At 63.0% G+C, this 57671-nt stretch carries 50 protein-coding genes, 1 tRNA gene and 2 pseudogenes (1 of these 53 running past the window's edge); 32 read left to right on the top strand and 21 right to left on the bottom strand.

The window, feature by feature from the left end; all coding sequences use genetic code 11:
- A protein-coding gene (gene yddG, locus NKH57_RS08010; protein ID WP_352943306.1) for an aromatic amino acid exporter YddG crosses the window boundary here: on the bottom strand, positions 1-616 show its 5' portion. It extends 320 nt beyond the left edge of the window; only the first 616 of its 936 coding nucleotides appear in the window; the start codon lies at positions 614-616; its stop codon lies off the left edge, out of view.
- A gap of 33 nt (positions 617-649) precedes the next feature.
- Positions 650-1438: a DUF3108 domain-containing protein gene (locus NKH57_RS08005; RefSeq protein WP_352943303.1), complete on the bottom strand. Its 789-nt coding sequence runs from the start codon at positions 1436-1438 to the stop codon at positions 650-652.
- Between the two features lie 254 nt (positions 1439-1692).
- Between NKH57_RS08005 and rpmB the strand changes: the two genes are divergently transcribed.
- The 3 genes from rpmB (at position 1693) to NKH57_RS07990 (ending at position 3566) form a co-directional block, all read left to right on the top strand.
- The gene (gene rpmB, locus NKH57_RS08000; RefSeq protein WP_023757258.1) at positions 1693-1989 is read left to right on the top strand and encodes a 50S ribosomal protein L28; all 297 of its coding nucleotides are present in this window, start codon (positions 1693-1695) and stop codon (positions 1987-1989) included.
- A gap of 159 nt (positions 1990-2148) precedes the next feature.
- Entirely contained in the window at positions 2149-2829 is a 681-nt protein-coding gene (locus NKH57_RS07995; RefSeq protein ID WP_352943301.1) for a queuosine precursor transporter, read from the top strand.
- 59 nt (positions 2830-2888) lie between these two features.
- Positions 2889-3566 (top strand): spermidine synthase family protein, encoded by a 678-nt coding sequence (locus tag NKH57_RS07990; protein WP_352943298.1) that lies wholly within the window; start codon positions 2889-2891, stop codon positions 3564-3566.
- An 87-nt stretch (positions 3567-3653) separates the two neighbouring features.
- On the opposite strand, the gene NKH57_RS07985 is transcribed toward NKH57_RS07990, so the two are convergent.
- The 4 genes from NKH57_RS07985 to NKH57_RS07970 form a co-directional block, all read right to left on the bottom strand.
- A complete protein-coding gene (locus NKH57_RS07985) occupies positions 3654-4682 on the bottom strand; it encodes an esterase-like activity of phytase family protein (protein WP_352943296.1) in 1029 nt (342 codons plus the stop codon).
- The gene (cobT, locus tag NKH57_RS07980) at positions 4679-6577 is read right to left on the bottom strand and encodes a cobaltochelatase subunit CobT (RefSeq protein ID WP_352943293.1); all 1899 of its coding nucleotides are present in this window, start codon (positions 6575-6577) and stop codon (positions 4679-4681) included. Before cobT ends, NKH57_RS07985 begins: the two co-directional genes overlap by 4 nt.
- Before the next feature lie 12 nt (positions 6578-6589).
- Positions 6590-7576 (bottom strand): cobaltochelatase subunit CobS, encoded by a 987-nt coding sequence (gene cobS / locus NKH57_RS07975; RefSeq protein ID WP_023757263.1) that lies wholly within the window; start codon positions 7574-7576, stop codon positions 6590-6592.
- A 123-nt stretch (positions 7577-7699) separates the two neighbouring features.
- Positions 7700-8329: a J domain-containing protein gene (locus tag NKH57_RS07970; RefSeq protein WP_352943289.1), complete on the bottom strand. Its 630-nt coding sequence runs from the start codon at positions 8327-8329 to the stop codon at positions 7700-7702.
- Positions 8330-8511: 182 nt separating this feature from the next.
- Here NKH57_RS07970 and NKH57_RS07965 point away from each other — a divergent pair, with 182 nt between their 5' ends.
- On the top strand, positions 8512-8814 hold the full coding sequence (locus NKH57_RS07965; RefSeq protein WP_352943286.1) for a BolA family protein: 303 nt from the start codon (positions 8512-8514) through the stop codon (positions 8812-8814).
- 118 nt (positions 8815-8932) lie between these two features.
- Here NKH57_RS07965 and NKH57_RS07960 read toward each other — a convergent pair whose 3' ends face one another.
- On the bottom strand, positions 8933-9739 hold the full coding sequence (locus NKH57_RS07960) for an alpha/beta hydrolase (protein WP_352943283.1): 807 nt from the start codon (positions 9737-9739) through the stop codon (positions 8933-8935).
- A 439-nt stretch (positions 9740-10178) separates the two neighbouring features.
- Between NKH57_RS07960 and NKH57_RS07955 the strand changes: the two genes are divergently transcribed.
- From NKH57_RS07955 to NKH57_RS07945, 3 genes are read left to right on the top strand one after another with little or no spacing between them, the layout of a single operon-like run.
- Positions 10179-12128 carry a PrkA family serine protein kinase gene (locus NKH57_RS07955; RefSeq protein WP_023757267.1) on the top strand — a complete coding sequence of 650 codons (1950 nt, stop codon included), beginning with the start codon at positions 10179-10181 and terminating at the stop codon, positions 12126-12128.
- A gap of 18 nt (positions 12129-12146) precedes the next feature.
- Entirely contained in the window at positions 12147-13460 is a 1314-nt protein-coding gene (locus NKH57_RS07950) for a YeaH/YhbH family protein (RefSeq protein WP_352727851.1), read from the top strand.
- 9 nt (positions 13461-13469) lie between these two features.
- Positions 13470-15011 carry a SpoVR family protein gene (locus tag NKH57_RS07945; protein ID WP_352943280.1) on the top strand — a complete coding sequence of 514 codons (1542 nt, stop codon included), beginning with the start codon at positions 13470-13472 and terminating at the stop codon, positions 15009-15011.
- A 117-nt stretch (positions 15012-15128) separates the two neighbouring features.
- Here NKH57_RS07945 and NKH57_RS07940 read toward each other — a convergent pair whose 3' ends face one another.
- Genes NKH57_RS07940 through NKH57_RS07930 form a run of 3 tightly spaced genes read right to left on the bottom strand, consistent with a single transcriptional unit; the run spans position 15129 to position 17769 of the window.
- Positions 15129-16022: an HlyC/CorC family transporter gene (locus tag NKH57_RS07940; protein WP_352727847.1), complete on the bottom strand. Its 894-nt coding sequence runs from the start codon at positions 16020-16022 to the stop codon at positions 15129-15131.
- The gene (gene aroB, locus NKH57_RS07935) at positions 16019-17161 is read right to left on the bottom strand and encodes a 3-dehydroquinate synthase (protein ID WP_352727845.1); all 1143 of its coding nucleotides are present in this window, start codon (positions 17159-17161) and stop codon (positions 16019-16021) included. Before aroB ends, NKH57_RS07940 begins: the two co-directional genes overlap by 4 nt.
- Complete coding sequence (locus NKH57_RS07930) at positions 17158-17769, bottom strand: shikimate kinase (protein ID WP_352727843.1); 612 nt, start codon at positions 17767-17769, stop codon at positions 17158-17160. The genes aroB and NKH57_RS07930 overlap by 4 nt, the downstream gene beginning before the upstream one ends.
- Before the next feature lie 210 nt (positions 17770-17979).
- Between NKH57_RS07930 and NKH57_RS07925 the strand changes: the two genes are divergently transcribed.
- From NKH57_RS07925 to NKH57_RS07905, 5 genes are all read left to right on the top strand, one after another.
- On the top strand, positions 17980-18132 hold the full coding sequence (locus NKH57_RS07925; RefSeq protein ID WP_023757273.1) for a hypothetical protein: 153 nt from the start codon (positions 17980-17982) through the stop codon (positions 18130-18132).
- A gap of 17 nt (positions 18133-18149) precedes the next feature.
- Positions 18150-19085, top strand: coding sequence for a site-specific tyrosine recombinase XerD (locus tag NKH57_RS07920; protein WP_352943275.1), 936 nt, complete (start codon positions 18150-18152; stop codon positions 19083-19085).
- 99 nt (positions 19086-19184) lie between these two features.
- Complete coding sequence (locus NKH57_RS07915) at positions 19185-20135, top strand: acetyl-CoA carboxylase carboxyltransferase subunit alpha (protein WP_023757275.1); 951 nt, start codon at positions 19185-19187, stop codon at positions 20133-20135.
- A gap of 218 nt (positions 20136-20353) precedes the next feature.
- Positions 20354-21652 carry a L,D-transpeptidase family protein gene (locus NKH57_RS07910; RefSeq protein ID WP_352943272.1) on the top strand — a complete coding sequence of 433 codons (1299 nt, stop codon included), beginning with the start codon at positions 20354-20356 and terminating at the stop codon, positions 21650-21652.
- A 7-nt stretch (positions 21653-21659) separates the two neighbouring features.
- Entirely contained in the window at positions 21660-21902 is a 243-nt protein-coding gene (locus NKH57_RS07905; RefSeq protein ID WP_352943269.1) for a sulfurtransferase TusA family protein, read from the top strand.
- Positions 21903-21905: 3 nt separating this feature from the next.
- Here the strand turns inward: NKH57_RS07905 and NKH57_RS07900 are convergent, their stop codons facing one another.
- A complete protein-coding gene (locus NKH57_RS07900; RefSeq protein WP_352943266.1) occupies positions 21906-23021 on the bottom strand; it encodes a CobW family GTP-binding protein in 1116 nt (371 codons plus the stop codon).
- An 85-nt stretch (positions 23022-23106) separates the two neighbouring features.
- A complete protein-coding gene (locus NKH57_RS07895; RefSeq protein WP_352943263.1) occupies positions 23107-24270 on the bottom strand; it encodes a D-alanyl-D-alanine carboxypeptidase family protein in 1164 nt (387 codons plus the stop codon).
- Positions 24271-24483: 213 nt separating this feature from the next.
- On the opposite strand from NKH57_RS07895, the gene NKH57_RS07890 reads away from it, so the two are divergent.
- The gene (locus NKH57_RS07890; RefSeq protein ID WP_352727831.1) at positions 24484-25647 is read left to right on the top strand and encodes a M20 aminoacylase family protein; all 1164 of its coding nucleotides are present in this window, start codon (positions 24484-24486) and stop codon (positions 25645-25647) included.
- 86 nt (positions 25648-25733) lie between these two features.
- A tRNA-Arg gene (locus tag NKH57_RS07885) sits at positions 25734-25810 on the top strand.
- A 285-nt stretch (positions 25811-26095) separates the two neighbouring features.
- Here NKH57_RS07885 and NKH57_RS07880 read toward each other — a convergent pair.
- A complete protein-coding gene (locus NKH57_RS07880) occupies positions 26096-26998 on the bottom strand; it encodes a GNAT family N-acetyltransferase (RefSeq protein WP_352943260.1) in 903 nt (300 codons plus the stop codon).
- A gap of 224 nt (positions 26999-27222) precedes the next feature.
- Here NKH57_RS07880 and argE point away from each other — a divergent pair, with 224 nt between their 5' ends.
- From argE to NKH57_RS07850, 6 genes and pseudogenes are all read left to right on the top strand, one after another.
- Positions 27223-28347 (top strand): acetylornithine deacetylase, encoded by a 1125-nt coding sequence (gene argE, locus NKH57_RS07875; RefSeq protein WP_352943257.1) that lies wholly within the window; start codon positions 27223-27225, stop codon positions 28345-28347.
- Positions 28348-28360: 13 nt separating this feature from the next.
- Positions 28361-29285, top strand: a pseudogene (locus NKH57_RS07870) (2-hydroxyacid dehydrogenase).
- A gap of 22 nt (positions 29286-29307) precedes the next feature.
- Entirely contained in the window at positions 29308-29661 is a 354-nt protein-coding gene (locus tag NKH57_RS07865) for a cupin domain-containing protein (protein WP_352943254.1), read from the top strand.
- 149 nt (positions 29662-29810) lie between these two features.
- A complete protein-coding gene (locus tag NKH57_RS07860) occupies positions 29811-31274 on the top strand; it encodes an aldehyde dehydrogenase family protein (RefSeq protein WP_352943251.1) in 1464 nt (487 codons plus the stop codon).
- Between the two features lie 10 nt (positions 31275-31284).
- Positions 31285-32328, top strand: a complete 1044-nt coding sequence (locus tag NKH57_RS07855; protein WP_352943249.1) for a tartrate dehydrogenase — start codon at positions 31285-31287, stop codon at positions 32326-32328.
- Between the two features lie 17 nt (positions 32329-32345).
- Positions 32346-33803, top strand: a complete 1458-nt coding sequence (locus tag NKH57_RS07850; RefSeq protein ID WP_352943246.1) for an NAD-dependent succinate-semialdehyde dehydrogenase — start codon at positions 32346-32348, stop codon at positions 33801-33803.
- A gap of 30 nt (positions 33804-33833) precedes the next feature.
- Here the strand turns inward: NKH57_RS07850 and NKH57_RS07845 are convergent, their stop codons facing one another.
- Entirely contained in the window at positions 33834-35108 is a 1275-nt protein-coding gene (locus NKH57_RS07845; protein WP_352943244.1) for an NAD(P)/FAD-dependent oxidoreductase, read from the bottom strand.
- Positions 35109-35124: 16 nt separating this feature from the next.
- The gene (locus NKH57_RS07840; RefSeq protein WP_352943241.1) at positions 35125-35793 is read right to left on the bottom strand and encodes a haloacid dehalogenase type II; all 669 of its coding nucleotides are present in this window, start codon (positions 35791-35793) and stop codon (positions 35125-35127) included.
- 321 nt (positions 35794-36114) lie between these two features.
- Between NKH57_RS07840 and NKH57_RS07835 the strand changes: the two genes are divergently transcribed.
- The 7 genes from NKH57_RS07835 to NKH57_RS07805 all read left to right on the top strand — a co-directional run bounded on the left by NKH57_RS07835 (position 36115) and on the right by NKH57_RS07805 (position 44514).
- Complete coding sequence (locus NKH57_RS07835; RefSeq protein WP_352943238.1) at positions 36115-36954, top strand: GNAT family N-acetyltransferase; 840 nt, start codon at positions 36115-36117, stop codon at positions 36952-36954.
- A gap of 13 nt (positions 36955-36967) precedes the next feature.
- The gene (locus NKH57_RS07830; protein ID WP_352943235.1) at positions 36968-38341 is read left to right on the top strand and encodes an aspartate aminotransferase family protein; all 1374 of its coding nucleotides are present in this window, start codon (positions 36968-36970) and stop codon (positions 38339-38341) included.
- A 267-nt stretch (positions 38342-38608) separates the two neighbouring features.
- Positions 38609-39301 carry an HAD-IA family hydrolase gene (locus NKH57_RS07825; RefSeq protein WP_502907269.1) on the top strand — a complete coding sequence of 231 codons (693 nt, stop codon included), beginning with the start codon at positions 38609-38611 and terminating at the stop codon, positions 39299-39301.
- A gap of 65 nt (positions 39302-39366) precedes the next feature.
- Entirely contained in the window at positions 39367-40977 is a 1611-nt protein-coding gene (locus NKH57_RS07820) for an ABC transporter substrate-binding protein (RefSeq protein ID WP_352607098.1), read from the top strand.
- Between the two features lie 86 nt (positions 40978-41063).
- Positions 41064-42014 carry an ABC transporter permease gene (locus NKH57_RS07815; protein WP_352607096.1) on the top strand — a complete coding sequence of 317 codons (951 nt, stop codon included), beginning with the start codon at positions 41064-41066 and terminating at the stop codon, positions 42012-42014.
- Between the two features lie 2 nt (positions 42015-42016).
- Positions 42017-42862 (top strand): ABC transporter permease, encoded by an 846-nt coding sequence (locus NKH57_RS07810; RefSeq protein ID WP_352943227.1) that lies wholly within the window; start codon positions 42017-42019, stop codon positions 42860-42862.
- Positions 42859-44514, top strand: coding sequence for an ABC transporter ATP-binding protein (locus NKH57_RS07805; RefSeq protein WP_352943224.1), 1656 nt, complete (start codon positions 42859-42861; stop codon positions 44512-44514). The genes NKH57_RS07810 and NKH57_RS07805 overlap by 4 nt, the downstream gene beginning before the upstream one ends.
- 12 nt (positions 44515-44526) lie before the next feature.
- Here NKH57_RS07805 and NKH57_RS07800 read toward each other — a convergent pair whose 3' ends face one another.
- Positions 44527-45003, bottom strand: a complete 477-nt coding sequence (locus NKH57_RS07800) for an Lrp/AsnC family transcriptional regulator (protein WP_023757297.1) — start codon at positions 45001-45003, stop codon at positions 44527-44529.
- 222 nt (positions 45004-45225) lie between these two features.
- Here NKH57_RS07800 and NKH57_RS07795 point away from each other — a divergent pair, with 222 nt between their 5' ends.
- On the top strand, positions 45226-46539 hold the full coding sequence (locus NKH57_RS07795; RefSeq protein WP_352943221.1) for an NAD(P)/FAD-dependent oxidoreductase: 1314 nt from the start codon (positions 45226-45228) through the stop codon (positions 46537-46539).
- 41 nt (positions 46540-46580) lie between these two features.
- On the opposite strand, the gene NKH57_RS07790 is transcribed toward NKH57_RS07795, so the two are convergent.
- From NKH57_RS07790 to NKH57_RS07770, 5 genes are all read right to left on the bottom strand, one after another.
- On the bottom strand, positions 46581-47948 hold the full coding sequence (locus NKH57_RS07790) for an FAD/NAD(P)-dependent oxidoreductase (protein ID WP_352943218.1): 1368 nt from the start codon (positions 47946-47948) through the stop codon (positions 46581-46583).
- Complete coding sequence (locus tag NKH57_RS07785; protein WP_352832672.1) at positions 47945-48247, bottom strand: (2Fe-2S)-binding protein; 303 nt, start codon at positions 48245-48247, stop codon at positions 47945-47947. The genes NKH57_RS07790 and NKH57_RS07785 overlap by 4 nt, the downstream gene beginning before the upstream one ends.
- Positions 48244-50229 carry a hydantoinase B/oxoprolinase family protein gene (locus NKH57_RS07780; RefSeq protein WP_352943214.1) on the bottom strand — a complete coding sequence of 662 codons (1986 nt, stop codon included), beginning with the start codon at positions 50227-50229 and terminating at the stop codon, positions 48244-48246. Before NKH57_RS07780 ends, NKH57_RS07785 begins: the two co-directional genes overlap by 4 nt.
- A gap of 4 nt (positions 50230-50233) precedes the next feature.
- Positions 50234-52312, bottom strand: a complete 2079-nt coding sequence (locus tag NKH57_RS07775) for a hydantoinase/oxoprolinase family protein (RefSeq protein ID WP_352943211.1) — start codon at positions 52310-52312, stop codon at positions 50234-50236.
- Between the two features lie 88 nt (positions 52313-52400).
- Positions 52401-53306 carry a LysR family transcriptional regulator gene (locus NKH57_RS07770; protein WP_352943208.1) on the bottom strand — a complete coding sequence of 302 codons (906 nt, stop codon included), beginning with the start codon at positions 53304-53306 and terminating at the stop codon, positions 52401-52403.
- A 116-nt stretch (positions 53307-53422) separates the two neighbouring features.
- Here NKH57_RS07770 and NKH57_RS07765 point away from each other — a divergent pair, with 116 nt between their 5' ends.
- The 4 genes and pseudogenes from NKH57_RS07765 to NKH57_RS07750 form a co-directional block, all read left to right on the top strand.
- The gene (locus NKH57_RS07765; protein WP_352943205.1) at positions 53423-54541 is read left to right on the top strand and encodes an NAD(P)/FAD-dependent oxidoreductase; all 1119 of its coding nucleotides are present in this window, start codon (positions 53423-53425) and stop codon (positions 54539-54541) included.
- Positions 54542-55009: 468 nt separating this feature from the next.
- Positions 55010-55942: a TauD/TfdA dioxygenase family protein gene (locus NKH57_RS07760; RefSeq protein WP_352943203.1), complete on the top strand. Its 933-nt coding sequence runs from the start codon at positions 55010-55012 to the stop codon at positions 55940-55942.
- A 45-nt stretch (positions 55943-55987) separates the two neighbouring features.
- Positions 55988-57337, top strand: coding sequence for an LLM class flavin-dependent oxidoreductase (locus tag NKH57_RS07755; RefSeq protein ID WP_352943200.1), 1350 nt, complete (start codon positions 55988-55990; stop codon positions 57335-57337).
- A gap of 24 nt (positions 57338-57361) precedes the next feature.
- Positions 57362-57671, top strand: a pseudogene (locus NKH57_RS07750) (ABC transporter permease); the annotation flags it as partial.

The raw sequence follows: 57671 nt of genomic DNA, 5'->3' as shown, positions 1-57671 counted from the left end.
CGGCGCCGTCAGGCAAAACCGTTTGTTCCAGGGTCAAATGGCAGGCGAGCGACAGCACCGCGGTCGCGGCGCAGAACCAGGTGACGATGCTGGTCGGCACCGACGGGAAGCGCCGCGACAACAGCGAATAGGACGACCACATCACAGCGCAAACGGCGGCCATGGCATAGCCGTAAGCATAGCGGGCGTCGAAGGCGATGCCGGCGCCCTTGGTGACGATCAGCATGGTGCCGGCAAGGCCGAGCAGCGCGCCGACGACGTGGTTCCATGCCAGGCGCTCGCCCGGCATCAGCGCCGAACCAAGCACGATCAGCAACGGCCACAGATAGGCGATCAGGCTCGCTTCCACCGCCGGTGCATTGCGCAGCGCGGTGAAGTAGAAGAAGTGGTAACCGAACAGGCCGGCAATGCCGATCAGCCAGACCTGCAGCGGTATTTTCTGGCTCTTGTCGGGCGCCGGCATGAACAGCCGCGCGATGAGCCCGACCCCGGTGCCGATCGAGAAGGTGATCGCCGAAAGCAGGAACGGCGGCACCTGGCCCGACCCATCGGTGAGCAGCGCCAGCAACGCCCACATGGCGACCGCCGAAAAGCCAATCAGTGTTGCGCGCCCCATTCCGTCTCCAGTGGCGCGCGTATGGCGCCTGCCCTACTGTACTGCCTCGAAACGCCTGGCGCTGATGGTCAAGGTGCCGATCTGCGTGCCCACCGTGGCGCGGATCGGCGCATATACGCCGGTTTGGCCGAGCGGTGCAAACGTCACCATCATGCGGCTGCGGTTCTTAAGATAATTCAGCGCCTTGCGGCCCTTGCGATAGCCCGCCACCGGCTCGAAACCCATTCGGCAGGTGATGGTGTCGCCCTTGTAACCCGGCACCGAGATCGTCCCCTTCGAAGCGTAGGTTAGTGACAGATCGGCACGCATCTCGCCGTCATAGAACTTCACCGTGCGGCCGCAGACCTGGTCGAGACTGTCGGCATGGATCACCGTCGCGGCCATCGGATCGAGCACCGAGACCAAATCGCCGGCACCGATCGGCACCCAGCTCTTGGGGTCGCGCTTGCCCGGCGCCGGAACGACCTGCGTCGAGGTGACCGCGCCATCTGCAAAGCGGATATCGACCGTCGATGCCTTCTTGCCAGAGGTGTAATCGGCACGGAACGCCTGCGGCACCATCTTCTTGCCAGAAATCGTGCCTTTCGACGAGATCGTGCCGCGCGTGTCGTCGAACAGCTTGGCCAGACCCGCGGCAGTGACGCTGCCTTCGATCGCGTAGGCGCCGTTCTCATAGCGGCTGGAAAACGTTGATTTTGCTATCGAAAGGCCGAGGAACGAGACCGTGTATTCTCCCTTGAACGACTGTGGCGAGGCAGCGGACGCGGCGGATGGCAAGGCAATCGCAAGCAGGGCAGCAAGGGCAAGAGACGAACGAAGCATGACGGGATCGGGTCCTTGATTTCGGCCGGAGGCGGGCAGCTCCGGTCTGGCATGTCCCTATGAGACCGCTTATAGGATGAATTCCGGCCTTAATATGAAATGCCGGGCGCATCCGTGGGCAAGCCGGAGCTTGACGCCTCGGCGAAATGCAACTATGGAACGCCAACTTTTCCATAAGGCCGCCTGACCAGAACCGCGCGCCACCCGGCGCGGGCTTGAATGTTTGGCAGACCCGAGAACTGAAGGTTAGAATCATGTCCCGCACCTGCGAACTCACTGCCAAGGCAGTCATGTCCGGCAACAATGTGAGCCACGCCAACAACAAGACCAAGCGTCGCTTCCTGCCGAATCTCGTCAACGTGACGCTGATTTCGGAAGCGCTGAACCAGAATGTGCGCCTGCGCATTTCGGCCAACGCGCTGCGTTCGGTCGAACATCGCGGCGGTCTCGATGCCTTCCTGGCCAAGGCCGACGTCAAGGAATTGTCGCAGCGTGCGCGTCTGTTGAAGAAGCAGATCGCCAAGAAGATCGCCGAGCAGGTCGCCGCCTGACATCGTTCAAAGGCGGGGGACGACCGCCTTGGCCAACCTCTTGTTGGCCTGAACATCGGATCGAGCCCGCAAGGTTTCGGCAACCCGATGCTCAAATACGAGCGAGCGTGATCCGGTTTCGGCAAGCGCTCCGCTGGTTCCATTACCCAGGATAAAAAAATGACTTCCTTCTCGCGATACCTGCCATTCGTGTCCGCCATGGCGCTTGTCGTCGTGGCGTCGAACATTCTCGTGCAGTTCCCGATGCAGGGCCAGGTCGGCGGCCTCTCGCTGGCCGACCTTTTGACCTGGGGTGCCTTCACCTACCCGTTCTCCTTCCTGGTCACCGACCTCGCCAATCGCCGCTATGGGCCAACCGTGGCGCGCAGGATCGTCTTTGTCGGCTTCATGACGGCAGTGGTCTGCTCGATCCTCGTCCCGCCTTTCCTGTTCCGTCACGGCCTGATCGAGTTCGAGACCGCCGCCGACCGGCTGGTGCGGATCGCGGCGGCGTCCGGCGCGGCGTTCCTTGCCGCGCAATTGCTCGACGTGACCGTCTTCAACCGGCTGCGCCGGCAGAGCTGGTGGCGCGCGCCAATCGTCGGCACGCTGGTCGGATCCGTGTTCGACACCGCCGTATTCTTCACCGTCGCGTTCTCGGCGGCGTTTGCCTTCGCTGGTCCGAACGACAGCTTTGCGCTCGAAACAGCACCGCTGATGGGCGTCTTCCATGTCGACGCCATGCGCTGGATTTCGTGGGCGCTCGGCGATCTCAGTGTGAAGCTGATCATCGCCGTTGTGGCATTGATCCCCTACCGGCTGCTCGCTGCCCGCTGGAGCCAGCCGGCAGTCGCGGCTTAAACCATGATCCCGAAAAGTGGGACGCGGTTTTCGGAAAAGATCATGGTCGGACAAAGATCATGATTCCCTGGGTCCAATTAGACTCTGCGAAGACTCCGGACGGCACACAGGAGCTTCGCCTCAAGCGGCGCGGTTCGGAATTCTCGATCATGCTCGGCACCAACGAGCTGATGAACAGCCGTCTCAGCTGGTCCGAGGAGGCGCTGGCAAAACTATCCTGCCAGAGGATTGCCGGCCATCGGCGGCCAAGGATCCTGATCGGTGGGCTTGGCATGGGCTTTACGCTGCGCGCCGCACTCGCAGAACTCGGCAATGATGCCAGCATTGTCGTCGCGGAGCTGGTGCCGGCGGTCGTCGCCTGGGCACGCGGCCCGATGACCGAAATCTTTGGCGGCTGTCTTGACGATCCGCGTGTCATTATCCACGGGACCGATGTCGGGCAGCTGATACAGTCGGGCCCCGCGGCTTGGGACGCCATCCTGCTCGACGTCGACAACGGGCCGGAAGGCATTGTCCACAGATCCAATGATGCGCTTTACAGCCTTCAGGGCCTTCGTGCCGCACGTACTGCCCTCAAGCCGGGCGGCGTGCTGGCGGTGTGGTCGCAAGGCCCCGACAGCGGCTTCACGCGGCGGCTGAAGCAGGCCGGCTTCGCGGTCGAGGAGGTCAACACACGCGCTAACGGCAAGCGTGGCGCGCGCCATGTTATCTGGATAGCCACCAATGGCTCACGGTGAACAGTCGACCCCCGGGCCAAATCGAACCCGCGCCAAATCGAACCCGCCGTTGAGACCTTCAACTTCACGTTCGCACTGGAGTACCGCTTAATCCTGGTGGAGAATAAATTCCAGGTAGAGGTTGCGCTGCAGGATCGAGTGGTTGTCGTCGGAAATCAGCGACACCATCAGCGCACCATCGTCGCGGGTCCAGACGTCGAGCCCTTCCATATTGTCGATCTGGTAGCCCATGTCGGCTTCCAGCAGCACCGGCCCGTCGGCGACCGCACCCTTTTCGACGCTCTCGCCATAAATGCGTCGCAGCCGCATTTTGACGCCCCTGGCCATCGAAAAGCTGCGCTCCAGAAGCAAGAGGTCGCCATCCGGCAGGAAGGCGCCGTCGGTGATGTCGAAGTCGCCGTTGCGCTTGACGGTGAAGACCCCCTTATGCGGCCCTTCGACGATGGCGGCATAGATGTTGCCGGCCTTGTCGAGGCTCTTCTCGGAGACCACGACCAGCCCGCCCTCATGCTGGCCGTTGGCATTGGCGTGGGTGACGGTCTCGAAGCCGCGATTCTGGCGCAGTTCCCCGGCTGGCACCACGAAATCCAGCTGCTTGAACGGCGCCTTCATGTCGGCCGGGTCGATCTTGAACTGGGCGACGCGGTGGTTGCGCTCGAAGCCGACGGTGGCAACGCCGTCCTTGACCGCGAGGCCTTCCGCATCGACCTCCCACTTCTTGTCGATCGGCCGACCGGTTTCGTCGACCATCTGCTGCATGCGGAAATTCTGGATGCCGGACGGCCGCTTGTCGGCGTCGCGGACCACCGTGCCGAAGAACCAGAACCCGGTGTCGGCAACGCCCACGAAATCGCCGCCGGCTTTCAGGAACCGGAACGCCGACAGCGCACCGAAATCGCGCATTGGCGAGGTCATCTCCAGCCCGCCGACGAATTCGAGCGGACCGAACTGCTTGTCGGCGCCGCCAATGTGGAACTCGGCGATTGGCCGGGCCGAGACTTCGACCGGTTCGACCGAACTTGAGCCGAGCGAACCGGCTGCCGCCGAAGCCACGCCAGAAAGCAGGGCGATGGCGGCGAAAATCGTCTGCTGAAAGCCGCCGCGCCTAGAGATCATCCGGCGCGCCGCATGCCGCCGCGCCGCGTATCCTTGGCGCTCTCCTCGGCGAACAGCGAAGCCAATTGCTCGGTCATGGCGCCGGCCAGTTCCTCGGCATCGACGATGGTGACGGCGCGGCGATAATAGCGCGTGACGTCGTGGCCGATGCCGATGGCCAGCAGCTCCACCGGCGAGCGCGTCTCGATCAGCTCGATGACAGCGCGCAGATGGCGCTCGAGATAATTGCCCGGATTGACCGACAGCGTCGAATCGTCGACCGGCGCGCCGTCCGAGATCATCATCAGAATCTTGCGCTGCTCCGGCCGGGCGATCAGCCGGTTGTGCGCCCACAGCAGCGCCTCGCCGTCGATGTTTTCCTTGAGCAGGCCCTCGCGCATCATCAGGCCGAGATTGCGCCGTGCCCGCCGCCATGGATGGTCGGCGGATTTGTAGATGATGTGGCGCAGATCGTTGAGCCGGCCGGGGTTCGGCGGCTTGCCGTCCTTCAGCCACTTCTCGCGCGCCTGCCCGCCCTTCCAGGCCCGGGTGGTGAAGCCGAGGATCTCAACCGAGACGCCGCAACGTTCCAGCGTGCGCGCCAATATGTCGGCGCAGGTGGCCGCGACCGTGATCGGCCGGCCGCGCATGGAGCCCGAATTGTCGAGCACCAGCGTCACCACCGTGTCGCGGAATTTGGTGTCGCGCTCCTGCTTGAAGGACAGGGGCTGCATCGGGTCGATAACGACACGCACCAGCCGCGCCGGATCGAGGTAACCCTCTTCCAGGTCGAAATCCCAGGAGCGGTTCTGCTGCGCCATCAGCCGGCGCTGCAGCCGGTTGGCCAGGCGGCCGACGACGCCGGACAGATTGGCAAGCTGCTTGTCGAGGAAGGCGCGCAGTCGGTCGAGCTCTTCTTCTTCGCAAAGTTCCTCGGCACCGACCGTCTCATCGAAAGCGGTGGTGAAGACCTTGTAGTCGATTTCCTTCGGCAGATTGGTGAAGGGGTTGTCGTTGCGGCGCGCCTCGCCGGGCGTCTCGGCGTCCGCATCGTCATCGTCGGCCAGATCGTCGGCGGTGGCATCGGACGCTTCCGTCTCGGCCGATTGCTCGTCATCGGCCGAAGCCTCGGCATCCTCGGACTGCGACTGCTCGGAGCCCGAATCCTCTTCGCCGCCCTCCTCGCTTTGCTCGTCGCCTTGCGGCTGGTTGTCGTCATTGTCCTCGGAGTCTTCCGTCTCCTGCTCGTCGCCGAGTTCCTCGGCCATTTCCATGGAGGCGAGCATCTCGCGCACGACGCGGGCGAAAGCCTGCTGGTCGCCGAGCTTGGCGGAAAGTCCGTCGAGATCCGACTTGGCCTTTTCCTCGACCCAGGGCCGCCAGAGTTCGACCAGCCGCTGGCCGCTCTTCGGGATCGGCCGACCGGTCAGCTTCTCGCGCACCATGAGCGCAAGTGCTTCCTCGATCGGCGCGTCGGCCTTGTCCCTCACGTCGACGAGATTGGCCTTGGCGTATTTGTCCTCCAGCATCGAGCCGATATTGTCGGCGACGCCTTGCATGGCACGTGAGCCGATCGCCTCGACACGGGCCTGCTCGACCGCGTCATAGATGGCGCGGGCCGCCTTGCCATCCGGCGCCAGCTTGGTGTGGATGCGCACATCGTGGCAGGCGCGCTTCAGCGCCATCGAATCACCGAGGCCGCGGGTGATCGCGATGTCGGTCTTCGAAGCCTTCTTCGGCAGTTCGGGCAGGCGCGCGCGGCTGCCGGCGAGTGCCGGCCTATCCTTGGCGAAACCGACTTCAAGCTCCTTGTCGCCGGCAATGGCGCGCATGCAGACGGTGACGGCGCGCTTGAAGCTGTCGGCTTCAGACCCCGTCTTCGACTTGTTGCGCGTGTTGTCGCCCGGACCCGCCATCGAGACTCTGCTTTAGCCCAGCACCACGTTCGCGGCGCTCTCGGGCAGATCCTCCCCAAAAGCACGTTGATAGAACTCGGCCACCAACGAACGCTCCAGCTCGTCGCATTTGTTGAGAAAGGTCAGGCGGAACGCCATGCCGATATTGCCGAAGATCTCGGCATTTTCGGCCCAGGTGATCACGGTACGTGGGCTCATCACCGTCGAGAGATCGCCATTGATGAACGCCGAGCGCGTCATGTCGGCGACGCGCACCATCTTATTGACGATTTCCTTGCCCTTGCCGTCGCGATAGTGCTTGGCTTTGGCCAGCACGATGGCAACTTCATTGTCGTGCGGCAGGTAGTTCAGCGTGGTGACGATCGACCAGCGGTCCATCTGCGCCTGGTTGATCTGCTGGGTTCCGTGATAGAGGCCGGTGGTGTCGCCGAGGCCGACCGTGTTGGCGGTCGAGAACAGCCGGAACGCCGGATGCGGACGGATGACCCGGCTCTGATCGAGCAGCGTCAGCCGGCCCGACGATTCCAGCACGCGCTGGATGACGAACATCACGTCCGGACGGCCGGCGTCATATTCGTCGAAGCATAGCGCGACATTGTGCTGGTAGGCCCAGGGCAGGATGCCGTCGCGGAATTCCGTGATCTGCAGCCCGTCCTTGACGACGATCGCGTCCTTGCCGACGAGATCGATACGGCTGACATGGCTGTCGAGGTTGACGCGCACGCAGGGCCAGTTGAGGCGGGCGGCGACCTGTTCGATATGGGTCGACTTGCCGGTGCCGTGATAGCCCGACACCATGACGCGGCGGTTGTAGGCAAAGCCCGCCAGTATCGCCATCGTCGTGTTCTTGTCGAAGAGATAGTCCGGGTCGATGTCGGGCACATGCTCTGATGTCACCGAATAGGCCGGCACCACCATCTTGGACTCGAAACCGAATTTCTCCTTCACCGACACCGTCGTGTCGGGCAGGTTGGCGATGTCGCGATCGACCTTGTTCATATCTCTCAACGTCTCCACGGGCGAAAAGCCTGATTTCGCCGGCAATCGATTTTGTCCGGGGGCGGTCTTAGAGCCTTTTCCAACCTTATGAAAGTTGGAAAACGACGCGAACCGTATGGTCGCTCAGCACAGGCCCGCCTGTTTGAGCACGCGATAGGCCTGCAGCACATCGCGGAACCGGTCTTCCGAACCTCTGTCGCCACCATTCGCATCCGGATGGTGGAGTTTCACCAGTTCCTTATAGCGCGCCTTGATTTCGTTGCCAGTCGCCTTTGTATCAAGGCCAAGCGTTTCCAGCGCCTTGGCCTCAAGCGGCTTGGCCTTGCGCTCGCGCGCCTCGCGCGGATCCTTCGGCCCCTTGAACAGGTCGAAGGGGTCACGCATGCGATTGTAGTAGCCGGCGCGGCCGGAACGCATCTGCGCCATATCGGGCGACGACCGCGTCGAGGCACCGTTGGCGCCCATCTTCCAGGTCGGCCGATGGCCGGTCATCGCTTCCTTCTGGAAACGCGCGACCTCGGTGTCCGGCACGCCGGAGAAATAGTTGAAGCCCTTGTTGTATTCGCGCACATGGTCGAAGCAGAAGCGGAAATACTCGCCTTCCTTCATCCGCCCGACCGGCGCGCGATGTGTGCCCGCCTCCTTGCAGCCGTCCCACTGGCAGATCGGCGAGTGCGACTTCAGCTCCGCGTCCTTGTCGGGGCGGACGCGAATCTTCTCGAAATATTTGGGGTACGGCTTCATCTTACCCATTTATGGGGCGTTCGCAGATGCGAAACAAGAATTGACATTTTCGCGATGATCGCCCTAACCGCTGAATCGCGGCATAAAACAGGCGAATGGCGGATTTTGTTGAGCGGCAGCGGCTTTTGCGCAGACCAATTCCGGTTTTTGCGGGCAGATATGCCGGCCATATGTGGTGAAGGAAGACGGCAATGTCCATACAGACGACGATGGAAGACAAGCTCACCAAGGCGTTTTCGCCGGACCGGCTGGTCATCATCAACGAGAGCCATCTCCATGCCGGCCATCACCACCACGGCTCCGACCATCATGGCGCCTATGACGGCACAGGAGAGACGCATTTTCGCGTGCGCGTCGTCTCATCCGCCTTTGCCGGCATGAGCCGCATCGACCGCCATCGCGCCGTCAACGAACTGCTTGCCGACGAGTTGAAGGCCGGCGTGCATGCGCTGGCGATCGAACCGGCAGCGCCCGGCGAAAAGACCCGCTGGTAGCTCGGTTCCGCCGCCCGCTTTTCGCCGCGCTCAGAGCACCGCCTCGAACAGAAACGGCAATGCGCCGAGCCGTTCGCACGTGGTCTGATCCAGCAGCTAGCTGACGCACGAGCCTCGATCAGCCGACCGTCGATTTCAGGAATGCCAGCGCGGCCGCGGTCAGCGCGTCGCCGTCCTCGCCGAAATCGCGATTGATCGACATGTGCGTATAGGCGCTGCCGTCGAACAGGGTAACCTCGGTGCCGGTGGCGCGCAGGCGTTCGGCAAAAGTCTTCGAGGCTTCGCCACGGCCTGGCGCTCCCGAATAGGCGATGAAGGTCGGCGGATGCCTGCGGCCCTCGACATAGCTGGCCGGTGAAAGTGCGGCCCATTGCGAGGGGTCGGAAAAGACCCGAGCATAGGCCCGGACCATGCCGCCATTCCTGGCGAGCGCTGCAAGATCGTAGGCGCGGGTGTCATCGAGAAGCAAGGCAGCGACGTCCGGCAACCCGCCGCGCATGCCGCTCAGTGCAATCAGATGACAGCCGGCCGAATGACCCATGCCGACAATACGCTTGGGGTCGCCGCCATGCTGGGCGATGTTGGCTCTGATATAGGCATAGGCCTTTTCGACGTCACCAGCCTGGGTTGCGACACCGGCCTCAGGCAACATGCGGTAATCGATGGAGACGAAGCAGAAGCCATTGGCCAGCAGGAAAGCCGGCTTGGCGTTGACCTGGCTGCGTTTGCCGAATTGCCAGGTGCCGCCATGGGCGAAGAACACGACCGGCATGCCGGTGGCGTCATCAGGCGCATAGATGTCGAGCTTGGCTGGCCCGTAGTCGAAAGTTCTTGGCGCCGGTTGGCGCAAGCGCCACACGGCCGATGCTCCCAATGGCAGCATCGCCGCCACGGAAGCCAGAATGAAGCTTCGTCGATCGATCATCGTGGTCTCCCGACCATGTCGACCAAGAGTGCCAGCGGGCGGCACAAGCGTCCAGTTGAGTATGGCACATGGATCCGGTTCGGTGACCGACCATCGATCCGAACCGCGAATGGGCTCTCAACCTTTTTGGACGCTCATCCGCTGTAGAGGAGACCAGATCGATCAGGCTCATCGAACGCGCATCGGGCCACAGCTCACGCCAATCAAATGCATTGCGCTCGCGGTTCAGTTCACGAAATCAATTTTTGTCCTTGACGCCTCAGCCGACCATCACCACCCTAAGTTGTTGGATACGCATTCCAATCACATCGGGTGCTGTTCCGCGCCGATGCCAGGCGCACGTTCTCTCCTTCATGTGATGGGAACCACAACGCACTCCGATAGTTGAATAGATTGAGGAACCATCCGGCAGCCAGAACGGCTTTGAGGGCGGAATATCATGCGCGAGAATCAGTCCGACGTCTTCGACCTGTTTTCGGAGATTTATGCGAACGAGGGCCAGGAGGAAATCAGTCTCCAGCAGTACCTACTTGCCTGCCGGGAGGACAAATCGATGTATGCCTCGGCGCCTGAACGGATGGTCGAGGCAATCGGCGAGCCTAACCTGATCGACACCAGCAAGGACGAGCGACTGGGCCGCATTTTCTCGAACCGCACCGTCAAGATCTATCCATCCTTCTCCGACTTCTACGGCATGGAGGATACGATCGAGCGCATTGCCGGATATTTCCGCTATGCCTCCCAGGGACTCGAGGAGCGCAAACAGATCCTCTACCTCCTCGGCCCTGTCGGCGGCGGCAAATCCTCTCTGGCCGAACGGCTGAAGAGACTGATGGAGGAACGCCCGATCTACACGCTGAAGGCCGGCAACCAGGTCAGTCCGGTTTTCGAATCGCCACTCGGCCTTTTCAATCCCGATCGCATGGGCGACCTGCTGGAAGATAAATACGGGATAGCCCGGCGCCGTCTCAATGGGCTCATCTCACCCTGGGCGGCCAAGCGACTTGACGAATTGTCCGGCGACATTTCGAAATTCAGCGTGGTCAAGTTGAAGCCTTCGCGGCTGCGCCAGGTCGCCATCGCCAAGACGGAGCCTGGCGACGAGAACAATCAGGATGTCTCGGCCCTGGTCGGCAAAGTCGATATCAGGCAACTGGAAAATTTCAGCCAGTCCGATCCGGACGCCTATTCATACAGTGGTGGACTGAACCGAACCACCCAGGGCCTGCTCGAGTTCGTCGAAATGTTCAAGGCGCCCATCAAGGTCCTGCATCCGCTGCTGACCGCGACCCAGGAGGGCAGCTACAACGGTACCGAGAATTTCGGTGCCTTCCCCTATCAAGGCATTATCGTGGCCCATTCCAACGAGTCGGAATGGCAGCAGTTCAAGAACAACAAGAACAACGAGGCTTTCCTCGATCGCATCCTCGTGGTCAAGGTGCCGTATTGTCTGCGGATAACTGAAGAGAAACATATCTACGAAAAGCTGCTGCGGGAGAGCGAATTGGCCAACAGTTCCTGTGCCCCCGAGGTGCTGGATATTCTCAGTCGATTTACCGTCTCGACCCGCTTGGCCAAGCACGACAATTCGCCGCTCTACACCAAGATGCGCGCCTATGACGGCGAGAACCTCAAGGAAATCGACCCAAAGGCGAAACCGGTTCAGGAATATCGCGATGCCGCCGGCGTCGACGAGGGCATGGCCGGCGTCAGCACGCGTTTTGCCTTCAAGATCCTGTCGCAGACCTTCAACTATGACACCGAGGAGGTGGCTGCCGACCCCGTACATCTCATGTACATCCTCGAGGAGGCAATCAAACGCGAACAGTTTCCGAAGGAGACGGAAGCGGACTACCTGGAATTCATCAAGTCCGAGCTGGCGGCGCGGTATGCCGAGTTTATCGGCCACGAAATCCAGAAGGCCTATCTGGAATCGTACAGCGAGTACGGCCAGAACCTTTTCGATCGCTACATCGCCTATGCCGATGCCTGGATCGAGGATCAGGACTATAAGGATCCCGACACCGGTCAAATCCTCAACCGCGAGGTTCTGGACAATGAACTGTCGCAGGTCGAAAAGCCGGCCGGCATCGCCAATCCCAAGGACTTCCGCAACGAGGTGGTGAAGTTCACATTGCGCGCCCGTGCAAGAAACCATGGCCGTAACCCGGCGTGGACAAGTTACGAAAAGCTGCGGGAAGTCATCGAGAAGCGCATGTTCGGCCAGGTCGAGGACCTTCTGCCGGTGATCAGCTTCGGCTCCAAGCAAGATAGCGTCACTGAAAAGCGGCACAATGAATTCGTGCAGCGCATGGTCGAGCGCGGCTACACCCAGCGGCAGGTGCGTCGCCTTGTGGACTGGTACATGCGGGTGAACAGGGCGGGTTGAGAGAGCCCGGATAGTTCCATGCCGATCTTCATCGACCGTCGCCTGAACCCGAAGGACAAGAGCCTCGGCAATCGCCAGCGCTTTCTCAGGCGTGCACGCGAGGAACTGAAGCGGAGCATACGCGATCAGATCCGCACCGGCAGGATCGCCGACGCCGATGCCGAGCATGCTGTGCCCATGCCGGAGAGCGGCACTGACGAACCGAGTTTCAACAACGCCCGCAACAGCGGCAGGCGCCAGCACATCCTGCCGGGCAACAGGCATTTCTCCCCTGGAGATCTGCTCCCCAAACCCGGCGGGGGCGGCGGCGCGGGAGGGGCGTCCCCGGGGAATACAGCGTCTGAAGACGACTTTCGTTTCGTGCTGTCGCGTGAAGAGGTGCTCGATCTTTTTTTTGAGGATCTCGAACTCCCAGATATGGTCAAGCTCAACCTCAAGGAGATCCTTGCATACAAGTCGCGCCGGGCTGGCTTCGCCGCCACCGGCTCACCGACCAACATCAATGTTGTGCGCACCATGCGTAACAGCCACGGCCGCCGCATTGCGCTGAGGCGTCCTAAGCAGGAGGAGTTGGACGCGATCCTTCAGGAAATCGCGGCGCTCGAGTTGGTGCCATCCAGCGTGGCGGCGCGCCAGCGCATTGCGGCATTGAGGGAGGAGCTTGACCGGCTGGAGCGGCGGCGCAGGCGAATTGCCTATGTCGATCCGGTCGACATCCGCTTCAACCGCTTCGATCCCCGACCTGTGCCGAATGCCAATGCCGTCATGTTCTGCCTGATGGATGTGTCCGGCTCGATGGGTGAACGCGAAAAGGATCTGGCAAAGCGCTTCTTCGTACTGCTGCACCTGTTCTTGAAACGGCGCTACGAGCGCATCGAGATCGTCTTCATCCGCCACACGCATCTGGCCCAGGAGGTCGATGAGGAAACATTTTTCTACAACACGCAAAGTGGCGGCACTGTCGTTTCCACCGCGCTGGAGGAAATGCACCGAATTATTGATGCACGTTACCCCGCCCACGAGTGGAACATCTACGCTGCCCAGGCCTCCGACGGTGACAATTTCGGCGGCGATTCCGAGCGATGCATAGCATTGCTCAACGGCAAGCTCATGCGGTTGTGCCAGTATTTTGCCTATGTCGAGATCATCGACGAGCGTGAAGCCCATATCTTCGGCTCGACCGAAAACGGGACATCGCTATGGCGTGCCTATAGCGAAATCGACCTGAAATGGTCGAACTTCCAGATGAGCCGCATCGCCACGCCCGCGGATATCTACCCGGTTTTTCGCCAACTCTTCGGCAGACAGCCGGCTTCCCTCAAGGTTGCATGAGGGGATTCAATGGCCAGACAAGCCGGTAAATCCAGCCTGCTTTTTTCAGGGTCCGATTGGGATTTCAAGACATTGTCGAGGACCTATGACACGATCGAGGCAATCGCGATCGAAGAGCTTCATCTCGACACCTACCCGGTGCAGATGGAGATCATCTCGTCCCAGCAGATGCTCGACGCCTATTCATCGGTCGGCATGCCACTGATGTACCGTCACTGGTCTTTCGGCAAACATTTCCTCCAACACGACCTGCTCTATCGTAAGGGCGGTCGAGGGCTTGCCTATGAACTGGTCATCAATTCCAATCCGTGCATCGTCTATCTGATGGAGGAAAACACCATGGCCCTGCAGGCCTTGGTGACGGCCCATGCTGCGCTCGGGCATAATCATTTCTTCAAGAACAATCAGCTGTTCAAGCAGTGGACGGACGCCGGGGCGATCCTCAACTACCTGGATTTCGCCAAGGGCTACATTGTCCGCTGCGAGGAGCGGCATGGCCTCGCCGCCGTAGAGGCTGTTCTTGATTCCGCCCATGCGCTGATGGCGCAAGGCGTGTTCCGCTATCACCGGCCACCGAAGCTGTCGTCGGAACGGCAGCGTGAAGGACTTCGCGAGCGCCTCGAATACGAAGAGCAAACCTATAATGATCTGTGGCGTACGCTGCCACCGTCGCAGCAAAAGGCTAACGACAAGAGAGAAGACCCGGAGCGGAAGAAATCGCTCAACCTTCCCGAGGAAAACCTGCTTTACTTCCTGGAAAAGAACAGCCTGGTCCTGGAGCCCTGGCAGCGTGAGATCGTCAGGATCGTTCGCGTCATAGCACAATATTTCTACCCACAACGGCAAACGCAGGTGATGAACGAGGGCTGCGCCACTTTCGTCCACTATACGCTGATGAACATGCTGTACGATCGCGGCCAGATCAGTGAAGGCGCCATGCTGGAAATCCTGCGGAATCATTCCAACGTGGTCTTCCAGCCGGCCTACGACGATCCGCGGTTTTCGGGCATCAACCCTTACGCTCTCGGCCTCGATATGATGCAGGACATCAAGCGCATTTCGACCGAACCGACGGCCGAGGACCGCGATTGGTTTCCCGACTTCGCCGGCCGCGGCAACTGGCTAGAGGTCCTGCTCGACGCCTGGGCAGATCACCGCGACGAGTCCTTTATCCGTCAATATCTCAGTCCGAGTTTGATCCGGAAATGGCGGCTCTTCGTGCTCGGCGACGCTGCCGACCAACCGCATTTCGAGGTAGCTTCGATCCACAACGAACGCGGCTATGCCAAGGTCCGCGCCGCGCTTGCCCACAGCTACGAGATCGGAGCGAACCAACCGGACATCCAGGTAATGGATGTCGATCTGCTCGGTGACCGGCATTTGAGACTGCAGCACAAGGTCAATAACGGCATTCTTCTCGAGGAGGCCAGCCGTGACGCCACGCTTCGTCACATCCGCAGGCTTTGGGGTTACGAGGTCAGCTTGGCGGCCGTCGACGCTGAGACGGGCGCGGCGATCCACGAACGCTCGACGAGCCAGATCGCAGAATGAGGCTCCGTGGGCTGGTTTTCATGGCGTCAAAAGTGCTCAGCGGTCCTGGGCGACATGCATGATCACGCGACTTGAATCGAATGGCGTCGCTGTCTTCGTTTCGACGGGACGCGCTTTTTAAGCGTCGCCGGCTGGCCTGATCCTCAGCCTGGCAATCCGGTTCTTGTCGCGCTTCATAACGGTGAAGCGCTTGCCGTGGAATGTGAAAGCCTGCTTCTCCTCAGGGATCGATTGCGTCTCGTGGATAACGAGGCCGGCAATGGTGGTCGCCTCCTCATCCGGCAGGTTCCAGTCGAGCGCCCGGTTCAGGTCGCGGATCGGCACCGTGCCGTCGACGACGACGGAGCCGTCGGCCTCCTGCTTGACGCCTTGGATGTCGACATCGTGCTCGTCCGCGATCTCGCCGACGATCTCCTCGATGATGTCCTCCAGCGTCACCAGCCCTTCGACTTCGCCATATTCGTCGACGACGACGGCGAAATGCGCCTTGCGGCGAAGGAAGGCGTTAAGCTGTTCCTGCAACGTCGTGGTGTCGGGCACGAACCATGGTTTCGAGGCGATCTTCATCACGTCGATCCTGGAGAAGTCGTTGCCGACTTCATTCAAGGCGCGCAACAGATCCTTGGCGTGCAGCACGCCGACGATGTTGTCGAGCGAGCCTTTCCACAACGGCATCCGGGTGTGCGGGCTCTGCAGGATCTCGCGCACCACCGCCTCCGGCGCATTGTCGGCGTTGACCGAGCGCATGTTGGTACGGTGGACCATGATGTCGGAGACTTCGAGTTCGGCGAGGTCGAACAGTCCGCCGACGCGATCACGGTCCTCGCGCACCACCTGGCCGTCGCGGCGGAAATCGTCGACCGCGCCGCGCAACTCATCCTGGGTGGAGCGCCGCGGCTCGATGCGCGACAGCTCATAGCCGAAAGCGGCAAGCAGGCGCGTGCGCAAGGCAACGACCAGCAGGAGGAGGACGGCAAGGACAGCGACGACGATCCAGCCGGTCTCGTTCATCTCCGAGTGCTTTCCTTCGGGCTCGGATGGTTCTCCCTGAGGAACGACAGAACTTCCGAGGCCGGCACGTCCTTGGCGATGAAGGCTTGGCCGATGCCACGCGTCAGGATGAAGGTCAGCGCGCCGCGCGACACCTTCTTGTCCTGGGTGATGAAGGCAAGCAGGCTTTCGGCATCCGGCAAATCGCCCGGGATATCGGCCATGCGCCAGGGTAGGCCGACGGTGCGCAGATGCGCCTCGACGCGTGCGGCATCGTCGGGACTGGCCAGGTTGAGCCGCGACGAGAACCGATGTGCCAGTGCCATACCAATGGCGACACCCTCGCCATGGACGAGGCGGGATCCGTCATACTGGGTGGCGGCTTCCAGTGCGTGGCCGAACGTGTGGCCGAGATTGAGCAGCGCGCGGTCGCCGGTCTCGAACTCGTCGCGCGCAACAACGTCGGCCTTGGCCCGGCAGGCTTCGGCAATGGCCTGCGCCCTCTCCGGTCCGCCAGCAAAAACCTGGCCCCAGTTCCCTTCCAGCCAGGCGAAAAATTCCGGCCGGTCGATGAGCCCATACTTGGCGAGTTCGGCATAGCCGGCGCGGAATTCGCGGATCGGCAGCGTGTCGAGCACTCCGGTGTCGGCCAGCACCAGCTTCGGCTGATGGAAGACGCCGACAAGGTTCTTGCCGCGCGTACTGTTGATGCCGGTCTTGCCGCCGACGGAGGAATCGACCTGCGCCAGCAGTGAGGTCGGGATCTGCACGAAATTCATGCCGCGGCGCACGATGCCGGCGGCAAAGCCGGCAAGGTCGCCGATAACGCCGCCGCCCAAGGCGATGACAATGTCGCCGCGCTCCAGTTTCGCAGCCAGCACGCCATCCACCACTTCTTCAAGATGGGCAAAGCTTTTGGTCTTCTCGCCGGGCGGCAGCGTGATGACGGCCGACTCTATACCGCCCGTTTCGAGGCCGGCCTTCAGCACATCGAGATGCGCTGCCGCGACGTTGGCGTCGGTGATCACAGCGGCGCGGGTGCCCGGCAGGCGGCGCGAAATCTCCGCGCCGGCGCGTGACAGCAGTCCCGAGCCGATCAGGATGTCATAGGTCCGCTCGCCGAGGCCGACTTGGACAATGACTGGCTGATCCAGGCTCATGATCTGACCTCGCTAGTCGCGGCAGTCTCATCGATGCCGAAATGCCGACACAGCGCCTCCACCACCTCGGTTGCGATGATCTCCTTGCGATCGTCGCGAGTCGGCACCGTGACATCGGATGTCGCATAGACCGGATAGCGCTCGCTCATCAGCCGCTCCAGCACGGCGCGGGGATCGGCACTTTTCAACAGCGGCCGGTTCTGCTTCTTGGAGACGCGGTCAATCAAAAGGTCGAGTTCGGCTTTCAGCCACACCGACACGCCGTGCGCAGCGATCGCCTCGCGCGTATGCGCGTTCATGAAGGCGCCTCCGCCCGTCGAAAGCACTTGTGGGCCATTTTCCAGCACGCGCAGGATGACGCGCTGCTCCAGTGCTCTGAATTCGGTCTCGCCATAGCGCTCGAACAGCTCCGGAACGGTCATGCGCGAGACGCTTTCGATCTCCTGGTCGCTGTCGATGAAGGGCAGCGACAGCATCGTCGCCACCTTGCGGCCGATCGCCGTCTTGCCGGCACCCATCAACCCGACAAAGACGATGGAACGGCTGCCCAGCCGACCGAGCAGCACGGCGTGGGTCTCGTCTGGAGGATTTGCTGGCAGCGCGTTCATCGGATGTATCGAGGGCCCTCTTTGCCGGCGTATCGACATGAAAAGCCCGTTTGCGTCAAGCGTGGCAAGCACCTTGGACCCGATATGAGCTGACGGGGTCTGCATCGGAAGTTCCTGACAGGCCTCAGCTTCTTCCTTGAATTGGTCTGATTGGCGTCCCATAAGGGGACAGGGTTTGGAAACGCAGAACAAGAAGACGGGCGAAAATTGATGCCGACACTGTTTCGCTTTGTCGTGATAATAGCGATTCTGGCCGGCATTGCCTATGGTACGATGTTCGCGCTGGTGATGTTCGTGGAGCCCAAGAAGGGTGAAATAAGCGTGCGCATCCCTCCGGAGAAGCTCAATCCCAAGAAAAGTTGAACGACCAGAAAAGTTGAATGAACAGCGCCGCCCGCATCGAAGCCTTTCTGGAAATGATGAGCGCCGAGCGGGGTGCGGCCGAGAACACGCTTTCTTCCTACCGCCGTGACCTCGAAGACGCCTCTGGCGAGATCGATGGCGGGCTCGCCGGCGCGACCGCCACCGATATTCGCGCCTATCTCGACGACATCGCCGCGCGCGGCTTCGCCGCCACGTCGCAGGCGCGCAAACTGTCAGCGATCCGCCAGTTCTTCAAATTCCTCTACGCCGAAGGCCTGCGCGGCGATGACCCGACCGGCACGCTGGACAGCCCGAAAAAGCGCCGTCCGCTGCCTAAGACGATGAGCGAGGCCGACACCGGCCGGCTGATCGACCGCGCGGCACTTGAGGCCGGCGATCCCAGTCTCGGCAACGATGCCCGGCTAGGCAAGAGTGAGTGGCTGGCGGCACTGCGGCTGCATGCGCTGGTCGAGGTGCTTTATGCCACCGGCCTGCGCGTTTCCGAGCTGGTTTGCCTGCCGGTGACGGTGGCGCAGCGCGACGACCGCTTCTTCATGGTGCGCGGCAAGGGCGACAAGGAGCGTATGGTCCCGCTCTCGCTCAAGGCGCGTGCGGCGATGAAGACGTGGCTTGCCGCCCGCGCCAAGGTTCCAGCCTTCGCCGACAGTCCGTTCCTGTTTCCTGCCGCATCCGACAGCGGCTATCTCTCGCGCCAGGTCTTTGCTCGAGATCTGAAAGGGCTGGCGGCAAGGGCCGGCATCGCTTCGGCGAAGATCTCGCCGCATGTGCTGCGCCATGCTTTCGCCAGCCACCTCCTGCAGAACGGCGCCGATCTCAGGGCCGTGCAGCAGTTGCTCGGCCATGCCGACATATCGACGACACAGATTTACACCCATGTGCTGGAAGAGCGGCTGGTGCGGCTGGTCAACGATCATCATCCGCTTGCCGACTAGGCCTCATATCGCTATGTGAGGACGACGTTTCACCGCCCGGAGCCTTGGATTCAAGGGTTCCGTCAGCCATTGCCTTCCGATGTATCGGTCCGCTCACGCATGTATAATTACCTCGATTTCGAAAAGCCGGTGCAGGACCTCGAGGGCAAGATCCTCGAGCTGAAGAAGCTCGCCGAGAATGGCGAAGCGGTCGATGTCGGCGACGAGATCAGCCGCCTCGAGAAGCGCTCCCGCGATGCGCTGCGTGACGCTTACAAGGCGCTGACGCCATGGCAGAAGGTGCAGGTCGCTCGCCATCCCGACAGGCCGCATTGCGTCGACTACATCAAGGGCCTGTTCAACGATTTCACGCCGCTGGCAGGTGACCGCAATTTCGGCGAGGACCAGGCGATCGTCGGCGGCTTCGCCCGCTTCCGCGGCGAGCCTGTTGCCATCATCGGCCAGGAAAAGGGTTCCGACACGACCAGCCGCCTGAAGCACAATTTCGGCTCGGTGCGGCCGGAAGGCTACCGCAAGGCGGTGCGGCTGATGGAACTTGCCGACCGGTTCAGCATCCCGCTGCTGACGCTGGTCGACACCGCCGGCGCCTATCCCGGCGTCGGCGCCGAGGAGCGCGGCCAGGCGGAAGCCATTGCCCGTTCGACCTCCGCATGCCTTAGGCTCAGGGTGCCGTCGATCTCGGTTGTCATCGGCGAGGGCGGCTCAGGCGGCGCCATCGCCATCGCCACTGCCAACCGCGTCTACATGCTCGAACACTCCATCTATTCGGTGATTTCGCCGGAGGGCGCGGCCTCGATCCTGTGGCGCGACACGACGCGATCCAAGGACGCGGCGACGAACATGAAGATCACCGCCCAGGATCTTCTTGAGCTGAAGATCATCGACGCCATCATTCCCGAGCCGCTTGGCGGCGCGCATCGTGGCGCCGAAACCGTGATCGCCGCGACCGGCGACCTCATCGCCAGGACGATGAAGGAATTTGCCGGCGCCAACACTGATTTCCGCGAGCAGCGCCGCGAGAAATACCTGGCAATGGGACGCAGCCTTTAAATCATGATCTGGTCCCCCGCGCCACAATGTGGCGGCGCGGAGCATTTTCGCCACAAAAATGCCGCCGCATTCGGCTCAATGAGACTGCCGCAGGGGGACGCGTCGGCACTTGCGGTAAGGAATTTGTTAGGGTTAACGGGCTTAGGGTCCGTCCACGTTCAGTGCAGTAGCCGGGCATGAATTGCCGTCGCGCCAGAGAAAAGACGATATCCGCAGCCATGTTCGCCAAGCTTGCCCGCACCGGAATCCTGATAACCGCCCTCGGCGTTGCCGGCTGCAACAATTCATCGATGAAGGATTTCGCGCCGGAGGCCAACAAACCGCTGCCCGACAAGATCCTCGCCGACATGAGGGCCAAGGGCATGGTCCGCACCTCGTCGGTGATGGCCCGCATCTTCAAGGAAGAGGGCAAGCTCGAAATCTGGAAGGCCAAGACCAACGGCCGCTACGACATGGTGGCCAGCTACGACATCTGCAAATGGTCGGGCAAACTCGGGCCGAAATACACCGAAGGTGACCGCCAGGCGCCGGAAGGCTTCTACACGGTGCGTCCGGCGCAGATGAACCCCCGTTCGAACTACCATTTGTCGTTCAATATCGGCTATCCCAATGCCTATGACCGCGCCAATGGCCGCACCGGCTCCAATTTGATGGTGCACGGCGCCTGTTCGTCGTCGGGCTGTTATTCGATGACCGACGCGCAGATCGAGCAGATCTATGCCTTCGGCCGCGACGCTTTCCAGGGCGGCCAGACCGAATTCCAGATCCAGGCGTTTCCGTTCCGCATGACCGCCGCCAACATGGCGCGCTACCGCAACGATCCGAATTACGAATTCTGGAAGATGCTGAAGGTCGGCTACGACAATTTCGAGATCACCAAGGTGCCGCCGAAGGTGGATGTCTGCGAGAAGCGCTATGTCTTCAACCAGGTTGCCGCCGACGGCCAGACATTCGATCCGACCGGTGCCTGCCCGGCGACGACGCAGCCTGATTCGCTGAAAAGCGCTTACAATTCCTACATGAGCACCTACGACGCGGCGTTCAGCGGGGCGGTCAAGGCCAGCGTGCCGGCGCCCAAGCCGACCATCGCTGGCATCAAGGAAGCCAGCATCGTTTCCGACTGGTCCAAGCGCAGGGCGCGCGGCGAACGCGTGCCGATCGCCCCGCCGTCGCTCAACAACGACGGCTCGGTCACCGAGACCACGCGCATGGGCCGTATCGATTCGCCGGCCGGCCGCAAGATGGCCGCACTCGACGCCGAAAAAGCCGCCAAACAGAAGGCCGAGGAGCAAAGGCTGGCGGCCATAGAGGTGGCCAAGCAAGCCAAGGAAGCCGCCAGGGCGCAGGCTCTGGCTGAAAAGGAGGCCGAGAAGGCCGCCAAGGAAGCCCCTGTCGCCACCGCCACCGTCACACCCCCTTCCGAAGCCGCGCCGGTGGCAGAAACGCAAGCGGCGAGTGCCGACGAGAGCCGGGTGACAAAGCTGAAGAACAAGCTGCTCGGCATGTTCGGCGGCTGATTCACCCGTGGCTGACCGCGCCGCTGTCTATGACCTCAGGGGGCTGAACTGTCCCCTGCCCGTGCTCAAGGCCAAGAAGCGCCTCGCCGGGATGCAACCGGGCAGCCGGGTCTGGTTAGAGACCACCGATCCGCTCGCCGTCATCGACATTCCGGCATTCTGCTCCGACAACGGCCACCAACTCATCGAAACGTCAGCGGTTTCAGGCGGCCATCGCTTCTTGGTCGAACGCGGCGAGCCACAATCATAGAGTTCAACGACCGGCAATCGCCAGCGGGTTGTTTTCCAGCGCCGCGCGGTCGGGTGTATCGATCGACGGCCGGTTGGTGAAGGCGGCGAACAGCCGGCGGATATAGTCTTCCGGCATGTCGAGCGTGATCAGCACCAGCCGCGTGCCACGCTGGCCATCGGGCCAGCCCGGCAATTGCGCCGGCGGATGCAGGATTTTCTGCACGCCATGGATCACCAGTGGCCGTGATGGGTCCTCGCTGAGTTCGATGACGCCCTTCATGCGCAGCAGATGCTCGCCATGCGTCGAGCGCAGCAGGTCGAGAAACATTTCGATGGCTGAAAACGGTACCGGGCCATCGTGCACCAGCGAATAGGACCGCACACGCGAATCGTGGCGGTGGCCGTGATCGCGGCCATGCTCGTGATCATGCCCGTCATGATCATGATGGTGGTCGTGATCGTGCGCCGCTTCGTCGCCGAGCCAGCGCCGAACATCGGCGGATTTGGTGGAGGGATTATAGAGGCCGCAGTCGAACAGCGCCGCCACGCCTGTCCCCGTGTCGCCGGCGTCGAACAATTCGGCGCCCGGATTGATCTGCCGCAGTCGCGCCCGCAGCGTTTCCAGTTCATGCGGATCGGTGCCCAAATCGGCTTTGCTGAGCACGATACGATCGGCGACGGCAACCTGCTTGACCGCCTCGACATGGGCATCGAGCGTCGCTTCCCCGTTGACGGCGTCGACCAAAGTGATGACGCCGTCGAGCCGGAAGGCCTGGATCAGCGCCGGGTGCGCCATGATCGACTGCAGCACCGGCGCCGGGTCGGCCAGCCCCGTGGTTTCGACGATCACACGGGCGAGCCGGGCGATGCGGCCGGTCTGTAGCCGGTCGACCAAGTCGGCAAGCGTATCGACCAGTTCGCCGCGCACCGTGCAGCACAGGCAACCATCGGAAAGCTGGATGATGCCGTCGGAAGACTGCTCAACCAGCAAATGGTCGATCGCCACCTCGCCGAACTCGTTGATGATGACCGCCGTGTCGGCCAGCGCCGGATCCTTCAACAGCCGGTTGAGCAGCGTCGTCTTGCCGGCGCCGAGAAAACCGGTCAGCACCGATACGGGGATCGGGAAGCTGCTCATTGATCTCTATCTGCATGTCTGAGCATGGTCTTTTCCGAAAAGGTATAAAAATTTCGCTGTCGCGGACCTTCGGTTCGGATGGGCTCTAGTTCGCGACCTTGACCGGCTGGTCGCCCTGCGCGGCGGAGCCGGCAATCTTCGGGCCCGGGCCGGCCGGTGCCGGTCTGTCGGGCCGCCAACTCGGAATAGGCACGTCGGCGTAGTCCTGGCCGCCCTGGTCGAGAATAGCTTTCGGCGCTGGACCCGTTGCGCCGCCAAGGCCGACGGCAACCAGCGTCGGCACATGGTCGAGCTTTTTCTGATAGGTCGATTTCGGCACGTTCTTGGCAACAACTGGCGGCGCTTCGGACTGTTCCTGACGCGCCTTCTTCTTGCAGATCTCGTCATGCATGTCGTTGGGCGAGACCAGATCGCCGTAGGGCGCCAGCGTGGTGACGGTGTCCGAGCCGGCGGCAGGCGTGTCAAATCCCTGGTCCAGCAATCGCGCGGCGGTCTCGGCACGAGTGACCGCCGACTTTTCGCCAAGCACCACCGCAACCAGCGTGCGCCCGTTGCGGGTCGCCGAACCGATCATGTTGAAGCCGGAGGGGCAGACAAAGCCGGTCTTCATGCCGTCGGCGCCGGGATAACGGCCGATCAAGAGATTGTAGTTGGGAATAGCCTTCTTGCCGACGGCAAGTCCTTCTATCGAAAACCAGGACGCATATTGCGGGAACTCGCGCCGGATGGCCATCACCAGGACGGCGAGGTCGCGTGCCGTCGTGTACTGGTCGGGCGAATAGAGCCCGTTAGGATTGACGAAATGCGTGCCGTTCATGCCAAGCCGGGTCGCCTCGGCATTCATCCGATCGGCAAAGGCTGCCTGGGAACCGCCGACATTTTCGCCGACGGCCATGGCGATGTCGTTGGCCGATTTGACCAGCATCATCTTCAGCGCATTGTCGAGCCGCATCACGGACCCTGGCTTGAATCCCATCTTGCTTGGCGGCTCGGAGGCGGAGTGTTTCGTCACCGTGATCGGCGAATCGAGCTGAACCTCGCCGGCCGCGATCGCCCGAAAGGTCACATAGGCGGTCATCAGCTTGCTCAGCGACGCCGGATACCAGCGCTTGAATGCATCCTGATGCTGCAGGATCTTGCCGCTGCCGAGGTCGAACACAACAACCGGATTGGCCAGCGCCGGCCCGACCAGGACCGACAGCGCCATTGTGCCAGTCGAGAATAGCTTGAGGAAATGCCTGTGCCGCATGATCAAATCCGAAATCGCCTCTTGCCGTAGTCGCCCCTGGCTCCGTAAGATTTCGTTACGTGATCGCCAGCATATTGGTCCGACCCTCAAAAACCGGACCGCATTGATGCGGTGCTATTTACCCTATGTGACGCCAAGATGGCAAAGTGCCTGGCGATCACAATTGCAAGCAGCGGACAACACCGCCTGTCCCAACAGCGAGATGGAACCACCATGCCAATCCTGAACCGTGCCGCCGAAATGCAGGACGAAGTTGCCGGCTGGCGCCAGCATCTGCACCAGACGCCAGAACTCAACTTCGATGTCTTCAAGACCGCCGCCTTCGTCACCGAGAAGCTGAAAGCCTTCGGTTGCGACGATGTGGTCACCGGTCTCGGCAAGACCGGCGTCGTTGGCATCATCCGCGGCCGCCAGGGCGAAGGCCCCACCATCGGCCTGCGCGCCGACATGGACGCGCTGCCGCTCAACGAGATATCAGGCAAGCCCTACGCCTCCACCATTCCCGGCAAGATGCATGCCTGCGGCCATGACGGCCACACGGCGATGCTTTTGGGTGCCGCGAAATATCTCGCCGAGACCCGCAACTTCACCGGCTCCGTGGCGGTGATCTTCCAGCCGGCGGAGGAAGGAGGTGGCGGCGGCAACGAGATGGTCAAGGACGGCATGATGGACCGTTTCGACATTTCCAAAGTGTTCGGCATGCACAATATGCCAGGCCTGCCAGTTGGGCAGTTCGCCATTCGCCCAGGCCCGATCATGGCCGCAACCGCCGAATTCACCATCACAGTGCGAGGCAAAGGCGGCCATGCGGCGATGCCGCACGGCACGATCGACCCGATCGTCATCACCAGCCAGCTGGTCGGCGCCTTGCAGACGATCGCCTCGCGCAGCATCGACCCGGTCGAGGCCGTGGTGGTGTCGGTGACGAAGTTCCACGCCGGCGATGCCTACAATGTCATCCCGGAAACCGCCGAAATCGCCGGTACGGTGCGCACCTTGCGCAAGGAAATCGCCAAAAAATCGGAAGAGCGCATCCGAACGATCTGTGCCGGGCTGGCGACCGCCTTTGGGGCAAGGATCGAGGTCGACTACCAGGCAAATTACCCCGTGACCTTCAACCACGCGGAAGAAACGATCTTTGCCAGCGATGTCGCAATCGGTGTCGCCGGTGACGCTTACGTCCACCGCGGCATCCAGCCGGTGATGGGCGGCGAGGATTTCTCCTATATGCTGGAAGCCCGCCCAGGCGCCTTCATCTTCATCGGCAATGGCGACACCGCCGGTCTCCACAACCCCGCCTACGATTTCAATGACGAGGCCATCCCGCACGGCATGAGCTATTGGGTGAAGCTGGCGGAAACGGCGCTGGCCGCTTGATTGTCTTCAGCGCAAACGGCTGGCCGAATTGCATTCGGCCAGCCTCTTGGCGAAACGATCCGAAGCGGCTATGTGTCTGGCCGCGTGGTCCCGTAGCTCAGTAGGATAGAGCGGCAGATTCCTAATCTGTAGGTCACAGGTTCGATTCCTGTCGGGATCACCAATGTTTTCAAACAGTTCGAAAAATGGTGCCGTACTTTTTTGCCAACTAATACGGGAATTAGTACGGCGTTTTTGATGGTCAACAAGCAGCCCTGATGCGTATCTAAGATGCAGGTTGGCCTTGAGCCGGAGGGCGCGCCGTCAACAACGCACTGGCGATACCGGCGCCTCAACAAGATCGGGGTCTGCTTTTTCCTTTCGCTCCACTAGTTCCGCAATGAGCTCCACCCTCGCCCTCTCGCTGCGATCCTTCGCGTAGCGGCTGAGATCGCGATCACCCGATGAATTACCCGAGACTTTGACTGGCGAGGGCGTAGGTTACCGGTGCAACTGCACCGCGGACGGCAAAATCGGCGAGGCGTTTGCCCATCGACATGGTGAGCACCGTGTCGAAAACAGGCATTCCGCTGTGCGACAAAAAGGCAGCGAACTCGCCATGGTCCATGTGCGTGTCGATCCGCAGGAAAGACCCCGAATGGTCGGCAACGTGCGGCCGGACGATTATCACGGCGTCGGCGTCGCTTTTCGCCACGACCGGCCCCACGACGTGGCCCCGTCCGAACGGCCGGCAGAGCGCGAATGCGCTCAGCCTGCCATCCTTGAAAAGACCGTAGCCGGCCGAGTGTGCGAAAAGCCTTTCGATGAGTGCCGCCCGCCTCACGCCAAATCCTGCAGCGTCGAGCGCTATTGCTGCGGGAATGTCCCTGGCTTCCAGAGTCCGGACATCGCCTCGAATATTTGCTGGCCTGTCCGTTGTTTGCAGGCGGGCGATGCCCTGGCAATGATAAACGGTCTTCTCTGGCTGGAAGTCGAGCGAGAGATAGAGCCGCCTTGCCGCACGCGTTGCGTTGAGACGCAGGTCGCAGCCAACGACGTTCTCGAAGACCCGCTTCATCAGCCATTGCCCCGCTCCCAGCGTCTGGAGCCGCGGCGAGGTGATGACCATGCCCACGGTTGCGAAATCGGTACCGTGGGCGAACCACATGGCCGAGCCGAGAACCCGGCCGATCTCGTCGAGCGCCACGAACCCCTCTCCCGCTTGGCGCAAGAACTGCCAATCCTCGGCGCGATGCGGCCATCCCACGGAGAGCGATAGCGCGTGCAAGCGGTCCAGCTCGACGCTTTGGATGTCGTCGATCCGCATCGAGAAGGTATCGATTTTCAAGCTCTCGGAAGGCTTCAAGTCCATGCCCCTGAAAGATTACCACGCCAGAGCGGCCATTCTCTGCCGCCACGCTAAACGAGCAGACCGGTAAGATTTGCTCAAATGCCGCGCAGCAACGCAAGATTCAACTGAAACATTTCAGCTTTCGGCACGCAATCGCGAAAGAACGCGCACATCCTCTCTGGAAATCTAGCAGCAGATGGTCGACGGCACCGATCCCGGCGAACGCGAAACAGTTGAGAGCTGGAATGGACGTCTTCGACATCCTCGACCGTCTCGTCGCCTTTCCATCGGTCGCCGGCAGGCCGAACGCTGACATCGCCGGCTGGATAGCGACCTATCTCGCGGAATACGGAACCCAGGTCACCGTGCTTCCAGGGCCGGAAGGCGATCGTTCCAATCTTTTCGCGACGATCGGCCCCGCCGATGTCCCGGGCTACATGCTGTCGGGCCATATGGACGTTGTTCCTGCCAGTGAGCCGCAATGGAGTTCGGCGCCTTTTGCGCTACGCAAGGAGGGCGAACGGCTCTACGGACGTGGCACCACGGACATGAAGGGTTTTCTTGCCGCGGCACTCGCGGCCGTGCCCATGCTGGCTGGCCTGCGGCTCGCCAGGCCGATCCATCTCGCGTTCTCCTACGACGAGGAGGTGGGATGCCGCGGCGTGCCACACCTGATCGCCCGACTTCCCGAACTTTGCGCAAAACCGCTCGGCGTCATCGTCGGCGAGCCGAGCGGCATGCGCGCCGTGCGCGGCCACAAGGGCAAGGCGGCCGCCCGTATAACCATCAAAGGGCGCCCCGGCCATTCTTCACGGCCTGATCTTGGGCTCAACGCCATTCATGCGATGTCCGAAGCGCTGACCGCGACTGTGAACGAAGCCGAGCGGCTGACGCACGGCCCGTTCAACTCCGCCTTCGAGCCGGCCTACTCCACGTTGCAAGCGGGCGTGGTGGCGGGCGGACATCAGGTCAACATCATCCCCGACACCTGCACGCTGGACCTGGAGGCACGCGCCATACCTGGCGTCGACCCGGCAAGCCTGCTGGCGCCTGTAAGAGCGCGCGCAGAGGCCCTTGCGGCCAATGGCTTTCGCATCGAGTGGACACCGATGAGCGCCTATCCGGCGCTGTCGCTGCCGCAGGATGCGCCACTTGCGGGACTGCTGCGCGAATTGACCGGCGAGGTGCCACTCGCCGCCGTCAGCTACGGCACGGAGGCCGGACTTTACCAGGCCGCGGGGTTCGAGGCGATCATCTGCGGCCCCGGCGACATAGACCGCGCCCACAAGCCGGACGAATACATTCTCGCCAGCGAACTCACCGCCTGCCAGCAATTGATCGAGACACTGGGCGCCCGTTGCGCGACGTGAAGGGGCAGCCGGAATGACATTCCTGTTCAATTCGGATGCGCCCCGCGGGGCGATCTTCGCCGATGTCTTCGCGAGAGACCTGCCGGACGTCCCCTTCGCGACCAATGCCGCCACGGTCGATCCCGAGGCCGTGCGGTACCTGATCAGCTGGACCGTGCCGGAACAAGCTCGCCCGCTACAGGAACCTGGAAATCTTGTTTTCCATCGGCGCCGGCGTCGATCAGTTTCGCCTCGATGCGGTGCCTGCGAACGTGAAGATCGTGCGCATGATCGAGGACGGCATCGTGCGCATGATGCAGGAATATGTGACGCTTGCCGTCCTCGCGCTCCACCGCAACCTGCCTGGATATCTGGCGCAGCAGCGCGCCGGCGAATGGGCTGACATCGCGCAGCTGCAGGCCGGGTCACGCCGGGTCGGCGTGCTCGGCCTCGGGCAGCTTGGCCAAGCCGTCCTCGACCGGCTGAAGCCCTTCGGCTTCCCGCTCGCCGGATGGAGCCGCTCGGCGCGGCAGATTGAGGGCGTGGCCTGTCATCATGGCGAGCCCGGGCTGAACAAGATGCTCGCGGCCAGCGACATTTTGATCTGCCTGCTGCCGCTGACCGAGGAGACGCGCGGTTTCCTCGGTGCCGAGCTGTTCGCGAAACTGCCCAAGGGCGCGGCGCTCGTCCACACCGGCCGGGGGCCGCAGCTTGACCAGGAAGCGCTTGTCGCCGCACTCGACCGCGGCCAACTGTCGGCGGCGATGATCGACGTCACCGATCCCGAGCCGCTGCCGGCGGGTCATCCGTTCTGGTCGCATCCTAGGATCATTCTGACCCCGCATATCGCCAGCGTCACCCAGCCCGCCGGCGCCGCACAGGCCGTTGTCGAAAACATCAGGCGTTACCGCGCCGGTCTTGACCCCATCGGGCTCGTCGACCGGTCGCGCGGCTATTGAAGTTCAACATGAAAGGCCACCCTTGTCCCTGCTCAAGACCGTCGACACCAGTCCTGCCTTCCAGCCGCGCGAATCCGGGGCGCTGCCTGAACGGCTGATTTCCGGCAACCCCGCCTTCAAGACCTGGACGCAGGATGTCGCCAAGGGCGACCTCGTCCATACCGGCGTCTGGGAGGCGACCCCTGGGGAAACGCGCTCGATCAAGGGCGACACTTTCGAGTTCTGCCAGATCCTCTCGGGCGTGATCGAAATCACTCCAGACGGCGGCAAGCCGGTGACCTACCGCGCCGGAGACAGCTTCGTGATGAAACCTGGCTTCACCGGGATTTGGAAGACCATCGAAACGGTACGCAAGATCTACGTGACCGTAGGGTAGCGGGAGCACGCGAGGCGCCGGCCTCCGCAACAGATTTTGCCGTCTGTCATCGCCGGCACACAACAATCATCCGCGACCGATCGCCGAACGGTGCATGCTGCGCTGCTGCCCGCGCTAGGCTCCTGCAAAACAGTCCAGAGTGGGGTGCCATGGGCCTGAGCTTCGACCCCGATACCGTCTCCCTTCCCGTCGGCCATCTCATTGGCGGAGAGCTGATCGCAGCCGAGGGTGCGATCGAGATGCGCCGACCGTCGGACGGCAAGGCATATGCCGCCTGCCCGGTGGCCGGCGGCGATATGGTCGACCGTGCCGTGGAAAGCGCCAAGGCGGCACTGAAGTCCAGCAACTGGGGCGGTGTTCGGCCGCGCGAACGGACGAAGACACTCCAGGCCTGGGCCGACCTGATCGAGGCGGAGGCCGAAACGCTGGCCAGGATCGAGGCGCTGTGCTCGACCCGGCCCGTCGGCCAACTCGTTGCCGGCGACATCGCTGTCACCGCCGAGCAGATCCGCTTCTTTGCCGAATTCGCCGACAAGGAAGGCAGCGAGCTTGTACCGACCGACGACGCCAGTCTGGGCATGATCATGAGCGAGCCCTATGGCGTGGTCGGCGCCATCACGCCCTGGAATTTTCCCATCTCGATGGCCGGATGGAAGCTTGCTCCGGCATTGGCCGCAGGCAATGCGGTCATCCTCAAGCCGTCGGAAATGACGCCCTTCTCGGCAGTCTATATGGCGCAACTCGCGGTGAGGGCGGGCCTGCCGGCAGGACTCATAAACGTTGTGCTGGGAGATGGTCCGACGACCGGCACGGCGCTGACCGGCCATCCCGAGATCGCCAAGATCTCCTTCACCGGCTCGACCCGCGCCGGATCGGCAATCATGGAGAATGTCGCCCGCACCGGCGTCAAGTCGATGACGCTGGAACTCGGCGGCAAGAGCCCGCAGATCGTTTTTGCCGATGCCGATCTGGACAAGGCCGCAATGGCCATCGCCGGCAGCGTCACCTTCAATGCCGGTCAGGCCTGCGTGGCCGGCGCGCGCCTGATCGTCGAGAGGAGCGTGGCCGCCAATTTGACGGCCGCCATCCTGGAGCGGATGAAAGCTGTGCGGCCCGGCCCGACCTGGGACGAGGCGACACAGTATTCGCCTGTCATCTCGGAGCGGCAGCGGGCGCGTATCGACGGCATCGTCAAGGCCGCGGTCGAGGCAGGCGCCGAATGCCTGACCGGCGGCAACGTCATGGACAATCCCGGCTATTTCTACGAGCCGACGCTGATCGCTGATGTCGACCAGGCCAATCCGGCGATCGTCGAGGAAATCTTCGGCCCGGTCCTGACCATCCAGACGTTCGAGACCGAGGAGGAGGCGCTGGCGCTATCCACCCATCCAACCTACGGGCTGGCTTCCGGCCTGTTCACCTCCGACCTGTCCCGCACGATCCGCTTCGCGCGCAAGCTCGAAGCCGGCACTGTCTGGGTCAACCGCTACAGCCGCTCGCGCGACCATATCCTGCCGACCGGCGGCTACAAGCGCTCCGGCATCGGCAAGGATCTCGGCCGCGAGGCCTATCTCGCCAACCGCAGGACCAAGAGCGTCCTGATCAGCCTGTAGAGAGACGCCGATGAACTCCTATTCGATCGCACTGATCCCCGGTGACGGCATCGGCAGCGATATGACCGCCGCCGCCTGGACGGTGCTGGAGACCGCAGCCAAACGCGCGGGCTTTGCCTTGACCGGAACCGAATTCCCGTGGTCCTGCAAATTCTTCAAGGAAACCGGCCGTATGATGCCGCAGGACGGCATCGAGACCTTGCGCGGCTTCGACGCCATTCTTCTCGGCGCCGTCGGCTGGCCGGCGGAGGTGCCGGATTCCGTTTCGCTGCACGGTCTCCTGCTGCCGATCCGCAAGGCGTTCGTGCAATATGCCAACATCCGGCCGCACCGCCTGCTGCCGGGCGTGACCGGCCCGCTGCGCGCTGAAAACTTCGACATATTGTGCATCCGCGAGAACACCGAAGGCGAATATTCCGGTGCCGGCGGGCGCGTGCATCAAGGCACGCTGGACGAGGTCGCTGTGGAAACCTCGATCTTCACCCGCGCCGGCGTCGAGCGCATCCTGCGCTTCGGCTTCGAGCAGGCGCGGTCGCGTCGGGGCAAGCTGGCCTCCGTCACGAAGTCCAACGCGCAGAAATACTCGATGGTGTTCTGGGACGAGATCACGCGAAAGCTGGCCGCGGATTATCCGGATGTCGAAGTCACCAGCTATCATGTCGATGCGCTCGCAGCGCGCATGATCATGGCGCCGGAGAGCCTCGACGTGGTCGTCGCCTCCAACCTCTTCGGCGACATCCTGACCGATATCGGCGCGGCGATCCAGGGCGGGCTCGGTTACGCCGCCTCGGCCAACATCAATCCCGTCCGCTCGGCGCCGTCGATGTTCGAGCCGGTACACGGCTCGGCGCCCGACATAGCCCATCTCGGCATCGCCAATCCGATCGCCGCCATCTGGTCCGGCGCCATGATGCTCGAACATCTCGGTGAAAAGGCTGCGGCGGACCGCGTTGTGAAAGCGGTCGAAGCCGCAACCGCCAGAGGCATAGGCACTATTCCCGGCGAGGACCGGACGGAGGCCATTACGGCCGCCATCGTCGCTTCCCTCACCTGATTGCAAGGTCGTTTTCGATGAAAAACCTGAAGGACAAAAGTCTCTTCCGCGAAGCCGGCCTGATCGGCGGCCAATGGGTCGCAGCCGGCTCCGGCAGGACGGTCGACGTCGTCGATCCGGCGACCCAGGCGGCGATCGGCACGGTGCCCGACATGGCCGGTCCGGACACCCGCGCGGCCGTAGAGGCCGCGGCTTCCGCCTATCGCGATTGGAGAAAGAAAACCAACGCTGAGCGCGCTGTCCTCCTGGAGGCCTGGCATGGGCTGATGCTTAAGCATCTGGACGATCTTGCGCTGATCCTGACGACCGAACAGGGCAAGCCGCTGGACGAGGCCAAGGGCGAGATCCGTTACGGCGCGTCCTTCGTCAAATGGTTCGCGGAGGAGGCGCGCCGCATCAACGGTCACACCATCCCCTCGCCGACGCAAGACCGCCGCATCATCGTCTTGAAGGAACCCGTAGGCGTGTGCGGCATCATCACGCCATGGAACTTTCCCAATGCGATGATCACCCGCAAGGTCGCGCCGGCGCTGGCCGCCGGCTGTACGGTGGTGATCAAGCCGTCAGAGTTCACCCCCTATTCGGCGCTGGCGCTCGGCGTGCTTGCCGAGCGCGCCGGCATCCCCGCCGGCGTCATCAACATCGTCACCGGCATGCCCACAGAGATCGGCAACGAGATCATGGCGAACGAGGCCGTTCGCAAGATCTCGTTCACCGGTTCGACGCGGGTCGGTTCGCTGCTGATGCGCGGTGCGGCCGACAGCGTGAAGCGGCTCAGCCTCGAACTCGGCGGCAACGCGCCCTTCATCGTCTTCGATGATGCCGATCTCGAGCTCGCCATCGAGGGCGCGCTCGCCTCAAAATTCCGCAACGGCGGCCAAACCTGCGTCTGCGCCAATCGCATCCTCGTCCAAGCCGGTGTCTATGAAGCCTTCGCTGCGAAGCTTTCCGCCCGCGTCAACGCCATGACGGTGGGGCCGGGCACGCAGCCCGGCGTCGCTATCGGGCCGATGATCAACATGGCGGCGGTCGAGAAGATCAACCGCCATGTCGAGGACGCGCTCGCCAAAGGTGCTGCGATCATCACCGAGAGGCCGGCGTTGCCCGACGGCCCTCAGTATGTCGCGCCGCTGGTGCTGACCGGCGCCACAGAAGAGATGCAACTTGCCGGTGAGGAAACGTTCGGTCCGGTCGCGCCACTTTTCCGCTTCGAGACGGAAGAGGAAGCGATCACGCTGGCCAATGGAACGCCCTACGGGCTTGCTTCCTACTTCTACACCGAAAACCTCAAACGCGCCTGGCGCGTCGGCGAGGCGCTGGAGTTCGGCATGGTCGGTCTCAACACCGGCTCTGTGTCGATGGAAGTGGCCCCCTTCGGCGGCGTCAAGCAGTCCGGCCTCGGGCGTGAAGGGGCGCAGGCCGGCATCGAGGAATATCTCGAGATGAAGAGCTTCCACATCGGTGGGCTGGGCTGAGGCAATTTGGCTGAAGCCCCGGAGCGGCGATCACTGAATCCGGTCGAGCGCCTTGTAGTAGAGGCCGACCATCGGCAGGAACCAGGGCTTGCCGGAATAACCGGGAATGGACGGCCACTCGAGCCCCTTCAGCGGATTGCGGTCCTCGCGGCCGAGCATGGCATCGGCCATGATCATGCCAAGATGAGTGGACAGCTGCGCGCCGTGGCCGGAATAGCCCATCGCGTACCAGACCCCATCATGGTAGCCGGCGCGCGGGAAGCGGTCCTTGGTCATGTCGACCAGTCCGCCCCAGCAATAGTCGATCTCGACCTTGGCGAGCTGCGGGAAGATCGCCGCGAGGCCGGCCCGCAATATCTCTCCGCTCCTGGCATCGGAGCGCTGGTCCGATGTCGCGGAGAAGCGTGCGCGGCCGCCGAAGATCAGGCGCTTGTCAGGCGAGAGCCGGAAGTAGTTGCCGATGTTCATCGAGGTCACGCATGTCCTGTTGCCCGGCATCGTCGCGGCGATCTCGGCGTCGCTCAGCGGGCGCGTGGCGATGATGAAGCTGCCAACGGAGATGATCCTGCGGCGGAAATAATCGAAATTGGGTGTGGTGTAGGCGCCGGTCGCCACCAGCACATTGTCGGCGCTGATCTGGCCTCGGGAAGTGGTCAGCTCATGCCGCTTGCCAGCCTGCTTGCGGTCGGTCACCGCCGCATTCTCGTGGATGGCGGCGCCGTGGCGGGCGGCTGCAGTGGCAAGACCCGCCACATAGCGGCCCATATGCATCATGGCGCTCTTCTTCGACAGCATCGCGCCGTGGAAGGGCGAAGCGATCTCGGACTTGAGATCAGCCGCCGACAGCAGCGCCGTATCCGGATCCACCTCGGCATGGAGGGCTTCGAAGTTGCGGGCGATTGCATCAAAATGCTGCGGCTTGGAGGCGAGCTTCAGCTTGCCGGCGCGGCGGAAATTGCTATCGATGCCTTCCTCCGCGACCAGCGCCTCTATGGTGTCGACGGAATCGTCCAGTGCCCGGTAAAGCGCGATTGCGCGATCCTTGCCGAGTTCCGCCTTGGCCGAAAGGTAGCTGTGGGCGAGACCGTTGTTGAGGTGCCCGCCATTGCGCCCGGATGCGCCCCAGCCCACCCGCTCCGCCTCCAGCACAGCCACCTTCGCGCCAGCCCTTGCCAGTCGGTGTGCGGCGGCAAGGCCGGTGAAGCCGCCGCCGATGATGGCGGCATCGTAGTGTCCCTCGACCGGGCCTTGCGCCCCGCCGGAAAAGACGGCGGCGGTGTCGTGCCAGTAGGAGACGAACTTCATTTTCAATCCGCCTGTTTCAGAGCCCAACGACGCCCGCAAGACCGGAAATGTCTGATATCTCGACATAGCCATAGTAGGGGTTGGCCGGTTCGTGGCCGCGATTGACCCAGACTTTGTTTTTGATGCCGAGATCGTGTGCCGACATCAGGTCGTAGCGGAACGAAGACGAGCAGTGAAGAACATCCTGCGGGCCGCAGCCCAGCCTGTCGAACATGTATTCGAAGGCCTTGAAACGGGGCTTGTAGGCCTGCGCCTGCTCAGCCGTGTAGACGGCATGGAACGGCGCACCGAGCTTCTCGACATTGGACATGATCTGCGCATCCATCGCATTGGACAGGATGACCAGCGGAATCTCCTTGGCGACCTTCGCCAGACCGGCCGGAACGTCGGCGTGAGGCCCCCAGGTCGGGACACGCTCATAGACCATCCTCGCGTCGTCGGCGCTGAAGGCGACACCGTTGCGCTTGCAGGCACGCTCGAGCGCGTTGTGGACGACGTCGGCATAGGGCTTCCAGTCGCCCATGATCTCGTCGAGCCGATAGGCCGCGAAGTTCTTGATGAATTCCTGCATGCGCGGCTCGTCGAGGCGGCTGCCATAGAGATCTCGCGCCGCTTCCGCCATCTGGAAAAAGGTCAACGTGCCGTAGCAGTCGAAGGTGATGTATTTGGGCCTGAAGGAAGCCATGTCCGTCGATCTCCGGTGGAAGCACATCCGTGCTGGGATGTATTTTCATCATAGGACGGCAGGCGGCGACCCACCTGACCGAAATCGCCCTCCCGAAAGCAGAAAGTTCCGTATCCGCCATCCGGTTTGGCACGCTGTAGCATCTTGACGGCCAACGAGAGCACCTTTCGCGACCTAAAGCGCACTCATCACGGGCTGCGTCAGCACAAGATGCGGCGCATCCCTCGCGCTACGGCGAAAGATACTGCCGAAACCAATGCCTTCAGACGATCTGCGGCGCGCCGATGGCCGAGACTTGGGCAGCAGACGGAAGGATGCCTCATGCAGCAGGGCGACATCGAACTCCAGGCCTTCGGGCCCGACCATATCGAGGGCGCGGTGGCGCTTTCTCGTCAGGAGAACTGGCCGCATCGTCCGCAGGATTGGCAGATGGCGCTGCAGCTCTCGAACGGTGCGGTTGCGCTCGATGATCAGGGCCGCGTCACCGGAACCATCCTGGTAACGCCCTACGGCATGGATTGCGCCATGATCAACATGGTGATCGTCGACAGGAATGTGCGGGGCAAGGGGCTCGGGCGCCGGCTGATGGATCAGGCCTTCGCCCTTGCCGGCGACCGTCCGCTGCGGCTTGTCGCGACAGCGGACGGCATGCCTCTCTATGAAAAGCTCGGCTTCGTGCCGTCCGGTACGATCCGGCAACATCAGGGCAGCGTTGCCAAGCTTGGCGCGCCCGACGGCGTGGAAGCCGCCGGTACCGACGATCTGCCTGAAATCAAGGCGCTGGACCGCGACGCCTATGGCGCCGACCGTGAGGCTCTGATCGATGCGCTGGCCGAGCGCGGCCAATTCGCTGTCATCCGCCGCGACGGCGTCATCGAGGCCCATGCCGCGATCCGCCCGTTCGGACGCGGCGAGGTGATCGGTCCGGTCATCGCGGGAAGTATCGACGATGCGAAGGCCCTGATCGGCTTCTTCGCCGCGCCGCGTCCCGGCGCCTTCCTGCGCGTTGATACCGGCATCGGGACCGGCATCGCCGGCTGGCTAGAGGAAATCGGCCTCACCCATGTCGGCGGCGGCGTGGCCATGGACCGTCCGCCCAAGATGGACGCGGAACAGGCCAGGCCAAAAGTTTACGCCCTCGCCAACCAGGCGCTAGGCTAGCCGGAGAACAACAATGCTCGCCAATTCCCTGATCGAACTCGATCGCGCTCATCTCATCCATCCGGTCTCTTCATACCGTGGTCATGAGGCGCTTGGCGTGCGTGTGCTGAAATCAGCGAAGGGAGCGACTGTGACCGATGCCTCCGGCCGGCAGCTTCTCGACGGCTTCGCGGGACTGTGGTGCGTCAATGCCGGCTACGGCCATGACAGCATCGTCGAGGCGGCTACCCGGCAGATGCGCGAGCTTCCCTACGCCACCGCCTATTTCGACCTCGGTTCGGAGCCGGCCATCCGTCTCGCCTCGGAACTCGCCGAGCGCGCGCCCGGAAATCTCAATCACGTTTTTTTCACACTTGGCGGGTCGGATGCGGTCGACAGCACGATCCGTTTCGTCCGCTACTACTGGAATGCCAGGGGCGAGCCGCAACGCGACCAGTTCATTTCCATCGAGCAGGGTTATCACGGGTCGTCGGTGGTTGGCGCGGGCCTGACCGCCCTGCCTGCCTTTCACGCCGGTTTTGGCATTCCCTTCGAATGGCAGCACAAGGTCCCCTCCCCCTATCCCTATCGCAACCCGGTGGGCGACAACGGGAGCGCGATCATCGCCGCATCGCTGGGCGCGCTGAAGGCGAAGATCGAGGCGATCGGTCCTGAGCGGGTTGCCGCCTTCTACGCCGAGCCGATCCAAGGTTCGGGCGGAGTAATCGTCCCGCCGAAAGGCTGGATCAAGGCGATGCGCGAGCTCTGCCGGGAGTACGGCATCCTGTTCATTGCCGACGAGGTTATCACCGGCTTCGGCCGCACCGGACCCCTGTTCGCCTGCACGGACGAGGAGATCATTCCTGATTTCATGACGACCGCGAAGGGCTTGACCTCGGGCTATGTTCCGATGGGCGCGGTGTTCATGTCCGATCATGTCTATGACGTCATCGCCGATGGCGCGGGCGCCTCGGCGGTCGGTCACGGCTACACCTATTCCGCCCATCCCGTCAGCGCCGCCGTGGCGCTCGCGGTGTTGAAGCTCTACGAAGGCGGCCTGTTGGAGAACGGCGTCAAGGCAGGTGCTCGCCTGACAGCGGGCTTGGAGGGCCTGAGGGACCATCCGCTCGTCGGCGACGTGCGCGGTCGCGGCATGCTCGCCGCGGTCGAACTGGTGGTCGACAAGGAAAAGAAGACACCGCTTCCGGCGTCGGCCATGCCGGCGCGGCGAATCTTCGACAGGGCCTGGGACAATGGCCTCATCATCCGTGCCTTTGCGCATGGGGTTCTCGGCTATGCACCGCCGCTGTGTTGCAGCGACGCTGATATCGATGCGATCATTGAGCGCACGCGCCGGACCCTCGACCAAACGCTGGCCGATCCCGATGTCCGCCAGGCGATGGCATGATGGCGGCGAAATATGTCGTGTCTCGAAATATCGCCGGGGCAGACGATTTCGCAATTTTGTGCCGCCCCCTCACGCCTTTTCGGCGAATCCAGCGCGGGGGAAGTGCCAGACTGCTCATAAGACAAGGCCAGAATGCCTGGATTTCAGAGCCTTCGAAAAAGGCCGACGCCCCGGACAGCACGGAATTATGTTCTGTTCAACACATGCAATTCGGCCGCGCGCAGAGGAGAGCCAGGTTTGGCCAGGGACTTTAGCGAGTTCAAATACATGACCTTCGATGTCGTCGGCACGCTGATCGATTTCGAAGGTGGGATAACGACCTGCCTGGCCGGGATTGCCGCCGAAGCTGGCGTTTCCATCGATGGCGAAGCCGCACTGGCCTTGTATCGGCAGGCCCGCTACATGCCTGGTGCCGGGCTATTCCCCGACGATCTCGCACGTGTGTACATGCTCATTGCGCGGCAGCTCGGCCTGCCCGCCGAAGAAAAATATGGCGTACGGCTGCGGGATTCCGCCAGCATTTGGACAGGTTTCCCAGACAGCGCCGCAGCATTGGCGGACCTTGCGAAATCGCACAGATTGATCGCCATGACCAACGCCCGGCGCTGGGCGCTAGATCATTTTGAGAAACAACTGGGATCGCCCTTCTTCGCCACCTTCACGGCCGACGATACGGGCACGGAGAAACCAGACCCAGCATTTTTCCGGAAGGTCCTCGATTTCGTGGCCTCCAGGGGCGACAGCAAGGATGACATCCTGCATGTCGCGCAAAGCCAATATCACGATATCGGCATATCTCGCGCGCTTGGCTTGACCAACTGCTGGATCGAGCGTCGGCATGCCCAGAAGGGCTATGGCGGCACGATCGAGCCAGAGCGCTTCACCGTGCCCGACTACCACTTCACCTCGATGGCCGCGTTGGCGGCGGCCGTGCGGGAAAGCCTGAAGGAACGAAGCTGAGCCCAACCCCGGAAAAGCCGCAGCAAGACGAGCGAACCGGAAAAACAAACAGAAAGGGGAATGATATGACCGACAAGATCACGAACTGGACCGGTGCAGACGATGCCATGGTCGAAAACGCCATTCGGCGGGGCGCGAGCCGCCGCGAACTCCTCAAGATGTTGCTGGCCGGTGGAGCCGCGATTGCCGCGGGTAGCCTGGTGCTCGGCCGCGCCACGAATGCCGTCGCCGCCACGCCGGCTTCCGGCGGCAGTTTCAAGGCCGCCGGCTGGTCGTCCTCGACCGCCGACACGCTCGATCCGGCGAAGGCATCGCTCTCTACCGACTATGTCCGCTGCTGCTCGCTCTACAACCGCCTTACTTTCCTCGACAAGGACGGCGTCACGCAGATGGAACTGGCTGAAAGCTTCGACAGCAAGGACGCCAAGACCTGGACCGTGAAGCTGCGCAAGGGCGTCACCTTCCACGACGGCAAGGACCTCACTGCACAAGACGTTATCTACTCGCTGAAGCGCCATCTCGACAAATCGGTTGGCTCCAAGGTCGCCAAGATCGCCGCGCAGATGACTGGCTTCAAGGCGGTCGACAAATCGACCGTCGAAATCGCGCTTGCCGACCCGAATGCCGACCTCCCGACGATCCTGGCGCTGCATCACTTCATGATCGTCCAGGATGGCACCACCGACTTCTCCAAGGGCAACGGCACCGGCGCCTTCGTGCTGCAAACGTTCGAACCGGGCGTGCGGTCGGTCGTCACCAAGAACAAGAATTACTGGAAGTCGGGCAAGCCCTATCTCGACTCGTTCGAATTCATCGCCATCAGCGACGACAGCGCCCGCGTCAACGCTCTGCTTTCCGGTGACATCAACTTCGCCGCCTCGATCAATCCGCGCGCGATGAAGCTCATCGGCGGCCAGCAGGGCTTCGAATTGTCGAAGACGACCTCGGGCAACTACACGGACCTCAACATTCGGCTCGACATGGATCCGGGCAATAAGGCCGACTTCGTGGCCGGCATGAAATACCTCGTCAACCGCGAGCAGATCGTCAAATCGGCATTGCGCGGCCTTGGCGAAGTCGGCAACGACCAGCCCGTCTCGCCGGCGAACATCTTCCACAATGCCGACCTCAAGCCGAAGGCTTTCGACCCGGACAAGGCCAAGTTCCACTTCAAGAAGTCGGGCCTGCTCGGCCAGTCCATCCCAGTGGTCGCCTCCGATGCCGCGACCTCGTCCATCGACATGGCGACGATCATCCAGGCCGCCGGCGCGGACATCGGCATGAAGCTGGACGTCCAGCGCGTACCGTCCGACGGCTATTGGGACAATTATTGGCTCAAGGCGCCGATCCATTTCGGCAACATCAATCCACGCCCGACGCCGGACATTCTGTTCTCGCTCCTCTACGCCTCCAACGCGCCTTGGAACGAAAGCCAGTACAAGTCTGAGAAGTTCGACAAGCTGATGATCGAGGCGCGCGGCTCGCTCGACCAGGCCAAGCGCAAGGAAATCTACGGCCAGATGCAGACCATGGTCTCCGAGGAGGCCGGCACCATCATCCCGGCCTACATTTCCAACGTCGATGCCCTCTCCAGCAAGGTGAAGGGTTTGGAGGCGAACCCGCTCGGTGGCATGATGGGCTACGCAATGGCGGAATATCTCTGGCTTGAAGCCTGAGACGCGCCAGCCGGGGACCGGCCAACTGGTCCCCGGCACCACTTGCGCAACATGGCTTGGCCGAACGCAACCGCAGGAGCGCTTCCATGACATCTGGGGTTTTCAACCTCGTGCTGAAGCGGCTGGCAATCGCGGTCGTTACACTTCTGATCGTTCTGTTCGCCGTTTTTTTCGCCACCAGCATGCTGCCCGGTGACACCGCGTCGATCCTGCTTGGCCAGGCGGCTACCCCCGAGGCGGTTGCCGGCTTGCGCGAGGCCATGCATCTAAACGATCCGGCAATCCTGCGCTTCCTGCGCTGGCTTCTCGGCCTGTTGCACGGCGATCTCGGCACCTCCTACGCCAATGAAATGCCTGTCGCGGCGCTGATCGGCGGGCGCTTCGTCAACACCATGGAGCTTGCCGGCATCACCACGCTGCTCTCGGTACCGCTGGCGCTGACGCTGGGCATCACCTCTGCCATGTTGCGCGGTTCCCTCTACGACCGCACCGTCACTGTCCTTTCGATCGGCGTCATCTCCGTGCCGGAATTCATGGTCGCGACCCTCGCGGTCCTGCTTTTCGCCGTTTATCTCAAATGGCTGCCGGCGCTGTCCTCGGTCAACGAGGCGCATTCGCTGACCGACCTCGCACGCATCTATGCGATGCCGGTGATCACGCTGACCTTCGTCATCTCCGCTCAGATGATCCGCATGACCCGCGCCGCCGTGCTCGAAACGCTCTCCACGCCCTATGTCGAGATGGCGCTTCTCAAAGGCGCCTCGCGCAGCCGCATGGTGCTCAAGCACGCGCTTCCCAATGCACTCGGGCCGATCGTCAACGCGGTTGCGCTATCACTGTCTTATCTGGTCGGCGGCGTCATCATCGTGGAGACGATCTTCAACTATCCCGGCATCGCCAAGCTTATGGTCGATGCGGTCGCGACCCGCGACCTGCCGCTGATCCAGAGCTGCGCGACGATCTTCTGCCTCGGCTACCTCTTGCTCATCACGGTTGCCGACATCATCGCCATCATGTCCAACCCGAGGCTGAGGTGACGATGGCGCGCGCGGCAGCTTCCCGACGGTCCTTCCTAGGCCATAGCTACAATCTCGTGGGCGTCGTGGCCTCGCTGGTCATCGTGGCGTGGACACTGATCGCCATCTTCGCGCCTTCCATCACTCCCCATTCAATCGGCGACATCGTCGACGACGACTATTTCGGCCCGATGCGTCAGGGCCTGTGGCTCGGCTCAGACTATCTGGGACGCGACATGCTCTCGCGGGTGCTGATGGGCGCGCGCTACACGGTCGGCATATCGCTCGCCGCCGTCGTCATCGCCTGCTTCTCGGGCGTGGTACTGGGGATGATCGCGGCCGTCACCGGCGGATGGTTCGACAGCTGTCTCAGCCGCTTCCTCGACGCGATGAACTCCATCCCCAGCAAGCTGTTTGGCCTTGTGGTCGTCGCCGCGGTCGGCTCGTCGATCCCGGCGCTGATCATGACGCTCGCCGTCATCTATATCCCCGGCGCCTACCGTTTCGCGCGGGCGCTCGCCGTCAACATCAACACCATGGACTTCATGACTGTCGCTCGCGTCCGTGGCGAAAGCACCTTCTATCTCATCGGATCCGAAATCCTGCCCAACATCATCCGCCCGGTGCTGGCCGACTTCGGCCTGCGTTTCGTCTTCATCGTGCTCTTGCTCTCCGGCCTGTCGTTCCTCGGCCTCGGCCTGCAGCCGCCGCTCGCCGACTGGGGCGCGCTGGTGCGCGAGAACATCGGCGGCCTGCCGTTCGCGGCCCCCGCCGTCATCATTCCGTCGCTGGCGATCGCCAGCCTCACCATCAGCGTCAACCTGCTGATCGATAACCTGCCGCAAAAGATCAGGGACAGGGACGCATGACCAATCTCGTCGAGGTCAGGAACTTGCAGATCGAGGCGACGACCGACGCCGGACGCGTCGTCGAAATCATCAAGGGCGTCAGCCTCGACATCGCCGATGGCGAAATCGTCGCCCTGATCGGCGAGAGCGGCTCCGGCAAGACGACGGTGGCGCTTTCGCTGATGGGCTATGCGCGACCTGGCTGCCGGATCACTGGCGGCGACATCAATGTCAACGGCAAGAACTTGGCGGCACTTTCCGAAAAGGAACGCGCCAGGTTGCGAGGCACCGTCATTGCCTATGTTCCGCAAAGTGCCGCCGCCTCCTTCAACCCCTCGTCCACCATTATGGAGCAGGTGATCGAGGTTACGCGCATCCACGGACTGATGCCTCCCGAGCAGGCGCGAAAGCGCGCGGTCAAACTGTTCAGGGCCTTGTCGCTGCCGGATCCGGAAGGAATCGGCGCGCGTTATCCGCACCAGGTTTCGGGCGGGCAATTGCAGCGGCTGTCGGCGGCCATGGCGCTCATCGGCGAGCCCAAGCTGATGATCTTCGACGAGCCGACGACGGCTCTCGATGTGACGACACAGATCGACGTGCTAAAGGCCTTCAAGTCGGTCATGCGGGCGGGCGGGATAGCGGGTGTCTACGTTTCGCACGACCTCGCTGTCGTCGCCCAGATCGCCGACCGCATTGTTGTGCTCAAGGGTGGCGAGGTGCAGGAGACCGGCACCACGGCTCAGATTCTTACGGCTGCCCAGCATCCCTATACGCGCGAACTGTTGGCTGCCTTCGAACCGAAGCCGCGGCAAGCGCATGCGGACGCGGAAGCCGCCGTGAAGCCGTTGCTACGCATCGACAATGTGACGGCAGGTTATGGCGCGGTGCGCGATGACGGACTGCCGCTCATCCGCGCTGTCGATTCCGTCAGCCTGGTCGTCGAGAAGGGACGCAACCTTGGCATCATCGGCGAATCCGGCTGCGGAAAATCGACGCTCGCGCGCGTCATCGCCGGCATCCATCCGGCGGCGGCCGGCGACATCGTTTTCGACGGCAAGCAACTGGAGCGCGCCTCGGGGAAACGCAGCCAGGACCAGCTGCGCGAGATGCAGATCGTGTTCCAGTATGCCGATACCGCGCTTAATCCGGCCAAGGCTGTGGAGGACATCATTTCCCGGCCGCTGGCTTTCTATCACCGGCTGGACAGGCAGGCGCGCTCGAAGCGCGTCGATGAACTGCTCGACATGGTCCGCCTGCCCAGGACGCTACGCTACCGTCGCCCGTCGGAGCTCTCGGGCGGCCAGAAGCAGCGCGTGAACTTCGCGCGCGCCCTGGCGGCCGGGCCCAAGCTCATCATCTGCGACGAGATCACCTCGGCGCTCGACACCGTGGTGGCGGCCGCCGTAATCGAACTGCTCAAGGAGTTGCAGCGCGAGTTGGGCCTTTCCTACATTTTCATCAGCCACGACCTCTCGGTCGTCGAAGCGATCTGCGACGAAATCATGGTTATGTACAATGGCGAACGGGTGGAGCAGATCACGCCCGACAGACTGAAGGCGCCCACCCACCCCTATTCCAAGCTTCTGTTCTCCTCCGTGCCGAAGCTCGATCCGATGTGGCTCGATGGCTTGGTCCGAGACCCCGAACTGGTCAGCCAGTACGGCCACCGCTGACGAAACGGCAGCTCACCTAGGAAACAGGCTGGGCAACGGTATATGCGCCTTGACGATGGGAGACTTCAGCACCACGAAGCTGAAATACTTGTCGATGCCGATATCCATGTCGGTCAGCCGCTCCATGATCGTCTGATACTCACCGATGCCGGCGGCGACGAACTTCATCAGATAGTCGTAGCCGCCCGACACGAGGTGGCATTCGATGACCTGGTCGATCTTCTCCACGACAGCGAGAAAGCGGGCAAAGTCCACCTGGCGATGGTTCTTCAAGGTGATTTCGGTGAACACGGTCAGCGTCTGGCCGAGCTTGCCGATATTGATCTGCGCGGAATAGCCTTCGATGTAGCCTTCCGACTGCAGTTTCTTCACCCGCATCAGGCACGGGCTCGGCGACAGATGCACCAGATCAGCCAGTTCCACATTTGTGATGCGGCCGTTCTTCTGCAATTCGTGAAGAATCTTGATATCGATCCGATCCAGTTTCACGCTCGTCTCCGCAGAACGCACGCCACAGCACAAAATGCTGCCTTGCTCATAGGCATTGACACTACCACAGCCCGCTGGCCTGTCCATCCAAGCGGACAGCGCTTTGAACGCATCGGCTCCCGATTTCGACCGAGCTGCCGGAATAAAACTCTGCTTCGGCTTCAACTGCGGCAGCGGCTGCCTGCGCAACACGGTAGATTGGCACTTCAAGGCAGAGAGACCATGCGCGCACCATTGCAGCAAATCGAGACATCTGGCGACCTGCCACAGACCGCGGACGCGGTGGTGATCGGCGGCGGCATCGTCGGTGTCTTCGCGGCCTATTACCTGGCACGGCGCGGCATGAAGGTCGCGCTTGTCGAAAAGGGACGCATCGGCGCCGAGCAGTCCTCCAGGAATTGGGGATGGTGCCGGCAGCAGAACCGCGACGCCCGCGAGTTGCCTATGGCGACCCGCAGCCTCGATCTGTGGGCCAGTTTTGCAGCGGAAACCGGCTTTCGCCGCTGCGGTCTGCTCTATCTCAGCAATGACGAGGCGGAACTGGCCGGCTGGGCGCGCTGGCGTGACTTCGCCAGGACGGCCGGCGTCACCACGCACATGCTCGACGGCGCCGGAGCCAGCGAGCGAGGCCGCGCCACGGGTCGGACCTGGAAGGGCGGCGTCTTCTCGCCGACCGACGGCACCGCCGATCCATCGCGGGCCACGCCCGCGGTCGCCCGGGCCATCCTCGAGCTTGGGAGCTCCGTGCACCAGAATTGCGCCGCGCGCGGTGTCGAGACCGAGGGCGGACGCCTGAGCGGCGTGGTCACCGAAAGTGGAACGATCCGGACCAAGGTGGCGGTGCTGGCCGGCGGCGCCTGGGCCTCCTCCTTCTGCCACCAATTCGGTTTCCGTTTTCCGCAGGCGTCGATCCGTTCCTCCATCCTGTCCGTATCGCCCGGCGCGGAGGGTCTGCCGGGTGCGTTGCACACAGCGAGGATCTCGGCCACGCGCCGGGGCGACGGCGGCTATACGCTCGCCATAAGCGGACGCGGCCGCGTGGACGTGACGCCGCAGCAGTTGCGCTTCTCGTCGCAGTTCCTGCCCATGTTCCTGAAGCGGTGGCGAAGCCTGGCACCTGGCGGCCTGCAGGGCATGCGCTGCGGCCACGAAACACTCCGGCACTGGCGGCTCGATCAGCCGACGCCGATGGAGCGGATGCGCATCCTCGATCCGGTCCCGGACCAGGCAACAATCCGCCTGACCCACGTGCGAGCGCTCGAGCTGCTGCCGGCGCTGCGCCAGACCAGGATCAGCGCGGCCTGGGCCGGCTACATCGACAGCACGCCGGACGGCGTGCCTGCCATCGGCGAGATCGATACGGTTCCGGGTTTCTTCCTGGCTGCCGGGTTCTCTGGGCATGGCTTCGGCATCGGTCCCGGCGCCGGGCATCTCGTCGCCGATCTGATGACCGGCTCCAAACCGATCGTCGATCCGCAATCCTATGATCCCAGGCGCTTCGACATTTCGGCCTGGGGGAAGGTTGCCGATTTCTAGACTTGATACAGGCCGACATTCCAGGACGGCACGGAATCGCATCAGCCGTCCCGCAGAAAGGCGCCGATAGGCGCCGGGCGGACAGGCGCTTGCCCGCGGAACCGGCCGACAGCGCCAGGCGTGCAGCCGGTCTGTGCCGCGATGAGTTCGACGGCAGCCAACTGACAATAGCGCCCCTGGCATCGCCCCATGCCGACGCGCGACAGCGATTTCACCCTGTTCGCTTCGCCGCCGCCGAAATCAGTGCTTTCGCGCAGGGCCGCGGCGGTCACATTCTCGCAGCGGCAGACGACCGCGTCGTCGGGGAGTGCCCGCACCATCGCCGCGGGCCAGGGAAAGGCGCAAGCCAGGCCGCGGGCGAAGCGCTCGAGCCGCGAGAGCTTGCGCAGATCGCCCGCCGTGGAGGGCGCTGGAAATCCAAGATCAGCAAGGCATGCCGCCGCAGCCAGACGCCCCGCGACCTCCGCGCCATCCGCCCCGAGGAGACGAACGCCGTCACCCGCAAGATAGACGCCACTGCCGGCACGCCCCATCCGGTCGGTCTTTGGCAGCCATTGCCGCCACCGCTCATCATAGGTGAAGGCGCATCCCGCCAGGTCGGCCAGATGCGTCTCCGCCCTCAAGTGCCAGCCCATGCCTATCGTGTCGCATGGGGTGAGGTGCTGCCTTCCGCGGGCATCACGCCAACGCATCGCCGTGACACCTTGCCCGTCGGCCTCGATACTTTCGAGGCTGACGCCCGCATGGTAGCGGCCGCCGAGCCTCGCCCGCAGGGCCACGCCGCGCAGCGCGACCAACGGCCGGACGGCAAGGTCCCAGAACCCCCGCACCTGATGGCGCCAGGAGGAGGTATCCAGTACCGCAACCACATCCGCTCCAGCCTTGACAAGCTGGGCGCCGACCAACGTTAGCAAAGGCCCCGATCCGATCAGGACGATCCGCTGTCCCAGCGCCACACCCTGCGCCTTGAGCGCGATCTGCGCCGCGCCAAGACTGTAGACGCCGGCGCTCTGCCAGCCGGGGACCGGAGCGACACGGTCGGATGCGCCAGTGGCAAGGATCAGGCGGTCACAGCTGACTAGCTGCATGCCGCCCTCCCCCAGCACGTGCAGCCGATCTTGCTGCACGGCGATGACCGAGCGTCCCGCGCAATGGGTGAGCCGCCCGTCCGCCGCCAACCGATCGAACAGCGCATGCAGCGCGCGCGCCTTCGCCGCCTCCGACCCGTACAACTGCTCCGGCGTGCGGACGAACCCGTCAGGTGGGCGACGATAGATCTGGCCGCCGGCGCGCTGCCCTTCATCGATCACCACCGGATGGAGGCCCGCATCGACAAGCGCCGCCGCCGCCCTTATGCCGGCCGGGCCAGCGCCCACGATCACGATCCGCGGCGACGGGGCCTCACTCACGGCCAACTCTGCGGCGGCGTGGTGCGCAACCGCATGCCTTCGGCGATCAGGGTTGTGCACGCCCGCAGGCGAGGCCCCTCCTCCTGCCATATCCAGCAATCCTGGCAGGCTCCCATCAGGCAGAAGCCGGCGCGCGGCTCGGGTCCGAACTCGGACATTCGCAAGGCGTGTCCTGACGCCAGCATCGCGGTCAACACAGTATCTCCCACGAGAGCACTATCGATCTGCCCATCGAGAAAGAAATGCACCGCCGCCCGGTCGCGCTCGGCCAGCCGGACGATACGGCCGGCCGTGATCATCCCGCGGCCTCTCGCACAGGGTGAGGACGCGGCAGTTCGGGAAAGCGTTCGCAAACGGCATCGAAAGCCGCCTGGACACCCTCCGGCCCGGAACGCTCCTTCATACGGCGGAAGATTTCCGTCTTGGCAAAGAACCGCCAGTGGATCGGCAAGCCCCCTAATATCGCGGTGAGGCGGTCATACGCCGCCGGCGTCCACTGCGCTTCGTAGCCGTCGCGCTCCGGACCGAAATGGAAATGTCCGGCGGCCGGCTCGTGATGCGCACGCAATTGCCTCGTCGCCTGCTCGTCAACTCCCCCGCCCCGGAGGACGACGCCGTAGTCGCGTTCGGCCGCGCCCGGCGAAAGATAGCCGTGCCGCACATCCTGCGCGACCCGCCAGGCCTCGCGTTCATACGGATCGCCGCGCCCGCCGCCTCCGGCGGAGCGGATCTCGAGCACGTCGCCGGGCTGCAGAACCGCGGTGTCGATGTTGCCCAGCCGCCGCTCGTGCTCGGTCCCTGGATTGACGACCATGTCCGACAGGCCGGCGGCCTTGCCGCCCAGCACACCCCAGGGACGGAAGAAGCTGCGGTCGCGGTTGCGCGCCGTGATCCTGGAGTCGGGAGCAAAGACGCGGAAGGCCATCTCGGTCGCCAGCCCGCCGCGCCAGCGGCCCGCGCCGCCACTGTTCTTGGCGAGCCCGTATCTGACGAATTCGACCGGAGTCTCGGTCTCGGTGATCTCGATCGGCGTGTTCTTGAGATAGGCGGCATCGGCGCCCGATCCGTTGGTCCCGTCGCGATGCGGCATCGCCCCGCCACCGCCCACCACCGGATTCACCGCTGTGATGATGGTCCGGTAGGTGCGCTCGTCCGTGGTCATGACGTTGACGATGCAGTTGTTGCCGGCCGGCGCCGCGGGCAGGCGCTCCGGCACTGCCTGCGAGAAGGCGCCGAAGATGACCGACCGCAGCCGGGCGCAGGTGAGCGAGCGCATGCCGACAGCCGCGGGGTGTATCGGATTCAGCACCGACCCCGTGGGTGCGATGCAGGTGAACGGCCGCGTCAGACCCGTGTTGAGCAGGATCTTCGGATTGAGCGTGTAGAGCATGTAGTAGACACCCACCAAAAGCATGGTGTGTCGCGGGTCGCCGCCCGAAGGCACGTTGAGCGAGGAGCCGAGCTGCGGATCCGAGCCGGTGAAGTCGAGCACCGCCTCATCGCCCTTGATCGTCAGCGTCAGCTTCAGCCGGCACGGATTGGCCTCGACGGAATCCTCATCGGCGTAATCGGCGAATTCCCATGTGCCGTCGGGCATGGCGCGCAGCACGTCGCGCGCCTGCGCCTCCGCATGATCGAGAAGAGCCGCAACGCCTTCAACGAAGCCGGCCTTGCCGAACTTCCTCACCATTGCCTGGACCTTGCGCTCGCCGGTGTTGAGCGCGCCGACCAGCGCCTTGATGTCGCCGATGTTGAGATCTGGCTTGCGCACATTGGTGCTCATGATCCGTAGGATCGTCTCATCGAAGACCCCTTCCCGCACCAGCTTCATCGGCGGAAAGCGGATACCCTCCTGATGAATTTCGGTTAGCGCGCGGCTGAGCGAGGCCGGCACCGCGCCGCCCATGTCGGTATTGTGGATGTGCCCTCCCGTCCAGGCGACGATCTCGCCATCGACGAAGACGGGCTTCCACAAATGGGTGTCGGGCGCGTGCGTGGCGACGTGGCCTGAATAGGGATCGTTGGTGAAGGCAACGTCGCCCGGCCGGTAGTCGCCGACCATCGCGATAGCGCGGTGATAGGAAAGCCCCGGATACCAGGTAGCACCAAGCTCCATCGGCACGGCGAAGGTCGCTCCCGAACGATCCATCAGCATGACCGTAAAATCCTGCGTCTCCTTGACGAAGGCGGAGTGCGCTGTGCGGTGCAGCGTATGAGCCATGTTTTCAGCCGCCGCCCGGGCATGGTTCGCGAGAACCTGAAGGTTTGTCCGATCAAACATGGCCTCACTCCGCGAAGGTCAGCAGGAGGTTGAGATAGCGGTCGACCCGTGCATGCGCTCCTGCGGGAATGGCGAAAGTGGTGTCTTCCTGAACGACCACGGCAGGTCCGGCGAATGTGCTGCCCGACACGAGGGCTTGGCGGTCGTGGAGATCGACGGTTTCGACGCTCGCACCGGTGTAGACCGGGACACGGCGCGCCGGGGTGGCCGCAACGTCGACCTCTTCGGTCTCCGGAAGCGAGAGTTTCGGCCCGGCGCCTATGGCAGACAGCCTGATATCGACAAGCTCGATCTCGCCGTCCGGGTCGTGAAAATCGTAAAGCCGCTGGTGGGTAAGATGGAAGGCCTGCTCGATAGCGGCTACGTCGCCGTCTGCCAGCCATTGCGGCGAAAGGACGACTTCGATCTCATAGCTTTGGCCGAAGTAACGCATGTCGCAGGAGAGAGTGAGTTCCGCTGCCGAGTCGTGCCCCTGCGCCGCAAGCCAGCCGCGCCCCTCATGCGCGAGCGCCTCGAACGCCTCGCGAATTGCGGGGAGCGTAGCGCCCGACAATGGGGTGAAGACCGTGCGGATGAAGTCGCCGCGCAGATCCGCCACCAGACCGCCCAAAGCCGATACCACGCCAGGACGGCGCGGCGCCATGACGCGCCTCATGCCGAGCTCGCGGGCAAGAAAGGCGCCGAGCATCGGGCCGCCGCCGCCGAAAGGCATAAGTGTGAAATCGCGCAAATCGACGCCGGCGCGCGAAGCAAGCTTCTCGACCTCGACGAACATCTCCGACACCGCGATGTCGAGGATTGCCCGCGCAGTCTGCTCAACGGGGCGGCCGAGCCGGGCGGCAAGCTCGCCGACCGCGCGGTGCGCCAGACCGGTATCGATTTTGAGCTGGCCATAGGCCATCTCGCTGTGACCGAGCCATCCGCACACCACCATCGCGTCAGTCACCGTCGGCCGCTCGCCGCCACGGCCGTAGCACGCGGGTCCTGGCGTCGAACCGGCCGATTCCGGTCCGACCCGCAGCACCCCCTGCGCATCGACACTGGCGATCGAGCCGCCGCCGATACCGATCGAGCTCACCGATACGGAGGGGATATGGAGCGGAAATTCGCCGATCAGCTCGCCTGTCCCGAATTGCGGCTCGCCGTCGATGATGAGAGCGAAGTCTGCCGAGGTCCCGCCAATGTCGAGGGTAAGGATCTTGTCCTCTCCGGCCTGACGCGCCAGCCACGAGGCGCCGATGACGCCGGAGGCAGTTCCCGACAGCAGCATGTTCACGCAGGCGCGCTTGCCTTCGGCAGCGTTCATCAGCCCACCGTTCGACTTCGTCAGCATGGGGCGGGCCGGCACGCCGTGGTCCTTCAGCCGCTCTTCCAGCGCCGTCAAATAGCCTGAGACGCGCGGATGGACATAGCCGTTGAGGATGGCGGTCGAGCTACGCTCATATTCACGGATGACCGGCCAGACCTCGGCCGAGGAGAAGACGAACAGCTCCGGCGCAAGACGCGCGATCGTCGCCTTCACCGAGGCTTCCTGGGCGGCATTGCGCCAGGCATGGAGGAAGGACACGATGATACCTTGCGCCCCGTTTTCCTTCGCCACTGCCACCGCCGTTTTTACCGCCGCCATGTCCGGCGCCTGGGATTCGCTCCCATCGGCACGCATGCGGGCCGGAATGCCGAAAACCATGTCGCGCGAGATCAGCGGCTCCGGCCGCGAGCAGAACAGCGAATACATGTCCGGCATTCGCAGCCGCGCCAGTTCGATGACGTCCTCGAAGCCGGCATTGGTGAACAGCGCGAGCGGTGCGCCCTTGCGCTGGATGATCGTGTTGATGCCGACGGTCGTACCGTGCACGAAGCGCGTCATACGGGTAGGATCGAAGCCTTCACGTTCGCCAAGAAGCGTGAGGCCCGTGATCAGTTCGGCACCCGGATCTTCCGGCGTCGTCAGCACTTTCAGCGAGGCGACTCGTCCGGAACGGCCTTCCAGCGCGCAGAAATCGATGAATGTCCCGCCGATGTCGACGCCGACCTTCCAGTCGGCTTCGTTTTGCGCCTCATCCACCGCGATGGCACCATCCATGATGCGTCCCTTCCTGTCTGCCATCCAAAGCTGACATGACAGGATGGCGAGGTCCAAGACGTATGAAGACGAACCATATAAGTATTGCTTATGCCCTTGCCTTGTCACCGCCCAGCACGAGAGAGCAGGCCGCACGGATTTGGTCGCGCATCATCTCATCGGCCCGCGAAAGAGCCCGCGCGCGCGACGTCAGCAGCGCGATCGGAAACTCCGGGCCTGCCGCGAGCGGCCGGACGGCAATCCCGGCAAACTGATGCCAGGGCAGCAACGCGTCGACCAGGGCGATACCCAGGCCGGCCTGGACGAAGCCGACCGCGGAGATCGACACGTCGATCTCGAGCGACGGCAAAAGCGCCACACCCTGCGCGCGGCCAGCGTGAGCCAACTCGTCGGCGGGACGGGTGTTCCCGCGATACGATATCAAGTCCTCGCTGGCGAGATCGGCGAGCGTCAACTCGGTCTTCCCGGCCAACGCATGCCCGGTCGGCAGCAGGCAGGCGAAGCCGACGCTGCCGATCACTTCCGCCTCGATGTCCGGAGGCAGCCGGTCGTCCATGGCCACGCCGAGGCTGACGTCGCCGGCACGCAGCATGTCGATGATCGCGGCGATCGGAGCCATATGAGACCGCAGCAGTATCTCTGGATGCTGCGCCCGGAATCCGGTGAAGGCGCGCGGCAATATCGCCATGGCGGGCGGCGGCGAGGCCGCGACCCGCACCAGCCCGGTCCGGCCAAGACGCAGGTCGGTAGTCTTGCGGCGCAAGCCCTCCAGCCCCGCCGACAGCCTTTCGGCATCGGCGAATATCTCGAGTGCCTCGGGCGTCGGCCGCAGCCGGCCCTTGACGCGCTCGAACAACGTGAAGCCGAGTTCATCCTCGGTGTGGATGACGATCTGGCTCAAGGCGGGCTGGGAGATGTTCAGCATCCGGGCCGCGGCAGTCACGGTGCCCGCGCGCATGACGGTGATGAAGACTTCAAGCTGCCGGGCCCGCATTGCCACTCCATAGGTAGAGCTTATGGCTTCTGTCCAAACGCATCTTTGACGCAATGCCGCGGCGCGAACAAGATGGGCACATCCAAGGATCAGCCGCTCTGCGCTAGGGACCGACTATGGATGTGATCGTGCTGGGCGGCGGGCTTATGGGAACGGCTTCGGCCTATTTCCTTGCTAGGCGTGGCGCGCGCGTAACGCTGGTCGAGCGCAACCGGATCGGCACCGGAGCGACAGTCGCCTCCTTCGGCAACATCCGGCGCACGGGGCGCCATCTGTCCCAGCTTCCACTCGCCCACCGCTCGCTCAGGCTGTGGGGCGAGGCCGAAAGAATGCTTGGCCGTGACGTGGAATTTCGCGCCACCGGTCACATCCGGCTGATCTTCGATGAAGGAAGCCTTGCCGACATGCGGGCCTATGCGCAAGCCGCGCGACCGTGGGGGCTCGAGTTGGAGGAACTCCACCCACGCGAGATTAGCGCGCGCTTTCCCGGACTCGGTCCCGAGGCGATCGCGGCGTCATTCTCGCCGCAAGATGGCAGCGGCAATCCGCGGCTGATCGCGCCGGCCTTCACCGAAGCTGCACGCAAGCTCGGCGCCGAAATCGTCGAGGAAGCCGAGGTCGACAACATCACGCACACGGGCTCCAGTTTCCTTGTCGCCAGTTCGAAAGGTGCATTCGCCGCCGATTGCTTGCTCAACACCGCCGGAGCCTGGGGCGCGCGCATTGCCGCACAGTTCGGCGAAGAGGTACCGATCGACGCCCGCGGTCCGCAGATGGGTGTTACCGAGCCGCTGCCCCATCGGATTCTGCCGGTGGTGGGCATCTGGACGCGCAACAAGGAGCATGGCGCCTATCTGCGCCAGGTCGAGCGGGGCAACATCGTCTTCGGCGGCGCGGCCGAAAGAGTGTCGGTAAGCCTCGATCCAGGCCATGCGGTCGCCGATCCCATGCGCCTTCCGTCGCAATTGCGCGCCGTCGCGCGGCTGCTGCCGGCAATCGCCCGGGTCGCAGTCATCCGCACATGGTCCGGCTGCGAGGGCTATATCAGGGACATGCTGCCGGTCATGGGGCGCTCGGCAACGACGCCGGGCCTGTTCCACGCCTTCGGCTTCAGCGGACACGGCTTCCAGCTCGGCCCGGGCGTGGGCGACGCCATGGCCGAACTCATCACGACCGACCGTTGTGAAACGCCGCTCGGCGATTTCAGGATCGATCGATTCAACCAAGGCATCTGAAGCTGCGGCGAAAAGCTTCAGTTCACACCCGAGAAGGCGCGGAACGTCGCGCCGGATGAACTGTGCTTAGGGCAAATGCTGCCGCCGGCAACGTCTGCGGTTGCCTTGCCTTCTCCGGCCTTCGCTTCGCACCTCAGACGAAGATTAGGTTGTCAGCCGGTTTCAATTGCCTTGCTCGGTTCAACCTTAAGCCCGTGCGACAGTCGGCTTGGCATCTCAGCCATCCTCTTCGCGCTTTATCGACTGAGAATTTTCAATAGCAGAGTAAAACACGCAATCTGGTTTCTCTATAGAATTTGTAGAATGACTACTCTGTCGTCGTTGTCGTGACTGCGACTGACTTTTCCAAGAGCCGATAGGACCGAACCATTATGCCCAAGAATATCGGCCAGTTCCTCCCTACGCCGGCAGGCCATCGGCCAGTTTGAGTACTCCCCCAACCAACGCTCAATTCGCCTGGAGATTACCATGACAAATCCCGATCTCACCAATGCAGCCGCACTGGAAGTGGACGTCACGCCACTCACAGCGCGTGTCGGTGCAGAGATCCGCAACGTACGTCTATCCGGTGACCTGCCACATGCTGTCGTAGTGGCAATCAATCAGCTTCTTCTGCGCCATAAGGTCGTGTTCTTCCGAGACCAGGGGCACCTTGACGATGCCGAGCAGGAGCGCTTTGCCCGACAGCTCGGCGACCTCGTTCCGCATCCGACGCAAGGGCCTGTGGTCGGCACAGCGTCGATCCTAGAGCTTGACTCCAGCCGCGGTGGCGGGCGCGCCGACCAGTGGCATACCGACGTCACTTTCGTTGACGCCTATCCCAAGTTCTCGGTCTTGCGCGGCGTGGTTATTCCGTCGGCTGGTGGCGACACGATCTGGTCAAACACGGCCACAGCTTATGAGAGTTTGCCGCCAACGCTGAAGCGTTTCGCGGACGATCTTTGGGCCGTTCACAGCAACGCCTATGACTATGCCGCGGTGAGACCCCGGGCGACCGAAGCCGAAACAAAACACTTCGATGAGGTGTTTACTTCCACGATTTACGAGACCGAGCATCCCGTTGTCCGGGTGCATCCGGAGACCGGGGAGCGCACTCTCCTTCTGGGCAATTTCGTGCAGCGGTTCGTTGGCTTGTCCAGAAGCGACTTCCACAGGGTCTACGAGTTGTTCCAATCCTACGTTACCGCCCCTGAAAATACTGTCCGCTGGCGTTGGCGAGTGGGGGACGTGGCGATCTGGGACAACCGGGCGACGCAGCACTACGCCGTCAATGACTACGGCGATCAGCGCCGGGTCGTGCGCCGCGCCACTGTCGACGGCGACGTGCCCGTTGCAGTCGACGGACGGCGCAGCGTCAGCCGTACGAAATCAGCCAAGCCGGCGAGGATCAAGGCCGCCTGAGCAGAGCGAACCTCCTTCAACTCCCTGCGACAAGAGGAACTTACGATGCGCAGAAAGATTAAGCTTGGCGCCTTCCTGCCTGGTGGCGGACAGCATATTGCCGCCTGGCGCCATCCCGACGCGCCGGCCGACGGCGCCACGAGCTTCGAATTCCATAAGCAGCTTGCTTTGACCGCCGAGCGCGGCCTGTTCGACGCTTATTTCCTCGCCGACAATCTGACGGTTGGGCTCGGCGCCCGCGAGGGCGGCAATGCCAAGATCGCCGGTTTCGAACCAGTGACGCTGTTTGCAGCCCTAGCGCCGCTCACCACGCATCTCGGCTTCATCGCCACCGCGTCCACCACCTATGAGGAGCCATATACGCTGGCGCGCAAATTCGCGTCGCTTGATCTGTTGTCCAACGGCCGTGCCGGCTGGAATGTGGTGACCTCGGCCGGCGACGAGACCGCCCAGAACTTCAACCGCGATGTCCAGCCCAACCATGCCGACCGCTATGCCCGGGCGCATGAACATGTCGAGACCGTCAAGGCGCTGTGGGACAGCTGGGAGGACGACGCCTTCATCCGCGACAAGCAGTCGGGCCGCTTCTACGACAAGGACAAGCTGCACGACGTCAATCACAAGGGCGCGCATTTCAGCGTCAAGGGTCCGCTCAACGTGCCGCGCCCTGTGCAGGGGCATCCGGTGGTGGTGCAGGCCGGGCAGTCCGAGGATGGGCGCGGGCTGGCCGCGCATTCGGCCGAGGTGATCTTCACCGCTCATCAAAAGCTCGAGACGGCACAAGAGTTTTACCGCGACATCAAGGCGCGCGTGGCGGCTGTCGGCCGCGATCCCGACCAGGTGCTGATCATGCCTGGCGTGGCACCCTTCGTCGGCCGTACCGAGGGAGAAGCCCGCGCCAAATATGAGCAGTTGAATGGTCTCATCCTGCCCGAGGACGGCGTCGCCCTGCTCAACGCGCTGGCCGGTCAGACGCTCGACATCACCGGCTATCCGCTCGACGGACCGCTGCCGGTAGCCAAGGAAACTGAAGGCATGAAGAGCCGTCAGGCGCTGATCCGCCAGATTGCCGACGAGCACAACTTCACGATCCGCCAGCTCTACCAGTGGGTGGCGACGGCGCGAGGCCACTACACAGTCATCGGCAGCGCCACCCAGGTGGCCGATCAACTGGAAGAATGGTTCACCAATGAGGCGGCCGACGGCTTCAACATCCTGCCGCCGTGGCTGCCGGGTGCGCTCGACGATTTTGTCGATTTGGTGATTCCGGAGCTGCAGCGCCGCGGCCTGTTCCGCACCGCCTATGAAGGGCGGACGCTGCGCGAGAACCTTGGCCTCCGACGTCCCGAAAACCCGTGGACATCAGCTCGCTCGACCGTGCTGGCCGCCGAATAACCCTCTGAAGCGAAGGGCAAGACGATGACTTTGCAGAACGTCGAACAGCCGACCGTCATCGGCACGCACGGACACCGGACCAACATCGGTATCGATTTGCTGCGCCTCGGCAATTTGACCGCAGGCCGCTTCCTGTCACGTTACGGCGTCCTCGTGGGGTTTCTGGTGCTGTGGCAGGTGGCGAGCAGCGCCGGGTGGGTGAATGCCGCTGTGCTGCCGCCCATCGACATGATCGCTGCCGCTCTGTGGAAAGGGCTCGCTGGCGGCGCCTTGCTCGGCGACATCGCCATCAGCCTGCAGCGTGCCGGCATTGCCTTCGCAGCAGCCGTCGCGG

This window comes from Mesorhizobium sp. M1050 (genome assembly GCF_040318715.1).
In the GTDB taxonomy this organism is placed as follows: Bacteria; Pseudomonadota; Alphaproteobacteria; order Rhizobiales; family Rhizobiaceae; genus Mesorhizobium.
Note: the sequence above shows the minus strand (reverse complement) of the source record. Positions and strands in the feature narration are given on the sequence as shown.

Bases quoted from the DNA above. Each gene is read 5' to 3' on its own strand.
- NKH57_RS07945 (WP_352943280.1), top strand. From the start codon at position 13,470: ATGGCCAGACAAGCCGGTAAATCCAGCCTGCTTTTTTCAGGGTCCGAT.
- NKH57_RS07895 (WP_352943263.1), bottom strand. From the start codon at position 24,270: ATGCGGCACAGGCATTTCCTCAAGCTATTCTCGACTGGCACAATGGCG.
- NKH57_RS07940 (WP_352727847.1), bottom strand. From the start codon at position 16,022: ATGAACGAGACCGGCTGGATCGTCGTCGCTGTCCTTGCCGTCCTCCTC.
- NKH57_RS07760 (WP_352943203.1), top strand. From the start codon at position 55,010: ATGACAAATCCCGATCTCACCAATGCAGCCGCACTGGAAGTGGACGTC.
- NKH57_RS07970 (WP_352943289.1), bottom strand. From the start codon at position 8,329: ATGGGTAAGATGAAGCCGTACCCCAAATATTTCGAGAAGATTCGCGTC.
- NKH57_RS07815 (WP_352607096.1), top strand. From the start codon at position 41,064: ATGACATCTGGGGTTTTCAACCTCGTGCTGAAGCGGCTGGCAATCGCG.
- NKH57_RS07785 (WP_352832672.1), bottom strand. From the start codon at position 48,247: ATGATCACGGCCGGCCGTATCGTCCGGCTGGCCGAGCGCGACCGGGCG.
- NKH57_RS07820 (WP_352607098.1), top strand. From the start codon at position 39,367: ATGACCGACAAGATCACGAACTGGACCGGTGCAGACGATGCCATGGTC.
- NKH57_RS07930 (WP_352727843.1), bottom strand. From the start codon at position 17,769: ATGAACGCGCTGCCAGCAAATCCTCCAGACGAGACCCACGCCGTGCTG.
- NKH57_RS07840 (WP_352943241.1), bottom strand. From the start codon at position 35,793: ATGGCTTCCTTCAGGCCCAAATACATCACCTTCGACTGCTACGGCACG.
- NKH57_RS07890 (WP_352727831.1), top strand. From the start codon at position 24,484: ATGCCAATCCTGAACCGTGCCGCCGAAATGCAGGACGAAGTTGCCGGC.
- NKH57_RS07985 (WP_352943296.1), bottom strand. From the start codon at position 4,682: ATGATCTCTAGGCGCGGCGGCTTTCAGCAGACGATTTTCGCCGCCATC.
- NKH57_RS07835 (WP_352943238.1), top strand. From the start codon at position 36,115: ATGCAGCAGGGCGACATCGAACTCCAGGCCTTCGGGCCCGACCATATC.
- NKH57_RS07950 (WP_352727851.1), top strand. From the start codon at position 12,147: ATGCCGATCTTCATCGACCGTCGCCTGAACCCGAAGGACAAGAGCCTC.
- NKH57_RS07830 (WP_352943235.1), top strand. From the start codon at position 36,968: ATGCTCGCCAATTCCCTGATCGAACTCGATCGCGCTCATCTCATCCAT.
- NKH57_RS07810 (WP_352943227.1), top strand. From the start codon at position 42,017: ATGGCGCGCGCGGCAGCTTCCCGACGGTCCTTCCTAGGCCATAGCTAC.
- rpmB (WP_023757258.1), top strand. From the start codon at position 1,693: ATGTCCCGCACCTGCGAACTCACTGCCAAGGCAGTCATGTCCGGCAAC.
- NKH57_RS07795 (WP_352943221.1), top strand. From the start codon at position 45,226: ATGCGCGCACCATTGCAGCAAATCGAGACATCTGGCGACCTGCCACAG.
- NKH57_RS07880 (WP_352943260.1), bottom strand. From the start codon at position 26,998: ATGGACTTGAAGCCTTCCGAGAGCTTGAAAATCGATACCTTCTCGATG.
- NKH57_RS07900 (WP_352943266.1), bottom strand. From the start codon at position 23,021: ATGAGCAGCTTCCCGATCCCCGTATCGGTGCTGACCGGTTTTCTCGGC.
- NKH57_RS07910 (WP_352943272.1), top strand. From the start codon at position 20,354: ATGTTCGCCAAGCTTGCCCGCACCGGAATCCTGATAACCGCCCTCGGC.
- NKH57_RS07960 (WP_352943283.1), bottom strand. From the start codon at position 9,739: ATGATCGATCGACGAAGCTTCATTCTGGCTTCCGTGGCGGCGATGCTG.
- cobT (WP_352943293.1), bottom strand. From the start codon at position 6,577: ATGGCGGGTCCGGGCGACAACACGCGCAACAAGTCGAAGACGGGGTCT.
- NKH57_RS07855 (WP_352943249.1), top strand. From the start codon at position 31,285: ATGAACTCCTATTCGATCGCACTGATCCCCGGTGACGGCATCGGCAGC.
- NKH57_RS07825 (WP_502907269.1), top strand. From the start codon at position 38,609: ATGACCTTCGATGTCGTCGGCACGCTGATCGATTTCGAAGGTGGGATA.
- NKH57_RS07925 (WP_023757273.1), top strand. From the start codon at position 17,980: ATGCCGACACTGTTTCGCTTTGTCGTGATAATAGCGATTCTGGCCGGC.
- NKH57_RS07755 (WP_352943200.1), top strand. From the start codon at position 55,988: ATGCGCAGAAAGATTAAGCTTGGCGCCTTCCTGCCTGGTGGCGGACAG.
- cobS (WP_023757263.1), bottom strand. From the start codon at position 7,576: ATGAACAAGGTCGATCGCGACATCGCCAACCTGCCCGACACGACGGTG.
- NKH57_RS07775 (WP_352943211.1), bottom strand. From the start codon at position 52,312: ATGGATGGTGCCATCGCGGTGGATGAGGCGCAAAACGAAGCCGACTGG.
- NKH57_RS08005 (WP_352943303.1), bottom strand. From the start codon at position 1,438: ATGCTTCGTTCGTCTCTTGCCCTTGCTGCCCTGCTTGCGATTGCCTTG.
- NKH57_RS07860 (WP_352943251.1), top strand. From the start codon at position 29,811: ATGGGCCTGAGCTTCGACCCCGATACCGTCTCCCTTCCCGTCGGCCAT.
- aroB (WP_352727845.1), bottom strand. From the start codon at position 17,161: ATGAGCCTGGATCAGCCAGTCATTGTCCAAGTCGGCCTCGGCGAGCGG.
- NKH57_RS07920 (WP_352943275.1), top strand. From the start codon at position 18,150: ATGAACAGCGCCGCCCGCATCGAAGCCTTTCTGGAAATGATGAGCGCC.
- NKH57_RS07955 (WP_023757267.1), top strand. From the start codon at position 10,179: ATGCGCGAGAATCAGTCCGACGTCTTCGACCTGTTTTCGGAGATTTAT.
- NKH57_RS07915 (WP_023757275.1), top strand. From the start codon at position 19,185: ATGTATAATTACCTCGATTTCGAAAAGCCGGTGCAGGACCTCGAGGGC.
- argE (WP_352943257.1), top strand. From the start codon at position 27,223: ATGGACGTCTTCGACATCCTCGACCGTCTCGTCGCCTTTCCATCGGTC.
- NKH57_RS07995 (WP_352943301.1), top strand. From the start codon at position 2,149: ATGACTTCCTTCTCGCGATACCTGCCATTCGTGTCCGCCATGGCGCTT.
- NKH57_RS07765 (WP_352943205.1), top strand. From the start codon at position 53,423: ATGGATGTGATCGTGCTGGGCGGCGGGCTTATGGGAACGGCTTCGGCC.
- NKH57_RS07845 (WP_352943244.1), bottom strand. From the start codon at position 35,108: ATGAAGTTCGTCTCCTACTGGCACGACACCGCCGCCGTCTTTTCCGGC.
- NKH57_RS07780 (WP_352943214.1), bottom strand. From the start codon at position 50,229: ATGTTTGATCGGACAAACCTTCAGGTTCTCGCGAACCATGCCCGGGCG.
- NKH57_RS07770 (WP_352943208.1), bottom strand. From the start codon at position 53,306: ATGCGGGCCCGGCAGCTTGAAGTCTTCATCACCGTCATGCGCGCGGGC.
- NKH57_RS07990 (WP_352943298.1), top strand. From the start codon at position 2,889: ATGATTCCCTGGGTCCAATTAGACTCTGCGAAGACTCCGGACGGCACA.
- NKH57_RS07850 (WP_352943246.1), top strand. From the start codon at position 32,346: ATGAAAAACCTGAAGGACAAAAGTCTCTTCCGCGAAGCCGGCCTGATC.
- NKH57_RS07805 (WP_352943224.1), top strand. From the start codon at position 42,859: ATGACCAATCTCGTCGAGGTCAGGAACTTGCAGATCGAGGCGACGACC.
- NKH57_RS07965 (WP_352943286.1), top strand. From the start codon at position 8,512: ATGTCCATACAGACGACGATGGAAGACAAGCTCACCAAGGCGTTTTCG.